The organism is Novipirellula rosea (assembly GCF_039541335.1).
Taxonomy (GTDB): Bacteria; Planctomycetota; Planctomycetia; order Pirellulales; family Pirellulaceae; genus Novipirellula; species Novipirellula rosea.
Genome location: NZ_BAABGA010000005.1, coordinates 117,498 through 175,168 on the forward strand (window position 1 = coordinate 117,498; position 57,671 = coordinate 175,168).

General features: G+C 57.2%; 5 protein-coding genes (2 of these 5 cut by a window edge). 3 read left to right on the forward strand and 2 right to left on the reverse strand.

Annotated features, from left to right (window positions below; translation table 11 throughout):
• Positions 1-393, reverse strand: partial view of an efflux RND transporter periplasmic adaptor subunit gene (locus ABD971_RS00610; RefSeq protein ID WP_345318439.1) — the 5' portion only. The gene continues 600 nt to the left of window position 1, outside the view; only the first 393 of its 993 coding nucleotides appear in the window; it begins with the start codon at positions 391-393; the stop codon falls past the left edge of the window.
• A 2-nt stretch (positions 394-395) separates the two neighbouring features.
• The gene (locus ABD971_RS00615; RefSeq protein ID WP_345318440.1) at positions 396-2,474 is read right to left on the reverse strand and encodes a TolC family protein; all 2,079 of its coding nucleotides are present in this window, start codon (positions 2,472-2,474) and stop codon (positions 396-398) included.
• A gap of 557 nt (positions 2,475-3,031) precedes the next feature.
• On the opposite strand from ABD971_RS00615, the gene ABD971_RS00620 reads away from it, so the two are divergent.
• The 3 genes from ABD971_RS00620 to ABD971_RS00630 form a co-directional block, all read left to right on the forward strand.
• Positions 3,032-25,417 carry a VCBS domain-containing protein gene (locus ABD971_RS00620; protein ID WP_345318441.1) on the forward strand — a complete coding sequence of 7,462 codons (22,386 nt, stop codon included), beginning with the start codon at positions 3,032-3,034 and terminating at the stop codon, positions 25,415-25,417.
• Positions 25,418-25,739: 322 nt separating this feature from the next.
• Positions 25,740-43,502: a VCBS domain-containing protein gene (locus ABD971_RS00625; protein WP_345318442.1), complete on the forward strand. Its 17,763-nt coding sequence runs from the start codon at positions 25,740-25,742 to the stop codon at positions 43,500-43,502.
• 291 nt (positions 43,503-43,793) lie between these two features.
• Positions 43,794-57,671, forward strand: partial view of a VCBS domain-containing protein gene (locus tag ABD971_RS00630; protein ID WP_345318444.1) — the 5' portion only. 8,346 nt of this gene lie beyond the right edge of the window; the window shows 13,878 of its 22,224 coding nt (coding positions 1-13,878); it begins with the start codon at positions 43,794-43,796; its stop codon lies beyond the right edge, outside the window.

The window sequence follows — 57,671 nt, forward strand, 5'->3', positions numbered from 1 at the left end:
TCGTTGCAATTCCGCTTCGACTCGCGCCGCGTCCTGGTTGCCTCGCATGTTGGCCTGCATTTCCGCCAATTTGACGGCCGACACCTGAACATCGTCATCAAGGCGTCCAATGACTTGGCCCGCCTCGATCGAATCGCCAATCTCGACTTCCATCGACAACAATAATCCGACCTCTGACGCCGCCACCATGATGTCATGCTGAGGCTCGGTGAATCCGTCGTAGACCAAGGTCTGCGGCTGTGAATAAGCGGGCGTTTGCGAATACGATTGCGGCCAATCGGCAACAAAGATCACACCGATGTTACACACCAAGGCTGCCGAAACAACGATCGACTTCGTACGGTGCCGGAACATTGACATCACTCCCCGTTCGTCTTTGCGTGTTCGTATCATGATTAGGGTCCCCTATTGTCAATGGTTTCGATCAACCCCGAGTCTCTGGAACCAAGCCCCAGTCGTGTTGGTCGCGGCGTCGCAGGCGACGTGACACGAATTTCGACCGCGGGTGACAGAGGAGGCGGCGTTGCGGTTGTCGGCTTTGCCCAAGGCAGGAACCTTTCTTTGGATGCATCATCGAGTGCGTTTTTGGGCGCGACGCTATCAGCCGTAACATCGGGCGAAGAAATGAGCATGCTGGCGGCGGCATTGTTGGATCGATTCTGGAACGATCCAAATTCGCCGCGTGGGATCGACGCGGCGGTGTCGTTGTTCGAACCGCGGACAATATCGATATCGGTGCGTCCGGGGACACGCAACGTTTCGATATTCTCGTGGATCAACAGATTGCCCATCGCACGCTCGAGCTCGATCAACGAGACCAAATAATTGACTTGAGTCGAGACCCATTCGCGTTCGGCATCCGAGCGACGTTGTTGTGCATCGAGCAGATTTTCAAGCACGACGCCAACACGTGTGCCATCGCCACCGAGCATCCGATAGCGTTCTGTCAACACTGTTTCTTCGTCTGTGGTGGCCATCAGAGTTTGGCGTTTACTTTGATGTTGGGCGATCGAGGTATCGACATCGATCAGCGCGGTTTCGATCTCCGCTCGCGTGACTTGCATCGTTTCACGCAGTTCTTCTGATTTCTGGCGATACCAGTGAATGGCTTCGCGATGGCGGGCGCGGGCGTAACGATTGCCTTGAGGCATTTCGTACTGCAGTGCCGCACTGAGTCCTGGCCCCCCTTCGGTGAATTGATTTCCAAAGGAATGGAAGACATCGTTGTGTCCATTCAGAGCGGCCAAGTAGGCATCAAATACAGCGTTCAGTTCGGGCAGCAATTGGTTCCGAGTGATCCGCATCGAAAGAGCAGCAGATTCCAACTCTTTCGCCGCCGCTCGGACTTCGGGTCGGTTCTCGAGTCCTTGGATGACGGCATCGCGAAGCGTCCACTGCAGCGAAGCCGCCAACGGTGGATCCAAAGGAATCATCTCTAACGCGTTTTCTGCTGAGACCAGTTCAGGTCGACCGATCAACATCGCCAAGCGGGCTTGTTGACGCCGCACATTGGCTTCGGCAGCAATGATTTGATCCATCCGCCGCGCCAAACGGCCGCGGACTTTGGCCAATTCGATTCGGCTGGAATCAAAATCGGCGCGTCCGACGATGATGCGTTCGATCTCTTGACCTCGCTCTAGCAGCTTTTGTTGCTGCAAGAAATGACAACGCGCTTCATAGAGCTGCCAATAGGCGGTCATCACGTCGGCGATCCGTTTTTCGACCTGCCGCCGCATCTCTTGCCACGAAACACCCGCATCGATTTGGGCCTGAGTCAACAACCGCTCGGTATAGACTTGCCCGCCGCGGGCCAATAGCGGACGCGTCAGACTTAGACTCAACCGCGAATTGCCTTGATGTTTCGGGTCAAAGAACAAACTATTGCTGTTCAACGTGCCCAATTCTTGGGATAGATCCCACGTCGAGCCGCCACGAGTTGTGCGGGCGACTCCCGCAGAAACCCCAAACGTATCTTGCTGCAGACGGCTGGGTCCCCCCGTGGTCAAGGTGTTGCCAACCGGGTCGTTCGTCATCCCGGCATTGGATTCCAACAAAATCTTGGAATCAAATGCGGCATCCTGCTGAGTGACCTTTTCCAGCGCCACGCTGGTTCGACTCGAAACACTCTTGATTCGCGGACTGTGCGTCAACGTATCAAGCAAGACCGTGTTCAGATCAAACGAAACCCAATGAGGTTGCGGCATGATGGGCCCCGCGATCGAGGCGTTCCACCACTGAAAGTCGTAGGGGTCATTGGGTGCGGTCGACGCCGCCGCACTTGACGAAGAACCGCCGGAAGCTGCACTGCTGGACACTGCACTGCTGGACACTGCACTGCCGGACACGTTAGTACTCGAAGGCATGTTTTCGTGGGGCTGCTCGGCCTTGGCAATGGACGCAACGGCAGCAAACGTTGCCAAAGCAACGGCTGCTAGCACTGGGCCCAGCGACAAGAAAAAGCGACAGCGAAACATGTTTCGGTTAGATGCCTACAGAGGGGGACGGGGAGCAACAAGGTACCGGCGTACAGATGCCGTATGCGTTGTATCGGACACTTCGAGGGGCAGGTCGTGATGACTATCCCGAAAAATGCGTCGTCTTCATCGTTGCAATCGGGTAATCGGTGCGGCAGGAATAGTCGACGCAATCGTCAAGGTCCCCCCAAACCCAATAGGCCGTCTATCTTGATGAGATTCTTGGTGAAATACGAAGGCGCGTAACAGTTTGCGAACGCATGCTTTTATTGGGAATCTGCGGGTTTCCGCACCTTGTGGATACAAAACGCCGCCAAATTCGCATGTGCCCATCCGGACACCTTTCTGGGGATACGTTTCCCAAGCATCAGCCGCCGCGTAACCGATACCGGCAACGCAATCGTCATATTTTCAAGCGGGAATGAGTGTGGATACCCAATAGACCGATGACAGCAAAGAGGCATTCCCGGTAATGCGGGAGCCATCTGGGGTGCCCACAACCTTTTCCACGGGAATCTCCGTCCAGTGCAACTCATTGAACAAGTTGGTTCAGTTTCATGGCTCGCGAATTTGATTTCTATCCATTAGAAGACCGCATCCTACTCAGTGGCGACGGTCTCGATGCGAGCGAAGGCGCGAGCGACATCGATCTTGATTTAGCGGCTGCGCTATTGCAACAAATCGATGACGCGGATGGAACAGTTATCGATCCGACGACACTCAGTGCGCCGCAGTCAAGTGAGAATGATGACACCAGTGGAGTCGAGTCGACTCACACGATTATTGATGCCCCCGCCTTTGATCCTGCCAATCCAATCGAGGTGGTGTTTGTTGATTCGCGAGTCGAAGATGCTGACACCTTATTAGCGAATCTCCGCGATAGTGCGGACGACCAAACGCAGTGGTTGATCATCCGACTCGACGCAGCGCGAGATGGCATCCAACAGATCAGCGAAACGATGGCGTCGATCACCGGCGTTGACGCGATCCATTTGCTCAGCCATGGCGATGGCGAGAGCATTCAGCTGGGATCGACGCGGCTTGATGTGCAAACGAGCCAAACTTATGTGAGCGATATCGCACGCTGGGGTCTATCGCTCGATGCCGACGCCGACATTTTGATTTACGGCTGTGATTTAGCGAGTACCGAGTCGGGTCGTGAACTAATCCAGCAGATCGCGGCCGTGTGTGACTGTGATGTCGCGGCCAGTGACGATGCGACCGGCAGCGAATTGCTTGGCGGCGACTGGGACCTCGAATACAAGATAGGCGAAATCACCACCGAAGTTTTCGTTGGCGCCTATGGTCAAGAAAGCTGGCGTCACGTGCTCGCTACCACGACCATTGATATCCAACAGGGAGTGAACGGCTATACGGGGACTCACGACACGGAACTAAGGCAACAATCAGCGAGTTCAAATTATGGCAATAACAGCTCGATCGCCATCGATCTAGATAATTCCGGTGGCAGCACCGAATCTCAAGGAATGATCCGGTTCAACGACATCTTTGGTACCGGAAGTGGACAGATCCCCTATGGTGTGCAAATCGTCTCAGCAAGTTTGACGGTGCAAACCACAGGCAACACATCGGGCACCATCAGTCTTTACAAGATGCTGACGAGCTGGGACGAGTCGACTGCCACATGGAATTCACTCAATTCAGGGCTTTCGGCTAATGGTACCGAGATGGCATCGGTTGCGGATGCATCTTTAACGAATCTTAGCTCTGGAGCCGCGACGTTTACGAACCTCAAGTCAACCGTTCAAGCCTGGGCAAGCGGGGCCGCCAATTACGGATGGGGCATCCTTACCAATACATCGGACGGTTGGGACATGAGTTCTTCCGAGGGAACGACCACGCCCAAATTAAGCGTTCAATACATTCAACCTGGTACGCAGGCGTCGACCGCACACACAATCACCGTGACAACGGCGAACGACACGTGGGATGGGGATACGTCATCGATCGATGCGTTGTTGGCTAACAAAGGGGCCGATGGATTGATTTCGTTGCGTGAGGCCATTATGGCTGCCAACAACACGCAGAACGACGGGGGAACTGCGGATCAAATTAACTTTGCGATCTCGGGTACCGGGGTGCACACCATCAACCTCGGCTCGTCACTAACAATCACCGATGCGGTAAACATTGACGCGACGACCGACGACAGCTTCGCGGCCAACGGCAATCGGCCTGCGATCATTCTGGATGGCAACAATAGCTTCACCGGTGATGGGGTGGTTCTGACAAGCACGGCGGACGGAAGCACGATTCGTGGCTTCGGTATCCGTGACTTCAGTGGCGACGGGATTGAGATCCAGGCAGGGTCCGATGGCAATACGATTGTTGGAAACTACATTGGCAGATTGACGTCGACTGGCAGTGACGCTGGAGTAAGCGAGGCGAACACTGCCAACGGCATCTTGGTCTACGGGTCTAACACTATCATCGGAGGAACGTCCGCGGGCGACGGTAACGTCATCTCCGGAAATGCGGTCGACGGGATTCGAATCGATGGCGCCGCCTCAGGGACGCTCGTTCAAGGGAACTACATCGGTACCAATGGGACGGGAACGGCTGCGATCGGTAACGGCGACGATGGCGTCAGCGTGATGGTGAATACGTCCAACAACACGATCGGCGGATCGACCGCTGGGGCTCGCAATATCATCTCCGGTAATGCCGCGACGGCCATCTATATCGAAGGATCGAGCACGGTAGTCCAGGGGAATTACCTCGGCACCGACGTCACCGGAACCGTGGACCTTGGTAACACCAAGGTGTCGACCGGTGAGGGGACCATTCGCATCTTAAATGCAACCGGCGCGACGATCGGCGGTACCGATGCCGCGAACGAAGGGAACATCATTGCGTTTGGTGGCGGCGACGGCATCCTATTGCAAGGATCCAGCACCGGCATTGCGATTCTCGGCAATTCGATTCACTCGCATGCAGGCTTGGGAATTGATTTGGGTGACAATGGTGTCACGACCAATGACGGCCAATTCTCCGACACCCCCGATCAAGACACGGGCGCGAACAACCTACAAAACTTTCCGGTGCTCTCGTCGATCACGGCGGGCCCCACCCCGGCGGTGTTTGGTTCGCTCAAATCGACCCCCAGTCGTACGTTTCGTATCGAGTTTTTCGCTAACTCCAGTAGCGACGCCAGCGGTTATGGCGAAGGCCAGCGATTCATTGACTCTATCGAAGTCACGACCAATGCCACCGGCGACGCCGCCATTGGTCACTATCTGGACGGCTTAATCGCCACCGGTGAAATCGTTTCGGCGACCGCCACCGATTTGACGACCAACGAAACCTCCGAATTCGCGGCCAACATCGTTGCCACCAATAGTGCCCCGGTGCTGGATAGCGGTCAAAGCCCTGTGCTTACCGCGCAGAACGAAGATTCCGGGCCCCCGTCGGGCTCAGTGGGCACCTTGATCTCGTCGCTGGTCGATTTTGCCTCTCCGTCGGGTCAAGTCGACAACGTTACCGATTCCAATCTCGGTGCCGCACTCGGGATTGCGATCACGGCGGCCAATACCACCAACGGCAGCTGGTACTACAGCACCAATGGTGGCAGCAGTTGGAGTGCGCTGGGTGCCGTCAGCGACACAAGTGCGCGACTACTGGCCGCCGATGCCAATACCCGTCTCTATTTTCAACCCAGCGCCAACTACAATGGCACGATCGCCGACGCGATCACTTTTAGGGCTTGGGATCAAACTACGGGCAGCAACGGCGGCACGTCGGCAATCACGCTCTCACCCGACAACGTGCTCGACACGTTTAGCAGCGTTTCGTACAGCAACAACAACGGTTCGCAATCTTGGAGTGCGGGTTGGGTTGAGTCGGACAGTTCGGGCGGTGCCGCAGCGGATGGCCGTTTCAAAGTCTCTGGTGGTAAGTTGGCCGTCCAGGCGGCTAATACTAACGACTACATCTATCGAGAAGTCGATCTGTCGGACGCCGACAGTGCCACTCTTTCGTTCTCGTACACGAGTGGGCTGGGAGCTTCTGCAACGATCCACGCCCAGATTTCGAATAACGGAGGAGCAAGCTACTCGACATTGAGCGGAGGCGTCTTCAATTCAAGCACCAATACCGGCAGCGGCACAAAAAGCTTCGATATTAGTGGCCAAATAGCAGCGAATACACGAGTTCGCTTTCTTGTTGTGTCCGGAGAAACGGGCGCTGGCAACAATAGTTTCTCGATCGACAACGTTGAAATCGCGTACACGTCGCCCGGCGGTGGAACCACCGCGTTTTCAAGTGAAATCGATACTGCGTCACTAGTCATCAATGCCGTTAACGATGCCCCTGTGCTTAGTAGCGGATCCCCCTCGTCAATCGTCGTTAGCGAAGACAGTTCGAACTCGACCGCTGTATCGCTAGGGATGAGTGGGCTGAGCTACGGTCCCGGCGGCGGCAGCGACGAGTCGGGTCAGACGTTGACCTATACGATTACCAACATCCCGTCGCACATCACGTTGTGGCGTGCCGATGGAACGACGCAAGTCAACAACAACGCGACGCTGACGCTGTCCGAACTGCAAGGTTTGAAGTACAAAACCGTGGCGGACGCCTTCGGCAGCGGGAACCTGACCTGGACCGTTCAAGATAGCGGAGGCACCGCAAATGGTGGTACCGATACGCTGACGCAATCGCTCGCCATCACGGTCAATGCCGTCAACGACGCTCCGGTGGCCGTGGATGATTCCTATTCGGTCGACGAAAACGGAACGTTGGTGGTCGGCCCGAGCACCGGCAACCTGGTGAACCACTGGGAAATGAACGAAGGCGGCAGCAATCAGACCACTGCCGATTCGGGGTCACTCGGAAACGACGCCACCCTGGGCGCCGACGCCAGTGCGAACACCGACGATCCCGCATGGACCAGCGGCCATATCGGTTCGGGTGGACTCTCGTTCGACGGCTCGAGTGACTATGTCGCCACCTCCAGCACCGTGCTAAAAACGGCAACCAGTTTTACGCTTTCGACGTGGTTCCAAACGGACAAGACGTCCGGCCAGCAGCATATCTTGTGGCAAGGGTACAGCGGCGGCAACGGCTACGGATCCGGCCCCGGTACCGCGGCGCAGTCCGAGATGGGGCTGACGATCGGCACTTGGGACCAACCCAACAAACTTGTTTTCTTCATGGGGTACGATGTACCGACCAATGGCGCCGATCCGATCTATATCGTGTCCAACTCGGACTTCACCGACACGACGCAGTTCCACAATGTCGCCGTGGTGGTCACCGATCTCGGCGGGGGGACTTATCAAGCATCGCTGTATGTCGACGGCGTGCTTGAGGGAACCGACACCGGTACTGAAAACGACCGCTCGGCGTGGGGTTCGCTGCAAATCGGTAAACCGGGCGCCAACACCCGTTATTTCGATGGACAAATCGATGACGTTCGCATCTATGACACTGCGCTGTCAGAGACCGAAGTACAAAACATTGCGCATTCGGGCGTCCTGCAGAACGATACCGACATCGACAGCACCCCACTGAGTGTCAACACCAGCCTCGTTACCGGACCGAGCAACGGCACTCTCAGCATCAACGCGGATGGTTCGTTCCGCTACACGCCTGATACTAATTTCAGCGGCACTGATACCTTTACCTACCAAACCAACGATGGCACCCAAGATTCCAATGTCGCGACCGTAACAATCACGGTCAACTCGGTTAATGACGCCCCCGTGACGACCGCGTCCGGAGGCACGACTGCTTATTCCGAGAACGCAAACTCGACCGTGATCGATTCAGCGCTAACCATCAGCGACGCGGATCTCGGTGATTTTGACGGCGGCTCGTTGAGCGTCACCATCTCGGCAAACGGCTCGGCGAACGATCGCTTGACGATTGTTCCAGGCGGCAACATCACGATGACCGGGACCAACGTGTACCACAGCGGTGTGTTGGTCGGCAGCGTCAGCGGCGGGATTGGAACCTCACCGCTGGTGATTTCGTTCAATGCCAATAGCACTCCGGGGATCGCCCAAGAAGTCGGACGACAAATTGGCTATTTCAACGTTTCGGACAATCCAGCGACGACCACCCGCACGGTCGATTTTGTTGTGACCGACGGCGACGGCGGAACCAGCAACACCGCTCAGCAACAGGTCTCGGTAGCCGCCGTTGCCGATGCGCCGATTGCGGTGGACGACCACCACGGTTTGTCCTTTGATGGCGTCGATGATTATGTCAGCTTGGGAAGTGATTCGGATATCGTCTTTACCAACACAATGACGATGGAAGTGTGGGCCCGCCCCACAGCGTATCCAGCCATCTCCAACGTCATATTGAACAAGGAAGGTGAATATGAAATCGGGATCTCTTCGACCGGCAGCCTGATGTGGGCCTTTGCCAATACCACACCGGGCTGGAGCTGGCATGACACCGGCTATGTCTTGCAACTGAACGAGTGGGCGCATATCTCGGTAACGTATGACAATGGCACGATCAATACATATGTCAACGGAAACAATATTGAAACGTACTATGGTTCGGGTGCGATCGGCGATGCACATCCGACCAAAAATGACCTCCGGGTGGGCAGTCGCGAGAACGGTCCTGCGGGCCAATACTTCGCTGGTGAAATTGACGACGTGCGACTTTGGAGCACCGTGCGCACGCAATCGGAAATCCAAAACAACCTTGACACCCCACTTACCGGAGTCGAAACAGGACTGGCGGGCTACTGGAATTTCAATGAAGGTGCGGGGCTCGACGCCAACGACTTGACCGGTAACTCCGCCAAAGGCACGCTGATCGGTGGCCCCAGCTGGACAGGGTTTTCCACCGACCAAGATACAGCTATTAGTATTAACGCGACTAACGGGGCCGTTGGTAACGACATCGATGGCGAAGGTGACACGTTGACCATCAGCCAGGTGCAGGGCTCGGTCGCGAGTGTCGGCAGCCAAATCATGCTCGGATCGGGGGCCTTGGTTACGGTTAATGCCGACGGCAGTTTTGACTACGATCCCAACGGCGCCTTTGACGGCTTGACGGCGGGAGAGACCGGAACCGATTCGTTCACTTACACCGTCAGCGATGGTAGCGGAGGCACCGACACCGCGACGGTAACAATCACGGTCAACGGCATCGACGACGCCCCGACGATTGTTGCAGACTCGGATGTGGACAATCCAGGGAATCAAGTGATCGATTTCCAAGGCGGCGATGACACCATCATGCTGTCGGGATTGCCCGTGAACACCGCTGCGGGAACCGACGTGACGGTCGAGTTCTGGATGAACTGGGATGGCGTCGAAAACGTGATGCCGTTCGGATTCGGATCTTACGACTTGTGGTTGACGGGGGGCAATTTTGGATTCAACACCGGCAGCGGAGACCTGTACGGGATCAGCAGTGCGGGTTTGGCGAATGGATGGCATCATGTCACCGCTGTGTTCCGCAATGGCGACGCGACGGGCAGTCGTTTGATCATCGATGGCGTCGAACAGACGATGACTCAGCGGTTGAGTACCCCCAGCAACGGCAACGCGTTTGCCGCATCCAGTGCAAAAATCTCGGGATGGAACAACAACTCGACCTACAAGTTCGACGGCCAGATTGATCAAGTCCGAATTTGGAATGGCGGACGTAGTGAGACGCAGGTTCGCGCGGACATGTTCACAGAACTGTCGGGGCCTCAAACGGGACTGGTCGCATCGTATTCATTCACCGGAGCGACCACCGGTGCAGGCGGTGTGATCGACGACAGCGGCAACGGTCACCACGGCACGATGGGGGGAATGACAGCGGCGAACGTGATCAGCGGCAGCGGATTTGCAAATCTTGGCGATCAAACCGTCAACGAAGACGATCTTGTCACGCTCGAGGTTTCGGCATTCGATCCTGAGAACAGTGCGTTGACTTACACCTGGACTCAGACCTCTGGTCCCGCCGTCACGCTGAGCGACGCGAATGCGGAAAAGCCAACGTTCACGGCGATCAATCAACCTGCCGATTATCAAGTCGTCTTTACCGTGGACGCCTCCGACGGAACGAATACCACCACTGAAACGGTCACGATCACCGTCAACGCGATTAATGATGCCCCCAGCGGTGTGAATAACACCGTCGGCACACTCGAAGACACCGACATTACGTTCACCGCTGCCGACTTTGGGTTCAGCGACGCCGCCGAAAACCACAATTTCAACGCCGTTCGCATCACCAGCCAAACGGCCAGCGGAACGCTTTACGTTGACGCGGACAACGACGGCGTGATCGACGCGGGCGAGACCGTGGTCGCCGGTAACTATGTCAGTATCGCGGATATCAATGCGGGGCGACTGAAGTACAAACCGCTGGCCGATGAGAATGGAACGGCGTATGCCGAATTCACATTCCAAGTGCAAGACGATGGGGGAACGAGCGGCGGCGGTCAAGATACCGACACGACCCCAAATACGATGACCATCAATGTCACCGCCGTCAACGATGCTCCGGTGCTCGATAACACCGGAGCGATGAATCTATCGACCATTTCGAAATACCAAACCGACAACGATGGTCAATCGGTCGCTTCGATCATTGCCAGCGCGGGTGGTGACCGCATCACCGATCCCGATGCAGGCGATGGCGAAGGAATCGCGATCACCTCGCTATCAAGTGGCAATGGAACGTGGCAATATTCAACCGATGGTGGAAGTTCATGGAACGCGATCGGAACGGTTACCGATTCGTCTGCATTGCTGCTGCGGGATACCGATCTCGTTCGCTTCGTTCCCAATCCGGCTAGCGGGACAACCGCCAACTTTACGTTCCGCGCCTGGGACCAAACCAGCGGCACCGAGGGAACCAAGGTCGATGTTTCCACCAACGGTGACGCAACCCCCTTTAGTACCGCGAGCGAAACCGCAAGTATTACGGTGGTGGAAGCCAATGCGGCTCCGGAACTAGACAGCACGAAGAATCCGGCACTCGATGCGACAAACGAAGACGCTGGCGTCCCGTCGGGAGCTGTTGGCACGCTGGTGTCGTCGCTGGTCGACACAGCGAGTCCCTCGGGCCAAGTGGACAACGTTAGTGATGCGGACAGCGGTGCTGCATTGGGAATCGCGATCACGGCGGTCGACACCACCAATGGCACCTGGTTCTACTCGATCGATGACGGCAGCACTTGGAATGCACTGGGTGCGGTTAGCGATGCGAACGCCCGTTTACTGGCAGCCGACGCTGGCACACGAGTCTATTTCCAGCCCAACGCGGACTATTTTGGAACGCTTGCCAACGCGATTACCTTCCGAGCTTGGGACCAAACCAGTGGCAGCAACGGCGGTGTCGCCGACACGAGTTTTACATCAGGCACGTATCTCGACACGTTCAGCGCTGTTTCGTACAGCAATAACAATGGTTCGCTGTCGTGGTCGACCGATTGGATCGAAAACGACAGCGGTGGCGGCGGTGCGTCAGGCGGCAAGTATTTCATTTCCGGAGGCTTGCTGAACGTCGGTGAATCAAGTGCGAGTAAATACATCTATCGCGAGGCGAACTTAAGTTCCGCAAGCACCGCGACGCTTTCCTTTGATCTGGTCACCAACAATCTGGGAGGAGGCGGAGCGATTCATGCTCAAGTCTCGTCCAATGGCGGCAGCACCTGGACGACGCTGTTAGCAGTCACCTCGGGAACGGCAACGGGGACGAAGAGTTTTGACATTTCATCGTACATCGCGTCGAACACACAAATCCGTTTCTATGACAACAACGGTGGCGGCAAAGAGATCCTGGTCGACAATGTTCAAATCGCAGTAACGACATCGCTCTCCGGTGGAACGACCGCATTTTCATCGGATACCGATACCGCAAGCATGGTGGTTAATCCGGTCGCGGACACTCCTTCGGTGACGAACGCGACCACCGATGAAGACACTCAATCCAGCAGTGGGTTGGTGATCACGCGGAATGCGGCGGATGGGGCTGAGGTGACTTATTACAAGATCACCGGCATCACCAGCGGCACGTTATACAAGAATGACGGCGTGACGCAGATCGCTAATGGTTCGTTCATTACGGTGGCCGAAGGAGCTGCGGGACTAAAGTTCACTCCGGACGCCGATTTCAACGGCACTGGCAACTTTACGATCCAGTCGTCGACGTCTGGCGACGACACCGGACTGGGTGGCAGCACGACGGTTGCCAATGTGACCGTCGACCCCGTCAACGATGCCCCGGTGAACACCATCCCGGGTGCCCAAAGTGTCAACGAAGATGCCACGCTGGTTTTCTCGTCGGGGAACAGCAACCAAATTTCGATTGCGGATGTCGACGCGGGTTCCAATAACGTTCGCGTTGAATTGAACGTCGATGCAGGCGGTGTATTGACCTTGTCGCAAACCACCGGCCTGACATTTTCCAGCGGCGACGGCAGCGCTGATGCGAACATGATCTTCACCGGAACGGTTGCCAATATCAATGCCGCATTAAACGGCTTAAGTTTTGTCACGACGACCAATTACAACGGCCCCGTGAATTTAACGGTGACCACAAACGACCTCGGCAATACCGGAAGCGATCCCGGAGCAACGGGCGACGGCACGAGCGAGCAGGATTCAGATGTCGTTGCGATTACGGTCAATGCTGTCAATGACACCCCCGTGGTCAATGGACCGGGCAGCGCGTTGTCGGCGACCGAACAAGTCGGATTGGCGATTGAAGGAACCGGCTTCACCGTCACTGATGTCGATGCCGCCAGCGGTACAATGACGGCCACGATCAATGTCGGCGAAGGAGCAATCACAGTTGCCGCAGGCGACTCGGGCGTATCGATCAGCGGTGGCAATGGCAGCGGAACCGTTACGATCACCGGCACACTGAGCCAGCTTGATAACTTGCTGACCGGCGCGAGCACCGGCACGATCACCTACCTCAACAGCAGCGACACCCCCAGTGCATCGACCACGATCACGGTCACGGTCAATGATGGCGGCAACACCGGTGCCGATCCGGGACTGACCGCAGACGGAAGCAGCGAAGAAGGTTCGGCGAGCCAGACGATCAATATCACCGCCACCAACGACGATCCGACGAATCCCGGCGGTTTGCCAAGCGATATCGTCGTGACCGAAGACGTCAGCGGCAACGTCGATCTGTCGCAAATCAATTTGAATGATGTCGATCATGGCGGCGGAAATTTGACCGTCACATTGACCACCGCGACCGGCGGCAACTTGTCGGCCATCAGCGGTGGCGGTGTCACGATCGGTGGCAGCGGTAGTGGAACACTGACGCTGACCGGAACGCTCGCGAACCTGAACACCTACCTCGATACCGCCAGCAACATTCAGTACCTGCACTCGACCGCGAACCTGAACGGGAACAACGCCGATACGATCACGGTCACCGTCAACGATAATGGCAACACCGGAACCGGCGGCGGCAGCGACATCAACCTGGGTACGGTGAACGTCGATATCACCGCGGTCAATGACGCCCCCGAACTCGATAATTCCGAAACGTTCACGCTGACCGATATTACCGAAGACCAGACTAACAACTCCGGTAACACAGTCGCTTCGATCATTGCCAGTCTGTCGGGCAACCGGATCACCGACGTCGACGCCAGCCCGAGCGAAGGGATCGCGATTCGTTCGATCAGCGGTGGCAATGGAACTTGGCAATATTCGCTCGATGGATCAACTTGGACCGATGTCGGCACGGTCACCACGAGCACGTCGTTATTATTGCGATCCAGCGACTACTTGCGTTATGTCCCTGACGCGATGAACGCCGATACGTCATCGGTGTCGTTTGTCGCTTGGGATCAAACCACGGGAACCGAAGGAACCAAGGTCAATACGACTGCGACGGGCGGAAGCACTGCGTTCAGCGACAATGTGGGATTGGCACAGGTGACGGTCACCGCCGAGAACGACGCGCCGACGATCACCGATTCCGCTACCGTCAGCTTGCCGGGAACCAACGAGGACACTCCTTCCACTCCCACCGATGTCAACTCGATCTTAGCGTCGGCCGGATGGGCTGACGTCGACACCGGGGCGATCAAGGGCATTGCCGTCACTGCGGATAACAGCAACGGCAATTGGCAATATTCGACCGATGGCACCAACTGGACGTCGTTTAGTGGGATCACCAGCAGCAATGCGCTGCTACTAAGCGCGTCGACACAGATTCGTTATCAGCCTGATTCGCTAAACGGTGAAACGGCGACCTTTGACTTTGTTGCCTGGGATACCACCACGGGATCCGCTTCGTCGTTTGGTTCACCATCGTATGCCGATCCAGGCAGCGGTGGCGGCACGACGGCCTATTCGAGCGAAACAGCCACCGCATCGACCGTGGTCACCGACGTGAACGATGCCGTGGTCGCGGTCGCCGATAGCGACACCGCGACCGAAGCAGGCGGTGTGGCCAACGCAACGGCGGGTTCCAATCCGTCGGGCAACGTGCTGAGCAACGACATCGAGTACGACACCGGCGATACGCTTAATGTGACCGGCGTCGCGGCGGGCACGGTGGCTTCGGCCGCTGGCAATGTTGGCACCTCGGTGACCGGAACCTATGGCGACATCAGCATCGATGCCAATGGAGATTACACGTACACGGTCGACAACAATAACGCGATCGTCCAGGCACTAAGAACGTCCGGGCAAACGATCACCGACACCTTTACCTACACGGTCCAGGATTCCGGCGGATCGTATTCGTCGACTCAAATCGTGATCACGATCGAAGGACAAAACGACGCTCCGGTTGCGGTCACCGACAACGTGGTTGCCGTCGAGGCCGGTGGCGATAATAACGCCAGCTCGGGTACGAATCCGACTGGCAACGTTCTGACCAACGATACCGACGTCGATTCGGGCGATACCAAAACCGTCACGGGAGTCGCGGTCGGCACCGCGGGATCGGCCAGCGGCAATGTGGCTTCGGCATTAGCAGGAAGCTACGGCAGCATTACGATCAATGCCAATGGATCGTACACCTACAACGTCGACAACAACAATGCGGCGGTGCAAGCACTGCGAACCTCGTCCGATACGCTGCAGGACGTGTTCACCTACACGATGCAGGACACCGATGGTGCGAGTTCGACCACGCAAGTCACCGTGACGATCCAGGGCCAAAACGACGATCCGGTTGCCGTCGATGACAATGCGATCGCGGTGGAAGCAGGCGGAACAAGCAATGGGACTGCCGGAACGAATCCAACTGGCAATGTACTGAGCAACGATACCGACGTCGACGCGGGTGATACGAAGACGGTCGTCGGAGTCGCGGTGGGATCCCAAAGTTCGGCATCGGGATCGGTCGCCAGCACGGTGACGGGTTCCTATGGTTCGATTCAGATCGACGCCAATGGTGCGTATAGCTACACGGTCGACAACAGCAATTCCGCAGTCCAGGCGCTGCGAACATCAGGACAATCGCTTTCGGAAGTCTTTACGTACACGATCCAGGACGCCAGCGGTGCGGACTCGACTGCGGAAATCACGGTCACGATCACGGGTGCCAATGATGCCCCCGATGCGGTCGCAAACGCCGCCACGGCGACCGAAGCCAGCGGCATATTGAACAACATTTCGGGCACGGATCCATCGGGCAACGTGCTCACCAACGACACCGACGTCGACGCGGGCGATACCAAGACGGTGACCGGCGTGGCAACCGGCGTGCAAGGATCAACCTCGGGCAACGTCGGCAGCACCGTGGTGGGAACCTACGGTTCGCTGGTGATCAACGCCAACGGAAGCTACACCTACACGCTCGACAATGACAACGCTGCGGTCGAAGCGCTTAATGATGGCGATTCGCTTTCGGAGACGTTTTCCTACACGATGCAGGATACCGGCGGATTGGCGTCGACGACTCAGTTGGTCATTACGATTGACGGACGTACCGATTTGCCGGTCGCCGAAGCGGATCATGCCACGTCCGAAGAAGCGGGCGGGGTCAACAACACCATCCCTGGTTCGAATCCCTCGGGCAACGTACTCGACAATGACGCGTCCAATAACGGCAAGACGGTCGTCGGCGTCGCTGCGGGATCGACCGGATCGGCCAGCGGGAATGTTGGCACGTCCGTGACGGGCACTTACGGTACGGTCGTGATCAACACCGACGGTACTTACACCTACACGCTCGACAATAGTAATGCCGCGGTCGAAGCGCTACTGACCTCCGGCGATCACGTCACCGACATCTTTACTTACACGATGGAGGACGCGTTTATGAACGTTTCCTCGACGGAACTAACGATCACGGTGGATGGCCAGAATGATGCGCCGGTGACCTCCGACGACACCTCCATCGCCGTCGAGTCAGGCGGCGTGGCCAACGCTACCGCCGGCAGCAATGCCACCGGCAATGTGCTCACAAATGACACCGACGTCGACGCGGGCGATACAAAATCGGTGATCGGGGTCGAGCTCGGCACTGTCGGATCCGCTTCGGGGTCGGTGGGTGCTTCGGTCACGGGCAACTATGGCCAAATCGTGATCAACAGCGACGGCAGCTACACCTACACAATCAATCAGAATAACGCGGCAGTCCAGGCTTTGCGGACCGCGAGCGATACGCTGCAAGAAGTCTATACGTACACGATGCACGACACCGCGGGGCTAGAATCCACGGCGCAAGTCACCGTGACGATCCAGGGAGCCAACGATGCACCGGTTGCAGTGGTCGATACGGCCACTGCGTATGAAGCGGGCGGGGCGGGCAACGGTTCGGCCGGGGCCGATCCAAGCGGCAACGTTCTATCGAACGATACCGACGTCGACAGCGGCGATACCAAAACCGTCGTTGGCGTGGCGGCAGGAGTGCAAGGCTCTGCAGCGGGCTCGGTCGGTTCGATTGTCGCGGGCTCGTATGGCTCGATCACTCTAAACAGTGACGGCAGCTACACCTACAACGTTGATAATGACAACGCAGCGGTCCAGAACCTGCGTACCAGTGGAGAATGTCTCAATGACATTTTCACCTACACGATGGAGGACACCGATGGTCTGAGCTCCACCACCCAAATCACGGTCGCGGTTCGTGGTGCGAACGATAATCCCGACGTGGTCGCCGATACGGCGACCGCGGTCGAAGCGGGTGGTACCGCCAACGGCACTGCGGGGACGAATCCGACCGGCAATGTGCTCGCAAACGATAGCGATAGCGATGCTGGCGACACGATCGTCGTCAGCGGTGTGACCGCAGGCGTTGCCGGATCGGCGACTGGATCGGTCGGATCAAGTGTCGCCGGTTTGTTCGGTTCGATCAACATCGCTTCGAACGGCAACTACAGCTACACCGTCGATAACAACAACCCAACGGTCCAAGACCTGCTCAACAGCGGCGACACGCTGACCGACATCTTTACCTACACGGTCGAGGATCTTTCAGGCGCGACATCCACAACGCAAGTCACGATCACGATCCAAGGTGCCAACGACGCTCCGGTTGCGACGGTCGACAGCGCCCATGCGTACGAAGCGGGAGGCATCGCCAATGGCACCGCGGGTACCGATCCGTCAGGGAACGTGCTGACGAACGATGACCAAGTCGACGCAGGCGACACATGGTCGATCACAGGCGCTGCTCAAGGAGTCGTGGGATCGACCAGCGGGTCGGTCGGTTCATCGATCACCGGAAACTTTGGCGCGATCACGATCAATTCGGACGGCAGTTACACCTACAACATCGATAACGATAACGCGACCGTTCAGGGACTGCGAACCGCCAGTGATACGATCACCGATGTATTCTCTTACACGGTTTCGGACGCTGCGGGACTGAATTCAACTGCTCAAATTACGATCACGCTGCATGGTGCGAACGATGATCCGATTGCTGTCGTTGACACCCCCATTGCGGTTTCGGCCGGTGGCTATTCAGGCGGCACCGCGGGGACCGATCCGACCGGCAACGTATTGACCAACGATACCGATGTCGACTCGGGCGATACCAAGACGGTCGACGGCGTGGCGGCTGGAGTGCAGGCATCCGCGAGCGGCTCGGTCGGATCGTCTGTCACGGGAAGCTATGGTTCGATTTCGATCGCTGCCAATGGCGTCTACACCTACACGGTCGATAACAACAACGCGGCGGTTCAGGCACTGCGGACCAGCAGTGATACGCTGACCGACGTCTTCACCTACACGATGATCGACGCCAGCGGGGCTGCGTCGACCACGCAGGTATCGGTCACGATTCAGGGGGCGAACGACGCACCGATCGGGGTCGATGATACCGCCACGGCAGTGGAATCCGGTGGTGTGGCGAACGCAACTGCAGGCACCAATCCGACCGGCAACGTGTTAACCAATGACACCGATCTGGACTCGGGTGACACGAAGACGGTTAGCGGCGTCGCGGCCGGTTCGCAAGTCAGTGCATCGGGGTCCGTGGCAACCGGGGTAACGGGATCGTATGGCCAGATTACCATTAATTCCGACGGATCGTACAGCTACGTCGTCGACAATAACAACACTGCCGTTCAGGCACTGCGAACCTCAGGCGACACGTTGACCGATGTGTTCACTTACACGATGGTGGACACCGCGGGACTCGACAGCACCGCTGAAATCACGGTCACGATCCAAGGCAGCAACGATAACCCGGTAGCGACCGCCGACACTCCGACCGCGGTCGAAGCAGGTGGACTTGCCAACGGCACCGCTGGCACCGATCCAACTGGCAATGTGCTCAGCAATGATACTGACGTGGACGCGGGGGATTCCAAAACGGTTGCGGGTGTCGCGGCGGGCGTCCAAGCATCCGCGTCGGGCAGTGTCGGTTCGTCGGTGACCGGATCCTATGGATCAGTGACCATCAACTCGGACGGTTCGTATACCTACGTCGTCGACAATAGCAATGCCGCCGTCCAAGCCTTGCGAACCGCCAGTGATACGCTGCAAGACGTCTTCACTTATACCGTGGTGGATGCCTCGGGCGCGGATGCAACCACGCAAGTCACCATCACGATCCAAGGCCAAAACGATACGCCGACGGCTGTGGTCGACAATGCCGTCGCGGTTGAAGCAGGCGGCACCGCCAATGGAACCGCGGGTACAAACCCTACCGGCAATGTTTTAGCGAACGACACCGATGTCGACTCGTTTGGCAATGGCGAGACGAAATCGGTCAGTGGTGTTGCGGCCGGAGTCGCTGGATCCGCATCGGGTTCGGTTGCGTCATCGGTTGCCGGTTCCTACGGGGCGATCACGATCAATTCCGACGGATCGTATTCCTACGTGGTCGACAATTCGAACACCGACGTGCAGGCACTTCGCAATAGCGGCGATACGCTCGACGATGTGTTTACTTACACGATGACCGATACGGCCGGGGCAACCTCGACCACGCAGATCACGGTCACGATTCAAGGCCAGAACGACGCACCGACCGCGGTCGCGGATAATCCGATCGCAGTTGAATCGGGCGGACTCGCTAACGGCACAGCGGGCACCGACCCAACTGGCAACGTTTTGGCGAACGATCTCGATCCTGATTCCGCAGCCAACGGCGAAACGAAAACGGTCACCGGGGTCGCCGTCGGCGTTACCGGATCGGCATCGGGTTCCGTTGCGACGTCAGTGACCGGTTCGTATGGTGCGATCACGATCAATTCGGACGGTTCGTACGCTTACGTCGTCGACAACTCGAACACCAACGTGCAAGCACTTCGCAACAGCGGCCAAACGCTTGACGACGTATTTACTTACACGATGACCGACGCCGACGGAGTGGCCTCGACCACGCAAGTCACCGTCACGATCCAAGGCCAAAACGACACACCGACTGCCGTCGCCGACAATGCGGTTGCGGTCGAAGCAGGCGGCGCGGCCAATGGAACCGCGGGTACAAACCCTACCGGCAATGTTTTAGCGAACGATACCGATGTCGACTCGGTGGGCAATGGCGAGACGAAATCGGTCAGTGGCGTAGCGGCTGGCGTTACCGGATCCGCATCGGGTTCGGTTGCATCTTCGGTTGCCGGTTCTTACGGGGCGATCACGATCAATTCCGACGGTTCGTATTCCTACGTGGTCGACAATTCGAACACCGACGTCCAGGCACTTCGCAATAACGGCGATACGCTCGACGATGTCTTTACTTACACGATGACCGATACTGCTGGTGCAACCTCGACCACGCAGATCACGGTCACGATTCAAGGCCAGAACGATGCACCGACCGCGGTCGCGGATAATCCGATCGCAGTCGAATCGGGAGGACTCGCTAACGGCACCGCAGGCACCGACCCAACTGGCAATGTACTGTCGAACGACCTCGATCCTGATTCCGCAGCCAACGGCGAAACGAAAACGGTCACCGGGGTCGCCGTCGGCGTTACCGGATCCGCATCGGGTTCCGTTGCCACTTCGGTAACCGGTTCGTATGGGGCGATCACGATCAATGCCGATGGATCGTATGCTTACGTCGTCGACAACTCGAACACCGACGTGCAAGCCCTTCGCAACAGCGGCCAAACGCTTGAGGACGTATTTACATACACGATGACCGACGCGGACGGAGTGGCCTCGACCACGCAAGTCACGGTCACGATCCAAGGCCAAAACGATACTCCGACGGCAGTGGTCGACAATGCGGTTGCGGTCGAAGCAGGCGGCACCGCCAATGGAACTGCCGGAACAAACCCAACCGGGAATGTTCTCACGAACGACACTGATGTCGACTCGGTGGGCAATGGCGAAACCCAATCAGTCAGTGGCGTAGCGGCTGGCGTTACTGGTTCCGCATCGGGTTCGGTTGCATCTTCGGTTGCCGGTTCGTACGGGGCGATCACGATCAATTCCGACGGATCGTATTCCTACGTGGTCGACAATTCGAACACCGACGTGCAGGCACTTCGCAATAGCGGCGATACGCTCGACGATGTCTTTACTTACACAATGACCGACACGGCCGGGGCAACCTCGACCACGCAGATCACGGTTACGATTCAAGGCCAGAACGACGCACCGACCGCGGTTGCGGATAATCCGATCGCAGTCGAATCGGGTGGATTAGCTAACGGCACTGCAGGTACTGATCCAACGGGCAATGTTCTGACGAATGATCTCGATCCTGATGCTGCAGCCAACGGCGAAACGAAGACGGTCACCGGGGTCACCGTCGGCGTCACCGGATCGGCATCGGGTTCCGTTGCCACTTCGGTAACCGGTTCGTATGGTGCGATCACGATCAATTCGGACGGTTCGTACGCTTACGTCGTCGACAATTCGAACACCAACGTGCAGGCACTTCGTAACAGCGGCCAAACGCTTGACGACGTGTTTACTTACACGATGACCGACGCGGACGGAGTGGCCTCGACCACGCAAGTCACGGTCACGATCCAAGGCCAAAACGACACGCCGACGGCTGTGGTCGACAATGCCGTTGCGGTTGAAGCAGGCGGCACCGCCAATGGAACCGCGGGTACAAACCCAACCGGCAATGTTTTAACGAACGACACTGATGTCGACTCGGTTGGCAACGGCGAGACGAAATCGGTCAGTGGTGTTGCGGCTGGGGTGACGGGATCGGCTTCGGGATCGGTCGCGTCTTCGGTCACTGGCACTTACGGTGCGATCACGATCAACAGTGACGGATCCTACAGTTACATCGTCGACAACAACAACGTCGCGGTTCAGGCTCTGCGTAACAGTGGCCAAACCCTTGACGATGTTTTCACTTACACGATGACCGACGCGGCTGGGGCAACCTCGAGCACTCAGATCACGGTCACCATCCAAGGCCAAAACGACACGCCTACCGCCGTGGTAGACAATGCCGTTGCGGTGGAGTCGGGCGGTTTGGCCAACGGGACTGCGGGAAGCGATCCCACAGGTAACGTGTTGACGAACGACACCGACGTCGATTCGGTCGGCAACGGCGAAACAAAAACGGTCAGTGGTGTTGCTGCGGGCGTGACGGGATCTGCATCCGGATCGGTAGCATCTTCGGTCACCGGTGCGTACGGTGCGATCACGATCAATTCCGATGGATCCTACAGCTACGTCGTCGACAACAGTAACGTCGCGGTCCAGGCACTCCGCAACAGCGGCGACACGCTCGACGATGTGTTTACCTATACGATGACCGACACCGCCGGAGCCACCTCGACCACTCAGATTACGGTCACGATCCAAGGCCAAAACGACGCGCCCACCGCGGTGTCCGACAATGCAACCGCGGTCGAAGCGGGCGGACTGGCCAACGGGACTGCGGGAACCGACCCAACCGGCAACGTATTGACCAACGACACCGACGTCGACTCGCCAGGCAATGGCGAAACCAAAACGGTCAGCGGGGTTGCTGCCGGAGTCACCGGATCCGCCTCGGGTTCCGTGGCATCGTCTGTCACCGGATCTTATGGGGCGATCACGATCAATTCCGACGGATCGTACAGCTACATCGTTGACAATAGCAACGCGGATGTCCAAGCACTTCGCAACAGCGGTCAAACACTTGACGATGTCTTCACCTACACGATGACCGACGCAGCAGGGTTGACATCCACGACGCAGATCACCGTCACGATCCAAGGCCAAAACGACACTCCCACCGCAGTGGTCGATAACGCGGTTGCAGTCGAAGCGGGCGGATCGGCTAACGGCACCGCGGGCACGGATCCTACGGGCAACGTCTTGACTAACGACACCGATGTCGACTCGGTCGGCAACGGCGAAACGAAAACCGTCAGCGGCGTTGCTGCGGGCGTGACGGGATCGGCATCCGGTTCGGTGGCCTCGTCAGTGGCCGGTGCTTACGGTGCGATCACGATCAATTCCGATGGATCCTACAGTTACATCGTCGACAACAACAACGCGGCTGTCGGAGCCCTGCGAAACAGCGGCGACACGCTCGATGATGTCTTCACCTACACGATGACGGACGCCAACGGGGCAACCTCGACCACGCAAATCACTGTGACGATCCAGGGGCAAAACGACACTCCGGTTGCGAACACCGACAATGCCACTGCGGTGGAAGCCGGCGGCGTGGCCAATGGAACCGCCGGAGTGGATCCGACCGGCAACGTGCTCACCAACGATACCGATGCTGATTCGGTGGGCAACGGCGAAACCAAAACGGTCAGCGGAGTGGTGGCGGGGACAGCCGCCAGTGCCAGCGGATCGGTCGGATCGAGTGTGTCGGGATCCTATGGGGCCATCACAATCAACGCCGATGGTTCGTACAGTTACGTAGTCGACAACAGCAACACGGCGGTGGAAGCACTGCGAACCGCAACGGACACGTTAACCGACGTGTTTACCTACACGATGGTCGATGCCGCCGGCGCCCAATCCACTCAGCAAGTGACGATCACAATCCAAGGCCAAAACGACGCGCCGCATGATTTGACGGCGACGGGGATGACGATAGACGAAGGCCTGGCTAACGGACAAATCGTAGGCACGGTGTCGACCGACGATCTCGATACCAGCGACAGTACGCTGTATACGTTAACCGATTCGGCAGGCGGGCGATTCAGTATCGATGCGTCGGGCAACGTCCGCGTTGCGGATTCAAGTCGACTCGATTACGAGTCCGCCACTCAGCACGACATCACGGTGCGTGTCCAAGACGCCGCCGGGGCCACGTATGACGAAACGTTCACCGTCTATCTGAACGACGTCAATGAATTCAATGTTTCTGCCGCCACTGACACCGATGGCAATCCGAACCAAGTCAACGAAAACGCAGCGTTTGGAACGACCGTGGGCATCACAGCTTTGGCGATTGACCCCGATGGTTCAACCAACAGCGTGACCTACTCGTTATCCGACAACGCGGGAGGGCGATTTGCGATCGATTCGGCTAGTGGAATCGTGACCGTTTCCGGTGCTGTGGATTACGAAACTGCCAGCAGCCACACGATCACGGTCCGCGCCGACTCGAGCGATGGTTCGTTCAGCTTCGCGAACTTCTCGATCGCCGTGATCGATGTCAACGAAGCTCCCGTGGCGAGCGGCGACAACTACTCGATCAACGCCGGCGAAACACTCACGCTGGTGGCGCCCGGTGTATTGATCAACGACAGCGATGTTGATGGTGACTCGATTCAAATGAATTTGATTTCGGGACCAAGTCATGGAGTGCTGAGCACCTCGGCCAACGGAAGTCTGGTCTATACCCCCTACGGCGCCTTTTTTGGTAGCGATACGTTTACCTACGTCGCCAGTGACGGCAGCTTGAACAGTAACGCCGTGACCGTCACGATCACGGTGCTTGCCGGCGGTGGCGGATCAGGCAGCGGCGGATCGGGCGGAAGTGGTTCAGGCGACAGCGGATCGGGTGACAGTGGATCGGGCGATGGATCCGGCGATACAAGCGGAAGCGGTGGCACGTCGGGCAGCGATTCGGGAGACGGCGATAGCAGCGATGGCGATGCTGGTTCGACAACGACAGGGGCGGTTCCCTTGGTTCCCGCAAACGTCACCACTCCGAATCAGAACGACGATACGTCAACCGAGAAAGGACAATCCAAGCCGTCCACGTCGTCCGTCAGCCGCGATTCGACCATCCAGATGGCGGACACCAACCAAGAAGAATCGAATCACGGCTTCGAAAGACAAGGTTTTTCGTGGGGCGGTTCCTCGCACATGCATATGAAACGAGGCAACGTGCAAATGTCTCAAATGCTTGACCAACTGTTGGTCGTCGATTTGGTGCAAGCGATCCAGTGGACCGAGTGGAACAATCAAAGCTCGGCCGTGGCCGAAGACTCGACGTTCTTCGGAGCTGGCGAGATCGGTGGACTCGGGGTCGGAGCGGGACTTGCGTCCGTCGGTTATGTGTTATGGGCACTTCGTGGCGGCGTATTGCTGACCACCATTTTCGGCAGCATGCCTGCTTGGCGAATGATCGACCCATCTGCACTGCTGTCGGTCTATCGCGAATCCGATGGCGTTCGCAAATCCAAAGCCGATGTGACGACGTTCTTGGATTAAGCACCGTCGGAACATAAAGTGGTGGGATGGCTCGCAACGGACGTTGGCTCGCCTCTCGTGAAACGCCGACCATCGGTTGATCCATTCATAACGGTCGTGGCGAAATTCTTATCCCATCCCAATCGTCGGCATTATCCGCAACGTCGCCTCAATCCGGTTTCTTTCTCTGATTGTAGAAGTCAACGCTCAAGAGGGCGAAGATAAGTACTAGACCTCTGCATACCCCACTAAGATGGGAGTTTCGTTTCGCACCACGCGAAGGAGTTGCGACGAGGCCGCCGCGGTAGCTTGCCCGACGACGAATCCTTGTGGACTGAAATCGATGAGTCGCGAATTCGACTTTTACCCTCTCGAAGATCGTATCCTGCTTAGCGGCGACGGTCTCGATGGTCTCGATGGGTCGATGGACATTGATTTCGATCTCGAGTCGGCACTGTTGAGTCAGCTTGCCGATGCCGATGGGGAAGTTGTTGGTGATGGTGCAACCGCAGCCCAACAACCGCTGACCCCCGACGCGGGTGTCAGCGATATTGGCACCGTCGATGTGGCCGAAGCGGTGGTTCTGGATCCCGCACAACCGATCGAAGTCGTCTTTGTCGATGCAGGTGTGGAAGATGCAGAGACGTTACTTGCGAATCTCCGCGATGGATCCGAAGATCAAACGCAGTGGCTGATCGTCCGTTTGCAGGCCGACCAAGACGGGATTCTGCAAATCACCGAGACGCTTCGCAATTTGACCAGCGTTGATGCAATTCATTTGCTCAGTCACGGTGACGGCCGGGGCATCCAGCTTGGCAACACACGATTGGATCTCGATGCGGCACCGAACTACGCGGGCGAGATCGCAGCGTGGGGCAATTCGCTTGACTCCGGCGCCGACCTGTTGATTTACGGCAGCAATCTAGCGAGTACGGCGGATGGCCGCACGCTGATCGACTCGCTCGCCGCGTTATGTGATTGCGATGTCGCGGCAAGTGTCGATGCTACCGGAAGCTCGTTACTGGACGGAGATTGGGATTTAGAGTATTCGACCGGAAATATCGAAACGCAAATCGCTTTCTCCTCGGACGTGCACGCCGACTGGCATCACGTGCTCGATTCGACAGCGGCCATCGGTTCCAATTTGGCCGGTGAGACAGTGGCTAACCCGCTCAGGCACGAGATCGTATTCGTCGACACGGCAACGCAAGGCTACCAACAACTCGTTGACGACTTGCTCGCCAATCAAGATGGGACTCGGTATTTCGACGTCGTCTTATTGGATCAGTCTCGCGATGGCATCGATCAGATCAGCGAAACGTTGAGAGGCCAATACAACGTGGACGCCGTCCACATTGTTTCCCACGGAGCCGACGGAGCGGTCAGGCTCGGCAACATCTGGCTCACCACCGACAATCTTGCGGCCTATGAAGACCAGCTGAGCGAGTGGGCGAGTGCTTTTTCGGAAGATGGCGACCTGTTGCTCTACGGCTGCGATTTGGCCGCGAGTCCCGGGGGGATTCAGCTGGTTGACCAGCTGAGCGTTTTAACCGGAACCGATATTGCTGCCAGCACGAACCTCACCGGTTACGCGCCTTTTGGTGGTGATTGGCAGCTGGAATACGAGGCGGGTCAGATTGAAACGCTTGTTTTCGCCAGTTCCGACTTACAGGAGCAATGGGTCGGGCTGATGAGCGTTGCGATCGACGCGACTTCGACAGGCACGAGCACCGGCGGGAACTTTTCCATCACACACACGACGTCGGGCACCGATCGTCTGATGCTTGTCGGCGTGTCATTGAATAAGGGGGTTGGCAACGCAGTCACCTCGGTCACCTACAACGGCAGTAATCTAACTCTCGAAGGCACACAATCCAATGGCGACGCCGTCGTCTACATCTGGTCGTTGGTGAATCCCAGCTTGGGAACGCATAGCGTCAACATCACCGTCAACGGCACGACGGATGGCAATACGGCTGGCGTGATGACATTTACCGGAGTCGATCAATCGACACCATTGGGTGCGTTTGCGTCGGGGGCGGGGGCGTCCGGCGGCACCGGATCGGTCACGGTGTCATCTGCCCCCGGTGACCTGGTTTTTGCAGCGATCGCGGTGGATGACGCGGCAGACTACAACTTGGTTCCCGGCGCAGGTCAAACCGAACACTGGGACCTTCTCGGGGGCGGTGACATCAACGGCGGCGGAAGCACCGAAGCGGGTGCGACCTCGGTAGTCATGGACTGGACTTGGTCTGGAAGCGACAACTGGGCGGCCGGCGGGATCTCGATTCAGGAAGCCGTCAATACCGCGCCCACGCTTGATGCGTCGCAGAGCCCCGCGTTTGATCCGATCACCGAAGACGCGGGGGCTCCGTCGGGAGCGGTCGGAACCTTGATATCCGATTTGGTCGACTTCGCCACCCCGAGCGGTCAGGTTGACAACGTCACCGACCCCGACTCTGGCGCAGAGCTCGGTATTGCCGTTACGGGAACCAATTCCGCTAACGGGACTTGGTACTACACAACCGACAATGGCTCCAATTGGCTTGCTGTCGGAAGTCGCTCGGACACAAGCGCCCTGCTATTAGAGGCCGACGCCAACACGCGGCTCTACTTCCAGCCCAATGCCAACTACAACGGCACCATCGCTGATGCGATCACCTTCCGGGCCTGGGATCAAACCAGCGGTAGCAACGGATCGCTCGCCGATACGACGGGCAGCGGCGGTTCGTCGCTCAATGACACATTCACTGCAGCTTCCAATATCGCCATCACCGCCCACACACCGGACAACGGAACCGGGTGGACCGAAATTTATGACACAAGCAGTGCCACGACCGATGCGACCATCGACGCATCGTTAGACACCGTTCACGGTGGGTCCGATCAAAACGACGTGGGGCAGGCTTACACACTCGATCCCGCTCCCACCGGCGCGGATCAAGCGATTAGTTTCACGCTGTCGGCCATCGATACGACTGACGGCACCAAGCCGGTGGGTGTTTTCGGACGGCGAGTCGACAACGACAACTTCTACTATTTGCAGATCCTGCCCAATACTCATGCCCAGGACAGCCTACAGCTGTCGAAGCTGGAAGGTGGCGTTCGCACCGTTCTGGCAAGTATCGATCTGACCATCTCTGCTTCTGATACGTTCAAGCTTGAAATCACAGACGACGCCAAGAAGATCTACCGCAACGGCGTGGAAGTCCTCAGTTCGGCCGACAACACGCTGACCGCCAGCGGCACATGGGGAATGTATTTTGGTGATTTCAACGGAGTCGCGGGCGGTGGCCATCTTCGGCCCACGTGGGGCATCGACAACTTCTTGGCCGAAGATCTCTCTGCTCCGACCGCATTCTCGGCCGCAACGGATACGGCATCGCTTGTCGTTACTGCAGTCCCCGATGCACCGATCGCGGTGGACGACCATCACGGGATTTCATTCGATGGAGTCGATGATTATGTCAGTTTGGGAAGTGACACAGATCTTGTCTTCACCAACACGATGACGATGGAAGTGTGGGCTCGTCCGACGGCGTATCCTGTTTCCTCGAGCATCCTGCTGAATAAAGAAGGTGAATATGAAATCGGGATCTCTTCAACTGGCAGCCTGATGTGGGCCTTCGCCAACTCCGACCCCAGTTGGAGCTGGCATGACACGGGCCATGTCTTGCAATTGAACCAGTGGGCGCACGTCTCGGTCACCTATGACAATGGGACCATCAATACCTACGTCAACGGAAATAATATCGAGACGTATTATGGCTCGGGTGCGATTGGCGATGCGCACTTGGACAAGGATGACCTGCGAGTGGGTGGCCGCGAGAACAATCCGGCGGGGAACTACTTCACCGGAGAAATCGACGACGTTCGGGTCTGGAGCACCGTTCGTACGCAAACGGAAATCCAAAACAATCTTGACACCACCCTGACTGGGACTGAACCAGGATTGGCGGGCTACTGGAATTTCAATGAAGGTTCCGGTGTCGACGTCAACGATTTGACCGGTAACTCGGCTAACGGCACGCTGACCGACGGCCCCACATGGACTGGGTATTCCACCGATCAGAACACAGCGATCAGCATCGCAGCGAGCAGTGGCGTACTTCGCAACGATATCGACGGTGACGGTGACACCTTGAATGTCAGCCAGGTGCAGGGATCGGCTGCGAACGTCGGCAGCCCCGTCGTGACCGGATCGGGTGCCGTCGTCACCGTCAATGCCGATGGCAGTTTCGACTACGATCCCAACGGCGCCTTTGATTATCTTGCGGCCGGCGAGAGCGGGAGCGACACGTTTAGCTACACCGTCAGCGACGGCAACGGAGGCACTGACACGGCGACCGTGACGGTCACGATCAACGGGTCCGACGATGCCCCGACGATTGTTGCGGTCTCGGACTTGGATGATTCCGGGAACCAAGTGATCGATTTCCAAGGTGGCGACGATACGATCACGCTTTCGGGATTGCCGGTGAACACCGCCGCAGGAACCGATGTGACGGTCGAGTTCTGGATGAACTGGGATGGCGTGGATAACGTGTTACCCTTTGGGTTCGGAGCTTACGACTTGTGGTTCAGTGGTGGTAACATTGGATTCAACACCGCAAACAGCGATCTTTATGGGACGAGTAATGCGGGATTAGCGACAGGTTGGCACCACATAGCCGCCGTTTTCCGCAATGGCGACGCGGCGAGCAGTCGACTGATCATTGATGGTGTCGAACAAACGCTCTCGCAGATTTCAGGCACGCCGAACAACAGCAACGCCTACGCCACCTCCACCGCTCAAATTTCGGGTTGGGGCTACAACGCCAGCTACAAGTTTGAAGGCCAGATTGATCAGGTCCGAATTTGGAACGGCGGGCGAAGTGAGACCTCCATTCGCGCAGACATGTTCAATGAATTATCGGGGCCCCAGACGGGACTGGTCGCTTCCTACTCGTTCACCGGAGCCACCACGGGCGCGGGCGGGGTGATCGACGACAGCGGCAATGGTCACCACGGAACGATGGGCGGGATGACTGCGGCGAACGTGATCAGTGGCAGCGGATTTTCCAATCTTGGCGATCAAACCGTCAACGAAGACGATCTTGTCACGCTCGAGGTTTCCGCGTTTGATCCTGAAAACAGTGCGTTGACTTATACCTGGACTCAAACCTCCGGTCCCGCCGTCACGCTGAGCGATGTGAACGCCGAAAAGCCAACCTTCACGGCGCTCGAACAAGTGAGTGATTACCAAGTCGTTTTCACCGTGGACGCTTCCGACGGAACAAACGCCACCACCGAAACGGTCACGATCACCGTTAACGCCGTCAACGACGCTCCGACGATCACAAGTAATGGTGGCGGCTCAACGGCTGCGATCAATGTCTTTGAGAACGTGACTGCCGTTACCACGGTGACTTCGTCCGATGCCGACGGTGGCGCCCCCGTTTACAGCATTGTCGTTGGCGACGACTCTGCGAAGTTCGATATTGATTCCTCCACAGGCGTCTTGACCTTCATTTCGGCACCCGACTTTGAGAATCCGACAGATGTTGGACTCGACAATATTTACGATGTGATCGTGCAAGTAAGCGATGGAACGTTGACCGACACGCAAGCGATTTCAGTCACTATTATCGATGTCTCGGGTTCGCTTGTGGTCACGACCACAGCGGATAATAACGACAGCGGAATCATTGCCGGAGCGTCGTATGACATCGAATGGCTCAACGCAAATCAAGGCGCTGACAACGCGATCAGTCTGCGTGAAGCAATCATCGCCGCCAATAACACGGCAAACATCGATGTCAACACGCCGGATGCGATTCACTTCGATCTATCCACCGCCGATGTCAATTATCACGGCAACGAAAACGGCCAATTCACGATCACGCTAACATCGGCGCTCGACACGATTACTGACGCGGTGATCATCGATGGCTCGACCCAATCCAACTTCGTCGGAACTCCGGTCATTGAACTGGTGGGCGACGTCGCCGGAGCGGGCGTGAACGGGTTGAACATTACAGCTGGCAGTAGCACGATTCGCGGGCTGGTCATCACGGGTTTCGATGGCGATGGGATTCACATCTCTGGAGCGGGCGGCAATACGATCGAGGGCAATATCATCGGCTTGCGACCGGATGGCAGCGGCGTGATCGGCGGAGCAATCGGCGGTTGGAACGCGGATGATGGGGCAAACGACATCGTCAGCAACAATGACGGCGTTTTGGTTAATGGTGCGACCGTGTCCGACGGTATCGTCGGCCAAGCGTTCGAGTTCGATGGCGTAGACGACTACATCGATTTGGGACAGGGTCCGGAATTTGACCTAAATAGCTTCACGATGCAGGCATGGGTCGAAGTCGATGCGACCACCAATGTTGGCGACAAACGAATCATCAGCCGAGACGATATCAGCACACCCGGTGCCGGTGGACGGGATCTCGTCTCACTTAAATCGAGCCAAGGAGGTGCATTGGATGGACATGCCGCATTTGACATTATGGTCGATGGTAATTTTGCGTCGATTAGTTCATCTTCGGCACTGACAACGGGATGGCATCACATCGTGGGGATGCGTGACGGAAACACCCTGCGTTTGTATGTTGACGGTGTTTTGGTTGCGAGCACAACGACGACAGTTACGCAAACAATCCGTCCCAATGCCAATCTTGTGTTGGGGCAGGTCAGCCCCGAATATAACGGCGAGTTTTTCCAAGGCAAAATCGACGAAGCCGCAGTTTTCGGGCGTGCCCTTTCCGCCGAAGATATCTCGGCGAGTTACAACGCTCAGTTTGGAGGCAAGTCACCGACATTGACCTCGCAAGTCGCTTATATGCAAGGCGAGAACAGCATTGAGGATGCTCGTGGGCTCGCCGCGATGACGACGACCGGGACGATTGCGTACACCGATGGAATCATTGGAAACGCATTTGACTTCGGTGCAACGGGCACCATTGACGCTGTTGACCCGGACGAATTCAATCAAGAACAGTGGACCAACACGTTTTGGTTCAACGCGGATGATACGACTGCGTATCCGAGCCTGATGGCGCGAGAGTTTGCGGACGGACAAGGGTACACGATTCACTTGGATCCTGGCGGAGAAGTCCGGGTCCGTGTGGACACTGCTGCATTGACGAATCAAGTCGTATCTCACGGCACCGGATTAGACGATTCCCAGTGGCACTTCGTCGCGGTGACTCATGACGGCGCCAGTAACACGATCACACTCTCGGTTGACGGAGCTGTGGCATCGACCTTTTCCTACACTGGCGAATTCAGCGATCCCACCGGCGGCAAATTCACCGTCGGCGGTGCGGCTGTAGGTACGAGTCAGTACGGCGGGTTGATGGATGAGATTCAAGTGCATGGTCGCGTGTTAAGTGCGACTGAACTCACCCAGCTGTACAACAGTGGTCTTCGCGGTGACGTCGGTAACGCCGGCGACGGGATGGCAATCGTCAGCTCGGCAGGCAATTTGATCGGGGGTGCGACAGCAGCGGCACGCAACGTCATCTCGGATTCTGGAGGACACGGAATCTCCATCAGTGGCGCTGACGGGACGATCATTCAAGGTAACTTTATCGGAACGAATGTTACCGGCACAATGGGCCGTGGTAACCTGGGCGCCGGTATTCTCGTGTCGGGCAACAACACAATCATCGGAACCGATGGCGATGGAAACAATGATGCCGATGAAGGCAACTTAATCGCAGACAACGATATTGGGATCGACGTTTACGGTGACTTTACCACGATCGCCGGCAATGAAATCGGTATGTCGGGTACCTCTCAAAACGATGGCATCCGCGTGCGTGGTGGATCGGTTAGCAACATCATTGGTGGGACCGCAGACGACACCGCCAACACCATCCATTTCAATACAGCCAGTGGAGTCGCCATTCTGCCAGACGGTGAAGCATCGTTACTTGGCAACGCGATCAACAGCAATACCGGTCTCCAGATCGACATCAACGATGACGGCGCGTCCGCCAACGACGGCGACATCGTTGCCACCGAAGGCAACGACGGCATGGACTCGCCCACGATCACAACGTCGAATCTTCAGGGTACGACGTTGTCGCTTGATGGGTTTATCGGGATTTCGTCGTTGGGCGACACGGATTTTGCCGGTGCTCGCGTTGAGTTTTTCACCAGTGATGGAAACGGTGCGTTGACCTATCTCGGCTTCCTGATCGCCGACGCCAACGGATTGTTCTCGGGCAATTTGGCGGTGAGCGGATTGACGGTCTCCGACACGCTGATCGCGACAGCAACCAATAGCGGGGCCAGCGTCACATCGGAGTTTGGCCAATCTCGCGCTGTCAACACAAAACCCATTTTGACAGCCAACGGACCGGACGCGACTTATACCGAAGACGACCCATTCCAGCTGATTGACCCAACGATCACCGTTACCGATGCCGATGGTGTCGATTTCGACGGCGGCGTCTTGACCGTTCATAACAACAGCGGACAAGCGACGGACAATCTCGCCATCATTCATCAAGGCACCGGTGCTGGCGAGATCGAAATTGCAGGTTTGGACGTCAAGATTGACGGCATCACCGTCGCGAGTGTCAGCGGTGGGGTCGGCGCAGCCAGTGATTTGGTCGTGACGTTCACAGCGGCAGCCGACGCGGCGGATGTACAAGCTGTTGCACGTCGCATCGGATTCTTTAGCACTTCACAGACCCCTGACACGACCGATCGCACTATCGACATCACCATCACCGATGGCGATGGTGGAACAAGCACGACCGAAAATGCCACGGTCAAAGTCGTAGCAATCAACGACGCCCCTGTTGTCATTGCACCGGGCAGTGCTCTAGCAGCGACCGAACAGGTCGGATTTGCGATCCAGGGCACCGGTTTCACCGTGACCGATGTCGATGCGGCCAGTGGTACGATGACGGCCACGATCGATGTCGGCGAAGGAGCGATCTCGGTTGCCGCAGGCGACTCGGGCGTTTCGATCAGCAGTGGCAATGGCACCGGGACCGTCACGATCACTGGCACACTGAGCCAACTTGACAACCTGCTAACTGGCGCGAGCACCGGCACGATCACGTATTTAAACAGCAGCGACACACCGAGTGCATCGACCACGATTACGGTCACGGTGAATGACAGCGGCAACACCGGCGCCGATCCGGGACTGACCGCGGACGGAAGCAGCGAAGAAGGTTCGGCGAGCCAGACGATCAACATCACCGCGATCAACGACGATCCGACGAATCCCGGCGGGCTGCCAAGTGATATCACGGTGACTGAAAACGTGAGTGGTGATGTCGATCTGTCACAAATCAACCTCAATGATGTCGATCATGGCGGAGGAAATTTGACGATCACGTTAACCACCGCGACCGGCGGCAATTTATCGGCGGCAAGCGGCGGTGGCGTCACGATTGGTGGCAGCGGTAGCGGAACTCTGACGCTGACCGGGGCGCTCGCGAACCTGAACACCTATCTCGATTCCGCCAGCAACATCCAATACCTGCACTCGACCGCGAACCTCAACGGGGACAACGCAGACTCGATCGTGGTCAAGGTCAACGACAACGGCAACACCGGCTCGGGGGGCGGCACCGATATCAATCTTGGCACGGTAAACGTCGACATCACGGCCGTCAACGATGCCCCCGTGCTTGATAACTCGGGCACCGTGATCCTGTCCACAATCACGAAGTACCAGACCGATAACGACGGTCAGTCGGTCGCTTCGATCATCGCCAGCGCGGGTGGCGACCGCATCACCGATCCTGATACTGGCGACAGCGAGGGAATCGCGATTACGTCGCTGTCCAGCGGCAACGGAACCTGGCAATATTCCACCGATGGGGGAAGTTCCTGGAACGCGGTCGGGACGGTTACCGATTCATCTGCATTGCTGCTGCGCGATACCGATCTGGTTCGATTCGTTCCCAATCCGGCTAATGGAACCACCGCCAGCTTCACGTTCCGTGCCTGGGACCAAACCAGCGGCACCGAGGGAACCAAAGTCAATGTTTCGGTCAACGGCGACGCGACCGCGTTCAGTACCGCGAGCGAAACCGCGAGTATCACGGTGGTGGACGCCAATGCGGCTCCGGTACTTGACAACAGCAAGAACCCGGCGCTGGATGCAACAAACGAAGACGCGGGTGCCCCCTCGGGAACCGTCGGAACGTTGGTGTCATCGCTGGTCGATTTTTCAAGTCCAGCGGGCGAGGTGGACAATGTCAGTGATGCAGACAGCGGTGCGGCGTTAGGGATCGCGATCACGGCAGTCGATACCACCTATGGAACCTGGTTCTACTCGATCGATAACGGCAGCAACTGGAACGCGTTGGGTGCGGTTTCCGATGCCAACGCCCGTTTGCTATCCGCCGATGCCGACACGCGAGTCTATTTCCAACCCAATGCGGACTATCATGGAACCCTCGCCAACGCCATTACCTTCCGAGCCTGGGATCAAACCACTGGCAGTAACGGTGGTTTTGCCGACACGAGCTTCACGTCGGACACGTATTTGGACACGTTCAGCGCGATTTCGTACAGCAATAACAATGGTTCGCTTTCGTGGTCAACCGATTGGATCGAAAACGACAGCGGCGGTGGCGGTGCGTCAGGAGGTAAATACTTTATCTCCGGCGGTTTGCTGAATGTCGGTGAATCCAGTGCAACGAAATATGTCTATCGCGAGGCCAACTTAAGTGCTGCGACCACGGCAACACTCTCCTTTGATCTGACCACCAACAATCTGGGAGGAGGCGGAGCGATTCATGCTCAAGTCTCGTCCAATGGCGGCAGCACATGGACGACACTGTTAGCGGTCACATCGGGAACGGCAACGGGGACGAAGAGTTTCGACATTTCTGCATACACCGCATCGAACACACAAATCCGTTTCTACGACAATAACGGCGGCGGAAAAGAAATCCTGGTCGACAATGTCCAAATCGCCGTAACGACTTCGCTGTCCGGCGGAACCACCGCATTTTCTTCCAACACTGACACGGCGAGCCTGACGATCAATCCGGTCGCCGATACCCCTTCGGTAACTGACGCGACCACAGACGAAGACACCCAATCGACCAGTGGGTTGGTGATTTCGCGGAATGCAGCCGATGGTGCGGAGGTGACTTATTTTAAAATCACTGGTATCACCAACGGCACGCTGTACAAGAATGATGGGGTGACGCAGATCACCAACGGTTCGTTCATTACCGTGGCCGAAGGTACCGCCGGACTGAAGTTCACACCTGATGCCGATTTCAGCGGTACTGGCAACTTTACGATCCAGGCGTCGACGTCTGGCAACGACACGGGGCTCGGTGGCAGCACGACGGTTGCCAATGTCACCGTCGATGCCGTCAATGATGCACCTGTGATTACCGGTGGACCCGATTCACTTGGTTTGACCGAAACCGATGCCGGTCTGACGGGAAGCGGCTCGTTCACCGTCAGTGACGTGGATACGACTGACAACGTCACCGCAGCCGTTGATTCGGTTTCTGTTGGCGGCACGGGATCGGGCAGCCTGCCCGCTGGTTTAGACAACAACACGCTGCAAAGTTTTCTGACCGTCACGCCCACCGCCATTCTCGATGGAACCGAGAACAGCGCCACCCTCGCCTGGAACTTTAATAGCGGTAGCGAAGCGTTCAACTTCCTGGCTACCGGCGAAACCTTGGTCCTGACCTATACCGTCAGTGCGACCGACGACAACGGGACTCCGCTCAGTGATACTGAAACCGTCACCGTCACCATCACGGGTACCAACGATGCCCCAGTGATTACCGGCGGTCCCGATACACTCGGCCTGACTGAAACCAATGCCGGATTGACGGGCAGTGGTGCGTTCACTGTGACGGATCAAGATACTTCCGACTTGGTCACTGCAGCCGTCGAGTCGGTTGGGATCAGTGGGACGGGAAGCGGCAGCGTACCAGGAAGTTTGACGAATACGACATTGAAAGGTTTCTTGTCGGTCACTCCGACTGCGATTCTCGATGGCAACGAAACCACCAACACGTTGACCTGGAACTTCAACAGTGGGAGCGAAGCATTCGATTTCTTGGCCAACGGCGAAACCTTGATCCTGACCTACACCGTCAGCGCTACAGACGACGATGGCACACCGCTCAGTGACACTGAAACAATTACGGTGACGATCACAGGCACCAACGATCAACCGGCAATCACGGTGGTCGATGTCGCCGGTGCGGTCATGGAAGACGCATCCACGCCGAATCTAACTGACAGCGGCAGCGTTACCTTTGCGGAAGTCGACGAGACGGATCTAATCAACTCATCGGTTGCACTGAGTGGCACGACGACCACCGGACCTACGATTCCGTCGGGGCTGGCAACGGCGTTAGCATCCAGCGTCAGCATCACACAAACCGGCACCAACGACGGCTCGATTGCCTGGGATTTCTCGGTTGACAACAGCTTGGTGCAGTACCTTGCCGATGGGGAAACGATCACGGCGACCTACACCATCACCGTGACCGATGACAGTGGAGCTGGCAACAACACGACCACGCAGGACGTCGTTGTCACGATTACGGGAACCAATGACCAGCCGACGATTACCGTGGTCGATGTCACTGGTGCCGTGACCGAAGATGCGACGACACCGAACTTGACCGACAGCGGCAGCGTGACTTTTGCCGAAGTTGACGATACTGACCTGATCAACTCGAGTGTCGCACTAAGCGGCACGACGACCACGGGACCTGCGATTCCATCGGGATTGGCGACGGCATTGGCATCCAGCGTCAGCATCACGCAAACTGGCAGCAACGATGGTTCGATCGCTTGGGATTTTTCGGTTGATAACAGTTTGGTGCAGTACCTCGCCGATGGCGAAACCATTACCGCGACCTACACGATCACGGTGACCGATGACAGTGGGACGGGTAACAACACGACGACTCAAGATGTCACCGTCACGATCACGGGGACCAATGATCAGCCAACGATTACGGTCGTTGATGTCACTGGCGCGGTCACCGAAGACGCCACGACACCGAACCTGACTGACAGCGGCAGCGTCACCTTTGCCGAAGTCGACGAGTCCGACCTAATCAACTCGTCCGTCGCATTGAGTGGAACGACGACAACGGGACCTGCGATACCGTCGGGGCTGGCGACCGCGCTGGCATCGAGTGTCAGTATCACGCAGACCGGCACCAACGATGGTTCAATCGCTTGGGATTTCTCGGTTGACAATAGCTTGGTGCAGTACCTCGCCGACGGTGAAACCATCACGGCGACTTACACGATCACGATGGGCGACGACAGCGGCACCGGTAACAACACGACGACTCAAGATGTCACCGTCACGATCACCGGAACGAACGACCAGCCGACGATTACCGTCGTTGATGTCACCGGCGGCGTGACCGAAGATGCGACGACACCGAACCTGACCGACAGCGGATCGGTCACCTTTGCCGAAGTCGACGATACCGACTTGCTTAACTCATCCGTTGCGTTAAGCGGTACGACGACGACAGGACCTACCGTGCCTGCCGGATTGGCCACAGCACTAAGCTCCGCGGTCAGTCTCACGCAGACCGGCACCAACGACGGCTCAATCGCCTGGGATTTCTCGGTCGACAACAGTTTGGTGCAGTACCTCGCCGATGGCGAAACAATTACCGCGACCTACACCATTACCGTGACCGACAACAGCGGAACCGGCAATAACACGACGACTCAAGATGTCACCGTCACGATCACGGGGACTAATGATCAGCCAACGATAACGGTCGTTGATGTCACTGGCAATGTTACCGAAGATGCGACGACGCCGAACTTGACCGACAGCGGATCGGTAACTTTTGCCGAAGTCGAAGACACGGACACAATTAACTCGAGCGTTGCATTAAGCGGCACAACGACGACCGGTCCAGCGATCCCGTCGGGGCTGGCAACCGCGTTGGCATCCAGCGTCAGTCTCACTCAATCTGGCAGCAACGACGGTTCGATCACTTGGGATTTTTCGGTCGACAACAATTTGGTGCAGTACCTGGCCGATGGGGAAACCATTACCGCGACGTACACGATCACGGTGACCGATAACAGTGGCACCGGCAATAACACAACCACTCAAGACGTCACCATCACGATTACGGGAACCAACGACCAGCCAACCATTACCGTGGTTGATGTCACTGGCGCCGTGACGGAAGACGCGACGACACCGAACCTGACTGACAGCGGCAGCGTGACTTTTGCGGAAGTCGACGACACTGACTTGCTCAATTCGTCCGTCGCATTGAGCGGAACAACGACCACGGGACCAGCGATTCCATCTGGACTAGCAACCGCGTTGGCCTCCAGTGTCAGCATCACGCAAACCGGCACCAATGACGGTTCGATCGCATGGGATTTCTCGGTTGATAACAGTTTGGTGCAATACCTCGCCGATGGCGAAACTATCACGGCGACCTACACCATCACCGTGACCGACGACAGCGGAACTGGCAACAACACGACCACACAGGACGTCGTTGTCATGATTACCGGGACTAACGATCAACCGACGATTACCGTGGTGGATGTCACTGGTGCCGTGACTGAAGACGCGACGATACCGAACTTGACGGACAGCGGCAGCGTGACTTTTGCCGAAGTTGACGATACTGACTTGCTAAATTCGTCGGTCGCATTGAGCGGCACGACGACCACAGGACCTGCGATTCCATCGGGATTGGCGACGGCATTGGCATCCAGCGTCAGCATCACGCAAACTGGCAGCAACGATGGTTCGATCGCTTGGGATTTTTCGGTCGACAACAGTTTGGTGCAGTACCTCGCCGATGGCGAAACCATTACCGCGACCTACACGATCACGGTGACCGATGATAGTGGGACGGGTAACAACACGACGACCCAAGACGTCACCGTCACGATCACTGGCACCAATGATCAACCGACGATCACCGTGGTGGATGTCACCGGCGCCGTGACCGAAGACGCTACGACACCGAACCTGACCGACAGCGGCAGCGTCACCTTTGCCGAAGTCGACGAGTCCGACCTAATCAACTCGTCGGTCGCACTGAGTGGCACAACGACCACGGGACCTGCGATCCCATCGGGACTGGCCACCGCGTTGGCATCCAGCGTCAATCTTACGCAGACCGGCAGCAACGACGGTTCGATTGCCTGGGATTTCTCGGTCGACAACAGTTTGGTGCAGTACCTCGCCGACGGTGAAACCATCACGGCGACTTACACGATCACAGTGGGCGACGACAGCGGCACCGGCAATAACACGACGACTCAAGATGTCACCGTCACGATCACCGGAACGAACGACCAGCCGACGATTACCGTCGTTGATGTCACCGGCGCTGTGACCGAAGATGCGACGACACCGAACCTGACCGACAGCGGATCGGTCACCTTTGCCGAAGTCGACGACACCGACTTGCTTAACTCATCCGTTGCGTTAAGCGGCACGACGACGACAGGACCTACCGTGCCTGCCGGATTGGCCACAGCACTAAGCTCCGCGGTCAGTCTCACGCAGACCGGCACCAACGACGGTTCGATTGCCTGGGATTTCTCGGTCGACAACAGTTTGGTGCAGTACCTCGCCGATGGCGAAACAATTACCGCAACCTACACCATCACCGTGACCGACGACAGCGGCACCGGCAATAACACAACGACTCAAGATGTCACCGTCACGATCACGGGGACTAATGATCAGCCAACGATTACTGTCGTTGATGTCACTGGCAATGTTACCGAAGATGCGACGACGCCGAACTTGACCGACAGCGGATCGGTAACTTTTGCCGAAGTCGAAGACACGGACACAATTAACTCAAGCGTTGCATTAAGCGGCACAACGACGACCGGACCAGCGATCCCGTCGGGGCTGGCAACCGCGTTGGCAACCAGCGTCAGTATCACACAGACCGGTACCAACGACGGCTCGATCGCATGGGATTTTTCGCTCAACAATAGTTTGGTGCAGTACCTGGCCGATGGGGAAACCATTACCGCGACCTACACGATCACGGTGACCGATGACAGTGGCACCGGCAACAACACGACCACACAAGACGTTACGGTTACGATCACGGGAACGAATGACGCGCCTGTTGCTGGCGTGGACACGGCAACGGCCACAGAAGCCGGCGGCATCAGCAATTCAACTTCCGGTGTCGATCCAACCGGTAACGTGCTGGCCAATGACACCGACGTCGACACAACCGACTCGAAATCGGTCAGTGGTGTGGTGGCGGGTAACGCCGTAAATGCTGTCGGGTCGGTCGGCGCGAGCGTGGCTGGTTTGTACGGCAGCGTGACGATCCAAAGCGATGGAAACTACGTCTACAACGTGGATAACGGCAATTCGTCGGTGGAAGCACTTCGTACGTCCGCCGACACTCTCGAAGACGTTTTCACCTACACCATGGTCGACAGTGAAGGAGCATCGTCTACTCAACAGATCACGATCACGATCCAAGGCGTGAACGACGCCCCGAACGATCTGACAGCGACAGGAATGACGATTGATGAAAACCTGGCAAATGGACAGGTCGTCGGCACGGTCTCGCCGAGCGATGTCGATTCAGGAGACACTGCGTCGTATCGATTGACGGATGACGCCAGCGGTCGGTTCGACATTGACAGTTCTGGAAACGTCGTGGTGTTGGATTCCAGCAGACTCGACTACGAAACCGACACGCAACACGATATCACTGTCGAAGTGACCGACACAGCAGGCGGAACGTACTTGGAAACGTTCACCGTTACGATCAACGATGTGGATGAATATGACGTCGTGGCGTTGGGTGATTCGGATGCATCGGCGAATCAAGTCGATGAGAATGCCAGTGGGGGCGTCTACGTTGGAATTACCGTAGGGGCCGTCGACGCCGATGCAAGTAACAGCACGATCACTCACACCCTGGTGGACGATGCGGGTGGACGTTTCGAGATCGACGCTAACACAGGCCAAATCGTAACCGCGTCTGCCGCACCACTCAACTACGAAGTCGATACGTCGCATGATGTCACTGTACGAAGTGTTTCGGCGGACGGCAGCGAAGTGTTCCAAACCTACACGATTGATATTCTTGATATCAACGAGTCCTCCGTTGCAGTAGACGACTCCTATAGCACCATCTCTGGACAATCGATTTCATTGACGACGCCTGATCCGATCGCCAACGACACCGATCCCGACGGTGATGCATTGAGACTCGTGCTCGTCACAGGTCCATCCAATGGCACGTTGTCAATCGATGTCAATGGAGTGATCACCTACACTCCGACCGCTGGCTTTTTCGGCATCGATTCCTTCACTTATCGCAGCGATGACGGCAGTATGCTGAGCGACAACATTGCAACGGTGTCGATTACTGTTCAAGCGGGTGCCGGAGCTGGCGGTGGATCAGGCAGCGGCGGATCGGGCAGCGGTGGTTCAGGCGACAGCGGCTCCGGTGACAGCGGATCTGGCGATGGCAACGGCGACACGAGCGGCAGCGGAGACACGTCCGGCGGTGACTCGGGCGACGGAGACAGTAGCGATGTCGATGCTGGATCGACGACAGGGGCGGTCCCCCTCGTTCCCGCGAACGTCACCACTCCGAATCAGAGCGACGATGCGTCCAACGAAAAAGGACAATCCAAACAGTCCACGGCTTCGGTAAGTCGCGACTCAACCATCCAAATGACGGACAGCAACCAAGAAGAATCGGATCATGGCTTGGAGAGACAAGGATTTTCATGGGGCGGCTCCTCGAGCATGCATATGAAACGAGGCAACGTTCAAATGTCTCAAATGCTTGATCAACTGTTGGTCGTCGATTTGGTGCAAGCGATCCAGTGGACCGAATGGAACAACGCGGACGGAGGACCGCCGGAAGACTCGACGTTCTTCGGGGCCGGCGAGCTCGGTGGACTCGGGGTCGGTGCGGGACTCGCGTCCGTCGGTTATGTGTTATGGGCACTTCGTGGCGGCGTATTGCTGACCACCATTTTTGGCAGCTTGCCTGCTTGGCGAATGATCGACCCATCCGCACTGCTGTCGGTCTATCGTGAATCCGATGGCGTTCGCAAATCCAAAGCCGACGTGACCACCTTCTTGGATTAGGCAACCAGGTTTCCATTGATTACGTCGGGGCGACGGTTGTGCCAATCATGACAGTCGTCGCGAAAATCTTATCCCATCCAGATCGTCGGAATTATCCGCAAAGTCGACTCAGTCCGGATTCTTTTTCTGATTGTAGAAGTCCAGGACCAGGAGGGCGAAGATAGGTACTAGACCTGGCATTCACCCCCCCCCCCCGACAAACGGGGTGTATTTTCGCACCACATGAAGGAGTCGCGAGGAGGTCGCCACGTCAGCTTGCCCCGACGACGAATCTCAATGGACTGAAAATCGATGAGTCGCGAATTCGACTTTTACCCTCTCGAAGATCGTATCCTGCTTAGCGGCGACGGTCTCGATGGTCTCGGTGGGGCGATGGACATTGATTTCGATCTCGAGGCGGCACTGCTGAGTCAGCTTTCCGATGCCGATGGGGAAGTGGCTGGTGATGGTGCAACCGCAGCCCCACAGCCGCTGACCCACGACCAAGATGTCAGCGATATTGCCACCGACGATGTGGCCGAAGCGGTGGTTCTGGATCCCGCACAACCGATCGAAGTCATCTTCGTCGATGCGGGTGTGGAAGATGCCGAGACGTTGATCGAGGGACTACGGGCCAATACGGACGGGCAAACCCAGTGGTTGGTCATCCGTTTGCAGGCCGAGCAAGACGGGTTGCTACAAATCACCGAGACGCTTCGCAATTTGAGCAGCGTCGATGCGGTTCATTTGCTCAGCCACGGTGACGGCCGGGGCATCCAGCTTGGCAATACGCGATTGGATCTCGATGCGGCCCCCAATTACGCCGGCGAGATCGCGTCGTGGGGCCATGCACTCGATAACGATGCGGACTTGTTGATCTACGGTTGCGATCTGGCGTCGACCGAATCGGGACGCGATCTGATCGACATCCTGGCGGTTGTCTGCGATTGTGACGTCGCGGCAAGTGATGATGTGACCGGGCATGCATCGCGTGGCGGCGACTGGGACCTCGAGTACACAGTCGGCGACGTCGATCTTGCTCATGTGCTCGCACCGCGTGAATGGTTCGGGATGCTTTCGACCGAGACGGCGGAGTCGGGTTCTCCCTCCCAATCCGACTCCGCCGGCATCGCATTAGCGTTTGAAGAAAACGTCGGCCAGAGCGATGACGCCGTCGATTTCCTTTCGCGTGGCGATGGCTACACCGTTTTCTTGACCGACGGAGACGCGGTCCTGAATCTCAACGGGTCGGTGTTCACGATCGACATTGTGTCAAACCAGTCGCCGACAGCCGTCGTAGGTGTCGATGAATTGACGGGTCGCAGCAACTATTTAGTCGGTGCCCAGGACGCTTGGATTCGTGACGTTGCGAACTTTGCCGCGGTCCAGTACGACGACATCTACGATGGAATCGACGTCCGTTACTATGGTCACGGCCAACAACTAGAGTACGACTTTATTGTTGCTGCGGGAGCAAATACCGACCAAATCACGCTGATAATGCAGGGCGCCGAATCGGTTTCCATCAGTGACAGCGGCGAATTGGTGATGGTGTTAGCGGGAAGTGAGCAAATGATTCGCTTCCGTGCTCCCTACAGCTATCAACTATCGAGCAGCGGCGTTCGTGAAGTCGTGGAAAGTCGGTATCAGATTCGCGACGATGGCAGCATTGGTTTTGAATTGGGTGATTACGATCAATCGCGTGAATTGGTGATCGACCCGATCATGGACTACGGCAGCTACCTAGGCGGTCTGAGTGGCGAATCGGCCAATGCAATCCAAGTTGACGCCGATGGCAATGCTTATATCACCGGTGGCACGGTCTCGACTGATTTCCCCACAACCACGGGACCGTTTGGCACCACCGGTGGCGACGACATGTTTGTCACCAAGATGTCGGCGGACGGCAGCACGGTGCTTTACACTACGTACTTGGGCGGGTCCGGCAACGACATTGCCTACGATATCGACATCGATAGCAGTGGAAACGCCTACGTTGTCGGCAAAACAACCTCGTCGGACTTCACCACCACGACCGGTGCGTACGACGAAACGCTCAGTGGTGCGTCGGACGGTTTTGTGCTGAAGCTGGACAGCACCGGGTCGTCGATCCTGTATGGCAGCTACATTGGATCCAACCTGTCCAATGACTCCGCATACGGCGTCGCTGTGAATGCTGCGGGGCAAGCGTATGTGACAGGCGTGGCGACCGGTTCGATTGCATCGCTGACATCGGCGGGATCGTACCAATCGACGTTTGGCGGCGGACGGGACGCGTTCTTGGCCGTTTTCAGTATCGATGGTTCGAGCATCGATTACGGCAGCTACTTTGGTGGTTCAGGCGCCGAAGAGGCGACGGACATTGCGATTGACGATTCCGGTGCCGCCTACATCACCGGAGTCACCAACAGCAGCGACATGCCGGTGACAGGCAATGCGTTTCAAAGCACGAATGGCGGCGGACAAGACGTCTTTATCGCCAAGATCAATCCGCTTGGGGGCGGCGTCAGCGACTTGACCTACAGCAGCTACCTTGGTGGCAGCATGGCGGAACAAGCGTCCGCGATCGCGTTGGATTCTAGCGGCCGAGCCTACGTCGTTGGGTTGACGATCTCGTCCGACTTTGATGTCACCGCCGGCGCCTATGACACGTCGATTTCAGGTGGAAACGACGATGCGTTTCTGTCGGTGTTTGACACCACCCTCAGTGGCGCCGCATCGCTGGCGTATTCAACGTCACTTGGCGGAACGGCAACGGACGAGGCGGCCGGGGTTGCCGTCGATTCCTCCGGAGTGGCGTGGATTGTTGGAACGACCTATTCGACGACGTTTCCAACGACTGCCGATGCGCATGACACCAGCAAGGGAGGCACGACCGACGCCTTCATCACTGCGATCAACCCGCTCGGCGGCGGAGCATCGGATTTGGTTTACTCGACCTTCTTGGGCGGAAGTGCCAATGAATTCGGCTACGCCATCGCGCTTGATGCGGCAGATAACATCTACGTTGCCGGCCAGACTCAGTCGTCGGATTTCGACGCGACATCGGGTGCCTATGACGAGTCCATGGGTGGCGCAAGTGACGCGTTTGTTGCCAAGTTCTCGCAAACGCCGGACGCCTACCTGTGGCTCAACACCGAAAACGATGTCACCGGATCAGGCGTTGCGGGACTCGATTCGTGGACTGGCGGTACCGTTTTGCAACTGGGCGATCCCAACCTCGGTTTCAGCTCATCCACCAGCGGCACATTGACTTCGGTGTTCAACATTGACGATCTTGTTGACGACGGGGATGCACGGCTGAGCGGCATCCATTACGTCGGACGTGATCTGTTGGTGGGCAGCAACAATATTCAGCTGTATGCCGGCGATGTGCTGTTTTCAACCGTGACCGATGAATGGATTAACGGCGGCAGCGAACAGATTTTCGCCCACGACATTCTGTTGTTTCGCCCGGTGACCGTCGGGAATTATGCCACCGGGACGCTGTCGTTATTGTTCGATGGTTCGGACGTGATTGGCAACCTTGACGTCAACGCGTTTACGTTGGTCGAAGAAACGACCACGGTGGGCACCACCACGCCGATGACTCTGAATGCGGGCGATTTTCTGATTTCGCATGCAGGATTTACAAATCGAGTCTACCGCTATGAACCGGGAACGTTGGGGGCAACGAGCTCGGGAACGACGTCGATTTTTCTTGATGGTACCGACTTTGGCGTCGATACCGGTTTCCGCGGAATCGATCTAGTCGAACGCAGCGTCAAGGTTGGCGACACGACGCTGACCAGTGGCCAGTTGCTGGCGACACTGCACTCCGATGACAATGCGATCGGAGGCATCGCAACCACTCGCGACGACATCTTCCTGATCGATGTGACCGCGACGGGTGCGACCACCGCGGCGACGGCGTCGGTGTTCTTTCAAGGCGACGACATTGGTCTGAATACTGCCACATGGCAAGAGCAACCATGGGGCTTGTCGTTGGCCAGCACGACGGCGGTCAGCACGATCACGGTCGACGCCGCCACGACAGGTGACGGGGGATTGAGTATCAATGACGATGGCGGCGACGACGTCTACTTAGTCGCCGATGACGGGGGTGCCATTATCGGGGGACGTACTTCGATCACGATCGAGGTCCAGTATTCATCGACCGATTCCAACGGGGCACAACCGCTGTTTGCCTACGCATCGCCGTCAACCGACAACGAATTGTTGCTGTACATCGACGGTGCGGGCAATCTTGGCCTTTATCTCAACGGTGCACTCGCCACATCCACTGCGATCGATTATCGGACACTGTCCAATGGTGATATGCAATCGCTCGCGATGACGTGGGACAACGCCGCAGGCAATTGGCAAGTGTTTGTCAACGGCATCTTGATCGATCGCGGCTCGGGGCTGAACACCGGTCAAACGTTTGACGCAGGCGGAACGTTACAGTTTGGACAGGAACAAGACGGCAATGGAACGAATTTTGACACAAGCCAGACGTTTCACGGCACGTTCTACAATGTTCGCGTTTTCGATGACGTTCGTACGGGCGCCGAGATTGCTGCCACGTACAAATCGAGTTTGCCGCACGACGAAAGTGGCTTGTTGGCCCAGTGGGATTTTGACCGCTTATCCGCCAATGGCGTGATCACCGAATCGGTCAGCGGCAACAATTTGACGGTTAATCACACCGCCGAGAGTGGTTTCACGACAAGCACGCCGAAGTTGACGTTTTTGCTTGATGAACACGCCGATACGGGCACCGTTGTCGGCAGCGTGTTTGCTACCAATGCCGAGCGGGATGCGAAGATCGCGTCATTGTTGGCCGCCGATCCTGATCTGGTTTACAGTGCCGAAACGGGCAAGTTTTATAAGACGATCAGTACGGCACAGACATGGGTAAATTCGCAATCCGCCGCCATCGCCTCGTCACTGAGTGGTGTCTCGGGTGAATTGGTCACGATTCGATCGGCCGCTGAAAACGAGTTGATCACGGAATTCCGCAATACTGCCGGTGCGGATCTTTGGATCGGAGCTTCCGATCAAACGATCGAAGGGTTATGGCAGTGGCAAAGCGGAGCATCCGACAATGACCTCTTTTGGTTGGGCGGGTCAACGGGCAGCCGCCAAAACGGTGCCTATACAAACTGGATTGCCAACGAACCCAATGCGACTACGGCCGACGACGATTTTGCTCGGATTAACAGTACCGGTGAATGGGGCGACCGCGACAGCACGTACAGCTATGGTTATGTGGTCCAGTGGGACGCCGACGACGTGCTGGATCAAACCAGTGAGCTGACCTACTCGATTGCGGCGCAGTCGATCGACGGCACCTTCGCGATTGATGCCGACAACGGCCAAATCACCGTCAGCGACAGCACGCTGCTCGATACCGAAACCGATGCAACGCACAGCATCACGGTTCGAGTGACGGCGGCTAGCGGCCATAGCTACGACAAAACCTTTGACGTCCAAGTAAGAAACAACAGCGGCGAGGCGGAGCAATCGGTTCCGGGCACGCAATTGTTGGCCGAGGATTACCCGCTGACGTTCAGTGCCGGCACCGGCAACGCAATCACGGTTAGCGATGGCGGCCCCAGCAACAACCGCTTGCAGGTCTCGTTGTCGGTCACCGATGGCATACTGACTCTGTCACAAACCACGGGATTGACGATCCTGAGCGGTGCCAATGGAAGCGCCACCATGGTGATCCAAGGCAGCGAGTCGGATTTAAATGCCGCACTAGAAGGGATGGTCTTTCAACCGGACGCCCAATTTAGCGGTGCGGTCGATCTACAGATGACAACATCGTTGATCGCCGACTTGGCAGGTCACTACAACTTCGATGATGGCGATGCTCGCGACGACAGTGCCGGAACGTCGCATGATGGCGTGATGCAAGCGGACGCGACCACGGTGGTTGATCCCGATCGTGGCACCGTGCTCAGCCTCGATGGCACCGGCGATGGCGTCGACATCGTCGGCACGATGGGCAGCTCGCCGAACGCTACGCTGGCGGCGTGGGTCAACTTGGATGTCAAAGGATCGCAGGGATCCGAGGTGATCAGCGTCGCGGATTCGTTGGTGTTGCGGCTCGACGAGAACAGCAATGGGGTTTCGGGCGTCTACTATGACGGCAGTTCATGGGTCTCGATTGGATCGGGCCGCTTCATTGCAGGTACAGGTTGGCATCATGTCGCATTTTCGTTTGACGACACCAACAATGTGCAAACGCTGTACATCGATGGCCAGCGAGTCGCGATGACTCAGTCGACGGCCAGCATCGTCTATGATGATTTCAGCAAAACGACAATCGGACATCATGCTAACGGCTCGGCAATCTATGATTTTGACGGATTAATTGACGACGCTCGCATTTACAACCGAGCACTCTCTGCGGATGAAATCGCTAACCTGGCGTCCGATAACGCACGAGCGGTGGATTCAATCACGATTGACGTGGTCCCTCTTAACGACGCGCCGGTGTTCGGCAGCGACGGCGATGGCAGTACGACGCTACCGATTCCGGGAAGTCTGTTCGATCTCGGATTCAGTAGCGTGGTCCAAACCGATGGCAAGATCGTGATGGTCGGGTCGTCGTACTTTGCGGACAACGACATCACCGTGGTCCGATTCCACACCAATGGTGAACTCGACTTGACGTTCGGCGGAGGCGACGGCATCGCGACGCTTGATGCAGGCGGCAGTGAACTTGCCGTCGATGTCGCACTGCAATCTGACGGAAAAATTGTGGTTTTCGGCTCTTCCGACAATGACCTGCTCGTTGCTCGCTTTACCGTTGCCGGAGTGCTTGACGCCACGTTCGATAGCGATGGCTACGCAATCACGGACGTCAATGGAATCGACTCGGCGTCAGAGATCGCCATCCAAAGCGATGGCAAGATCGTGGTCGCCGGGAACACCGATGCAGGCGGCAACAATTTTTCGGTGGTGCGTTACAACACCGACGGATCGCTGGACACAACCTTCAGCGGCGATGGAAAAGTCGAAATTGATTTCGGGGCTAGCTCGGACGATGTTGCCAATTCAGTCCTGATTCAAAGCGATGGAAAAATCGTTGTCGCCGGCAAAAGCAACAACCAGTTTGCGTTAGCACGTTTGACGAGCAGCGGTCTGATGGACACCAGCTTTGATTCGGACGGACTGTTAACGACCGACTTTGGTGTAGGTGACGAGACCGTCAGCGGATTGGCTCAACAATCCGACGGCAAGATCATTGCGGTAGGAACCGCAAATCTCGATTTCGCACTTGCTCGCTATAACACCGACGGGTCGCTCGACAACACGTTTGACGTTGATGGGCTACAAACTTCGGACTTGGGTGCCACCGAACGAGCATATAGCGTCGCGTTAACCGCGACGGGAAAAATCGTGGTATCGGGCGTGACCGACCTGATGGGCAGCAACGATGTGATGCTGCAGCGATACAACGCCGACGGCAGCCTGGACACCAGCTTTAATACCGTGGGCACCGTCATTACGGTGGTCGACGCCACGCAAGAGTACGCATACAACGTGCAAGTGCTCTCCAATGGATCGATTTCCGTTGCCGGAAACATGCAAAACACTGGTTTCTTACTGAACCAGTACAACGAGGATGGCAGCCTCGACACGAATTTTGCCCCCACCGCCAATCTAGTCGACGCGAACCCGACCTATGTCGAAGGTTCCGCCCCGATTGTCCTGGACAGCAGCGTCAGTGTTTTTGATCAAGAACTCAGTGATCAAAATAATTTCAGCGGGTCCACGATCGCTCTGCTTCGCCGCGTTGGGGTCAACGGCGAGGATGTGTTTGGATTTAGCGATGGCAATGGGCTGAGTGTTTCTGCCGGATCGTTGTACAAAAACGGTCAAGTCATCGCGACGTTCAATATCACGACGCCGGGTTTAGTCGTGGTCACGTTTACGGATGCCAATGGCGAAACGCCCACGCAAACCGATGTTAACAACGTTTATCGGCAAATGACCTATGCCAACAGCAGTGACACGCCGCCAGCCTCGGTCGAGTTACTTTGGTACTTCGTCGATGGAAACGCGGGGGGACAAGGCTTCGGTTCAAGCTTCTTCGTTACCGACGTGATGACCGTCAACATCACCGCCACCAACGATGATCCGACAAACGCGGGCAGTCTGCCAAGTGACATCACGGTGACCGAAGGAGTCAGCAGCAATGTGGATCTGTCTCAGATCGACCTGAGCGATGCCGATCATGGCGGCGGCGATCTCACCTTAACATTGACGACATCCACTGGCGGAAACTTATCAGCTAGCAGCGGTGGCGGAGTCACGATCGGTGGCAGTGGCACGGGCACATTGAGCTTGACCGGAACGCTGGCCGATTTGAACACCTACCTCGATACCGCCAGCAACATCGAGTATCTGCACTCGACACCTGATCAAGCGGGCGATAATGCCGACACGATTACGGTGGTCGTCAACGACAACGGCAATACCGGCACCGGAGGTGGCAGCGACGTCAATCTCGGCAGTGTCAACGTCGACATCACCAACGTCAACGACGCTCCGGTCATCACCAGCGATGGTGGCGGCGACACCGCTAACATCAATGTCGACGAGAATACGACCGCGGTCACCATTGTCACCGCCACCGATGCCGACTTGCCTTCGCAAACGCTGACCTACAGCATCTTCGGCGGTGCCGACGCTGCGAAATTCAACATCAACAGCGCCGATGGCACGTTGATCTTTGTCGCCGCTCCCGACTTTGAATCGCCCGCGGACGTGGGCGGCGACAATGTCTATGACGTGATCGTGCGAGTCAGCGATGGCACGCTTACTGATGATCAAGCGATCGCGGTAACGGTCGTGGACGTCTCGAACGTTTTGGTCGTCACCACCGCGACCGACAACAACGACAGCGGCATCCTGGTTGGCGCCAGCTATGACATTGAATGGCTGAACGCAAACAAGGGAACCGATGGCGAGATCAGTCTTCGTGAAGCGATCATCGCTGCGAATAACACCGCGGGCATGGACACGGTCAGCTTCAATATCGCAGGTGCGGGGGTGCACACGATCGGGCTTTTGAGTGTGCTGCCGAGTATCACCGAAGCGATCACGATCGATGGATATACGCAATCGGGATCGAGCATCAACACAGCGACCAACGGCAGCAACGCGGTACTGCAAATCGAGCTCGACGGAACTAATACCGGGGCGGGAGCAAGCGGACTGAAGTTGATCGCGGGTTCCGATGGCAGTACGATTCGTGGCTTGGCGATCAATCGTTTTAGCGGCAGCGGCGTCGAGATCAACAACAGCGACAACAATACCATCGTCGGTAACTTTCTCGGCACGAGCGTCGACGGAACGAGCGGCCAGAGTAATGTCTATGGCGTCAACGTGACCAACGGCGCGAACAACAATACGATCGGTGGCTCGGCGGCGGGCGACCGCAACGTGATCTCCGGCAACACCACCGCTGGTGTGTTCATCAGCAGTTCGGACAACATCGTCGCGGGCAACGTGGTCGGTTTGAATGCGGCCGGTACCGCCGCGATCGCCAATACTCGCGGCGTTTATCTTCTGAATGCCGCCAATACCCTGATCGGCGGAACGACCGCCGGTGCGGGAAATGTGATCTCGGGCAACAGCATTGATGGGGTATTAGTGACCGGTGCGACGTCGGCTGGGACGCGGATCGAAGGCAACTATATCGGCACGAACGCCGCTGGCGACGCTGGAATTGCCAACTTGATCAAGGGCGTCGGGCTGACCACCAATGCTACCGGAGTCACGGTCGGAGGCAGCGCCGCGGGTGCCGGCAACGTGATCTCGGGTAACTCGAACACGGGCGTTTACATCGCGAGCGGCGGCAATCTGGTCACAGGTAACTTTGTCGGACTCAATGCGGCGGGCACCGCGGCGGTCGCCAACGGCACCGGCGTTTACATCTACCACGCGGCCAACAACACGATCGGCGGCACGAGCGCGAGCGAACGCAATGTGATTTCGGGTAACACATCCAACGGCGTCTACATTAGCGGATCCGGATCGACGGGAAATATCGTCCAAGGCAACTACATCGGGACCAACGCAGCGGGCGATGCTGCGGTCGCAAACACGGCGACCGGCGTCAGCATCGCCGCCAGTGCAACCAACAATACAATTGGCGGTTCCGTTACTGGCACAGGCAACGTGATTTCTGGGAATTCGACTTATGGTGTGTACGTCAATGCATCCAACAACACCGTCGCCGGAAACACGATCGGTTTGAACGCCGCGGGCACTGCCGCGATCGCCAACAACTACGGCATTCATCTTCTGAACGCCGCCAACAACGTGATCGGCGGCACGACAACGGAAGCACGCAATGTGATCTCCGGAAACACAGTCGATGGAGTCTATATCAGTGGCGCTACGTCGACGGGCAATTCGATCCAAGGCAATTTCATTGGTACCAACGCCGCAGGAACCTCTGCGATTAGCAACGGCCGCTTTGGCATCAGCCTGATCAACAACGCCTCAGCAAACACGATTGGGGGTGCAGTCAGTGGCGCTGGAAACGTGATCTCAGGCAACGTCAGTTCGGGCGTCTATGTCAGTGCATCCAACAACACGCTAGTCGGCAACACCGTCGGCTTGAATGCGACGGGAACCGCAGCGATCGCCAACTACTCGGGCATCTACATCAACAATGTCTCGGGCACGACGATCGGTGGCACGACGGCACTGGCCCGCAACGTTATCTCCGGCAACACCAGCGACGGTGTTTTCATCACTGGCGCCTCGGCGACCGGGAACGTCGTGCAAGGCAACTACATCGGAACAAACACCGCTGGCACGAGCGGCATTGCAAATATTAACGCAGGGATCAACATCCAGTCCAATGCGAGTGGCAACACGATCGGCGGTGCAGTGGCCGGTGCTGGCAACGTGATTTCTGGAAATCAGAGCATGGGGGTCTACGTTGCTGCGCCCAACAATACGCTGAGTGGAAATATCGTTGGACTTAATGCTGCTGGTGATGCGAAGGTTGCCAACGCCGGATTTGGAATTTATGTCACCAGTGCCGGTGTTGGCACGTCGATCGGCGGAACCACCTCGCTACAGCGTAATGTCGTCTCGGGTAACGGCGCGGACGGAATTGTCGTCGACGGCGGTGGATCAAGCTCCGCGATGAACGTCATGATCCAAGGCAATTACGTCGGCACCAATCTCGCGGGAACATCGGGGCTGAGTAATTCGCGTCACGGCGTCTATTTCTATAACGCTGCCGCAACCAACACGCTGGGCGGTACCGTCAGCGGTGCTGGCAATGTGATCTCGGGCAATGCGAGCTACGGTGTGCTTGTCGAAGGTACAAGCAACCTCGTTGCCGGAAACACCATCGGACTCGATGCCGCCGGAACCGCAGCGATCGCCAACAGCACAGGCGTCTACATCAACAATGTCGGCAGCACCACGATCGGCGGCACGACGGCACTGGCCCGCAACGTCATTTCCGGCAACACCAATGACGGTATTTATATCACTGGCGTCTCGGCGACCGGGAACCTGGTTCAAGGCAATTACATCGGCACTAACGCAGCGGGAACCGCGGCGGTGGGTAACGGTAACGCGGGGATCAACATCACTTCCAGCGCGGCTGGCAATACGATCGGCGGAACGGACGCGGGTGCAGGTAACCTGATCTCAGGGAACGCAAATTACGGCGTCTACACCGCTGCGAGTAACACGACGATTCAAGGGAATTTCATCGGCACCGATGCGTCTGGCACAGGTGCGATCGCTAACGGTGCTGACAATTCCGCGACGGGTGGTATTTATATCGCCGGTGGTTCGGGTAGCACGATCGGCGGAACGAGCACGTCAGCTCGCAATGTGATCTCAGGCAATGGCGGTGCCGGAATTTGGATCAACGCAGGTGGCGACACCACGACGATCCAAGGCAATTACATCGGTGTGGATGTGACGGGTGACACCGCACTTGGAAATGGCCGCTGGGGAGTGGTGAACCAATCGGGCGACAATGTTCAAATCGGCGGAATTGCGGCGGGCGCCGGGAATGTGATCTCGGGAAGCACCAATTCATCTGGCGGCGTGTTCATCGGTCCGACCGCAGATGGAACCGTCATCGAAGGTAATCGCATCGGGATCGGTGGGACGACCACTTCCGCGCTCAGCTCCGTTCAAGTCGTTGGTATCTGGCTCGCAAGTGGCTCATCGAATACACGGATCGGCGGCACCACCGCCCCCGCCGGAAACATCATCGCTGGAAACGGCGTCTCGGGTGGCATCAAAGTCGTGGGAACTTCCACCGGCAACACGATCCAGCGGAACAGCATTTATGGCAACTTGGGAATCGGCATCGATCTGAACGACGACGGCACGACGACCAATGATGGTGCGAAGACGGGCGGCGCGGCCAACTTGCTGATGGATTCTCCGGTGGTCGGCATCGCCAACCTTGTCAGCAACGATCTGTTGTTGACTGGCTACGTCGGTTCTGCCGCGAACCAGGCCACATTCGCCAACTCACGCGTTGAGTTTTTCATCAGCGATGAAAGTTCAGCTTACGGCAGCGGACAGACATACCTGGGCTTCTTGACCACCGATGCCAGCGGCAACTTCAGTGGCACGCTAGACGTAACCGGCTTCTCTCTGACCCAGAGCTCCAGCATCACTGCGACCGCCACCGATAGCTCCGGCAATACGTCCGAGTTCGGAGTCAATTTCGCCGTCAACGTTGCTCCCACTGCGGTCACGGATAACCTCACAGCGGTCGAAGCAGGTGGCGTTGGTAACGCTACCGCAGGGACAAATCCGACCGGCAATGTGCTGAGCAATGATACCGATCCCGACAGCGGCGATACACAAACCGTCATCGGAGTCGCAGCGGGAACCGTTGGCAGCGCATCGGGCAATGTGGGCAGCAATGTCACCGGATCGTTTGGCACGCTACAAATCGATTCCAACGGGGCGTACGTCTACACGGTCGACAACAGCAACGCGGCCGTGCAAGCGTTGCGAAACAGTGGCGATACTCTGACGGACGTGTTCACGTACACGATGAATGACTCGGGTGGCATGGAAAGCACCACTCAAGTGACGATCACGATCGAGGGTGCCAATGACGCGCCCGAAGCGGCCGATCTAACCAAGACAATCAACGAAGATACTCCGTTGACGCTGGCAGCGGCGGATTTTGGCTTCACAGATGTCGACAGTAGCGACTCCATGATCGCCGTCCGCATCGATGTGTTACCGGCGGCCGGAACACTCAATTTAACGGGCAGTGGACCTGTGACCGCCGCACAGGTCATCACGATCGCCGACATCAACGCTGGCAAGCTGGTTTTCACACCGGCGGCCAACGACAACGGAGCGGGATACGCGTCGATTGCCTTTAGCGTGGCCGACGCGAGCAACACGTTTGACGGCAGCCCCAATACGATCACGATCGACGTGACCGCGGTCAACGATGCGCCAGAGCTCGATAACTCTGAAACGTTCACACTGACCGGTATTACCGAGGACCAGACCAACAACTCGGGTGATACGGTCGCTTCGATTATTGCCAGTCTGTCAGGCAACCGGATCTCCGACGTTGACGCGAGCCCGAGCGAAGGGATTGCAATTCAATCGATCAGCGGTGGCAATGGAACTTGGCAATATTCGCTCGATGGTTCAACTTGGACTGATGTCGGCACCGTCAACACGACCACGTCGTTGCTGCTGCGATCGAGTGATTACTTGCGATATGTCCCTGACGCGATGAACGCCGATACATCATCGCTGTCGTTTGTTGCCTGGGATCAAACCACGGGCACCGAAGGCACCAAGGTCAGCACCGCAACCACCGGCGGGACCACCGCGTTCAGCGACAATGTTGGGTTGGCGGAAGTGACGGTTACCGCCGTCAACGATGCACCGACGATCACCGATTCCGCGACTGTCACTCTATCGGGAACCAACGAGGACACTCCATCCACACCCACCAGCGTCGACTCGATCGTGTCGTCGGCGGGATGGGCTGACGTCGATACGGGCGCAGTCAAGGGGATCGCCGTCACCGGACTTACCGGAAACGGCACTTGGCAATATTCGACCGATGGTTCGAATTGGACGTCGTTTAGCGGGATTTCGGGTAGCACCGCATTGCTGTTAAATGCGTCGACGCAAATTCGTTACCAGCCCGATTCGCTG

Excerpts from the sequence above, each read along its gene's own strand:
- ABD971_RS00615 (WP_345318440.1), bottom strand. The coding sequence starts at position 2,474 with ATGTTTCGCTGTCGCTTTTTCTTGTCGCTGGGCCCAGTGCTAGCAGCC.
- ABD971_RS00620 (WP_345318441.1), top strand. The coding sequence starts at position 3,032 with ATGGCTCGCGAATTTGATTTCTATCCATTAGAAGACCGCATCCTACTC.
- ABD971_RS00625 (WP_345318442.1), top strand. The coding sequence starts at position 25,740 with ATGAGTCGCGAATTCGACTTTTACCCTCTCGAAGATCGTATCCTGCTT.